Origin of the sequence: Synechococcus lacustris Maggiore-St4-Slac (assembly GCF_024345595.1) — a bacterium.
GTDB classification, from domain to species: domain Bacteria; phylum Cyanobacteriota; class Cyanobacteriia; order PCC-6307; family Cyanobiaceae; genus Synechococcus_D; species Synechococcus_D lacustris.
The window spans coordinates 1-55,049 of record NZ_JAGQBK010000009.1 but is presented as its reverse complement, the minus strand read 5'-3'; the positions used below and the strand labels follow the sequence as shown (position 1 = coordinate 55,049).

Annotated in this window: 64 protein-coding genes, 1 tRNA gene and 2 rRNA genes (1 of these 67 running past the window's edge); 35 read left to right on the top strand and 32 right to left on the bottom strand. The window is 50.7% G+C overall.

Annotated elements, in window-relative coordinates; genetic code table 11:
* Positions 1–730, bottom strand: the 5' portion of a protein-coding gene (locus KBY68_RS08165) for a trypsin-like peptidase domain-containing protein (RefSeq protein WP_390625593.1). The gene continues 383 nt to the left of window position 1, outside the view; only the first 730 of its 1,113 coding nucleotides appear in the window; its start codon is at positions 728–730; its stop codon lies beyond the left edge, outside the window.
* Between the two features lie 12 nt (positions 731–742).
* A complete protein-coding gene (locus tag KBY68_RS08160) occupies positions 743–1,486 on the bottom strand; it encodes a metallophosphoesterase family protein (protein ID WP_255096697.1) in 744 nt (247 codons plus the stop codon).
* Positions 1,487–1,543: 57 nt separating this feature from the next.
* Here KBY68_RS08160 and nblD point away from each other — a divergent pair, with 57 nt between their 5' ends.
* From nblD to infB, 5 genes are all read left to right on the top strand, one after another.
* Positions 1,544–1,783: an NblD family protein gene (nblD, locus tag KBY68_RS08155; RefSeq protein ID WP_255096696.1), complete on the top strand. Its 240-nt coding sequence runs from the start codon at positions 1,544–1,546 to the stop codon at positions 1,781–1,783.
* A gap of 115 nt (positions 1,784–1,898) precedes the next feature.
* The gene (locus KBY68_RS08150; protein WP_255096695.1) at positions 1,899–2,366 is read left to right on the top strand and encodes an LSm family protein; all 468 of its coding nucleotides are present in this window, start codon (positions 1,899–1,901) and stop codon (positions 2,364–2,366) included.
* Between the two features lie 53 nt (positions 2,367–2,419).
* Positions 2,420–3,760, top strand: a complete 1,341-nt coding sequence (gene nusA, locus KBY68_RS08145) for a transcription termination factor NusA (protein ID WP_255096694.1) — start codon at positions 2,420–2,422, stop codon at positions 3,758–3,760.
* A gap of 5 nt (positions 3,761–3,765) precedes the next feature.
* Positions 3,766–4,047, top strand: coding sequence for a YlxR family protein (locus tag KBY68_RS08140; protein WP_255096693.1), 282 nt, complete (start codon positions 3,766–3,768; stop codon positions 4,045–4,047).
* Between the two features lie 62 nt (positions 4,048–4,109).
* Positions 4,110–7,328 (top strand): translation initiation factor IF-2, encoded by a 3,219-nt coding sequence (gene infB, locus KBY68_RS08135; protein ID WP_255096727.1) that lies wholly within the window; start codon positions 4,110–4,112, stop codon positions 7,326–7,328.
* 335 nt (positions 7,329–7,663) lie between these two features.
* Here infB and KBY68_RS08130 read toward each other — a convergent pair whose 3' ends face one another.
* The gene (locus KBY68_RS08130; RefSeq protein ID WP_106499495.1) at positions 7,664–7,912 is read right to left on the bottom strand and encodes a DUF3493 domain-containing protein; all 249 of its coding nucleotides are present in this window, start codon (positions 7,910–7,912) and stop codon (positions 7,664–7,666) included.
* Between the two features lie 41 nt (positions 7,913–7,953).
* Between KBY68_RS08130 and KBY68_RS08125 the strand changes: the two genes are divergently transcribed.
* Positions 7,954–8,025 (top strand) — tRNA-Thr (locus KBY68_RS08125).
* A gap of 20 nt (positions 8,026–8,045) precedes the next feature.
* On the top strand, positions 8,046–9,095 hold the full coding sequence (locus KBY68_RS08120) for a Gfo/Idh/MocA family protein (RefSeq protein ID WP_255096692.1): 1,050 nt from the start codon (positions 8,046–8,048) through the stop codon (positions 9,093–9,095).
* Here the strand turns inward: KBY68_RS08120 and KBY68_RS08115 are convergent.
* The 11 genes from KBY68_RS08115 to KBY68_RS08065 all read right to left on the bottom strand — a co-directional run bounded on the left by KBY68_RS08115 (position 9,073) and on the right by KBY68_RS08065 (position 19,159).
* Positions 9,073–9,690, bottom strand: coding sequence for an AAA family ATPase (locus KBY68_RS08115; protein ID WP_255096691.1), 618 nt, complete (start codon positions 9,688–9,690; stop codon positions 9,073–9,075). The two genes, KBY68_RS08120 and KBY68_RS08115, sit on opposite strands and share 23 nt — an antisense overlap.
* A 6-nt stretch (positions 9,691–9,696) precedes the next feature.
* A complete protein-coding gene (locus tag KBY68_RS08110; RefSeq protein WP_255096690.1) occupies positions 9,697–10,380 on the bottom strand; it encodes a GDSL-type esterase/lipase family protein in 684 nt (227 codons plus the stop codon).
* A gap of 94 nt (positions 10,381–10,474) precedes the next feature.
* Positions 10,475–11,554: a photosystem II reaction center subunit D1 gene (psbA, locus tag KBY68_RS08105; protein ID WP_106498625.1), complete on the bottom strand. Its 1,080-nt coding sequence runs from the start codon at positions 11,552–11,554 to the stop codon at positions 10,475–10,477.
* Positions 11,555–11,635: 81 nt separating this feature from the next.
* Complete coding sequence (locus tag KBY68_RS08100) at positions 11,636–12,307, bottom strand: class II aldolase/adducin family protein (RefSeq protein WP_255096689.1); 672 nt, start codon at positions 12,305–12,307, stop codon at positions 11,636–11,638.
* Between the two features lie 26 nt (positions 12,308–12,333).
* Positions 12,334–13,425, bottom strand: a complete 1,092-nt coding sequence (gene mtnA / locus KBY68_RS08095; RefSeq protein ID WP_255096688.1) for an S-methyl-5-thioribose-1-phosphate isomerase — start codon at positions 13,423–13,425, stop codon at positions 12,334–12,336.
* A 52-nt stretch (positions 13,426–13,477) separates the two neighbouring features.
* Entirely contained in the window at positions 13,478–14,002 is a 525-nt protein-coding gene (locus KBY68_RS08090; protein ID WP_255096687.1) for a DUF1543 domain-containing protein, read from the bottom strand.
* Between the two features lie 4 nt (positions 14,003–14,006).
* Positions 14,007–15,269 carry a SufS family cysteine desulfurase gene (locus KBY68_RS08085; RefSeq protein ID WP_255096686.1) on the bottom strand — a complete coding sequence of 421 codons (1,263 nt, stop codon included), beginning with the start codon at positions 15,267–15,269 and terminating at the stop codon, positions 14,007–14,009.
* A gap of 2 nt (positions 15,270–15,271) precedes the next feature.
* The gene (locus KBY68_RS08080; RefSeq protein ID WP_255096685.1) at positions 15,272–16,450 is read right to left on the bottom strand and encodes a SufD family Fe-S cluster assembly protein; all 1,179 of its coding nucleotides are present in this window, start codon (positions 16,448–16,450) and stop codon (positions 15,272–15,274) included.
* The gene (gene sufC, locus KBY68_RS08075; protein WP_255096684.1) at positions 16,437–17,279 is read right to left on the bottom strand and encodes a Fe-S cluster assembly ATPase SufC; all 843 of its coding nucleotides are present in this window, start codon (positions 17,277–17,279) and stop codon (positions 16,437–16,439) included. Before sufC ends, KBY68_RS08080 begins: the two co-directional genes overlap by 14 nt.
* Positions 17,280–17,327: 48 nt before the next feature.
* Entirely contained in the window at positions 17,328–18,803 is a 1,476-nt protein-coding gene (gene sufB / locus KBY68_RS08070; RefSeq protein WP_255096683.1) for a Fe-S cluster assembly protein SufB, read from the bottom strand.
* Positions 18,803–19,159 carry a ferredoxin-thioredoxin reductase catalytic domain-containing protein gene (locus KBY68_RS08065; protein WP_106498813.1) on the bottom strand — a complete coding sequence of 119 codons (357 nt, stop codon included), beginning with the start codon at positions 19,157–19,159 and terminating at the stop codon, positions 18,803–18,805. The genes sufB and KBY68_RS08065 overlap by 1 nt, the downstream gene beginning before the upstream one ends.
* Positions 19,160–19,301: 142 nt before the next feature.
* Between KBY68_RS08065 and KBY68_RS08060 the strand changes: the two genes are divergently transcribed.
* The 8 genes from KBY68_RS08060 (at position 19,302) to KBY68_RS08025 (ending at position 25,798) form a co-directional block, all read left to right on the top strand.
* The gene (locus tag KBY68_RS08060; RefSeq protein ID WP_106498757.1) at positions 19,302–20,390 is read left to right on the top strand and encodes a class I fructose-bisphosphate aldolase; all 1,089 of its coding nucleotides are present in this window, start codon (positions 19,302–19,304) and stop codon (positions 20,388–20,390) included.
* 15 nt (positions 20,391–20,405) lie between these two features.
* Entirely contained in the window at positions 20,406–21,044 is a 639-nt protein-coding gene (gene sufR / locus KBY68_RS08055) for an iron-sulfur cluster biosynthesis transcriptional regulator SufR (protein WP_106498758.1), read from the top strand.
* A gap of 10 nt (positions 21,045–21,054) precedes the next feature.
* Entirely contained in the window at positions 21,055–21,645 is a 591-nt protein-coding gene (locus KBY68_RS08050) for a phycobiliprotein lyase (protein ID WP_255096682.1), read from the top strand.
* Positions 21,646–21,755: 110 nt separating this feature from the next.
* Positions 21,756–22,514 (top strand): phycobilisome rod-core linker polypeptide, encoded by a 759-nt coding sequence (locus tag KBY68_RS08045; RefSeq protein ID WP_106498760.1) that lies wholly within the window; start codon positions 21,756–21,758, stop codon positions 22,512–22,514.
* A 126-nt stretch (positions 22,515–22,640) separates the two neighbouring features.
* Complete coding sequence (locus KBY68_RS08040) at positions 22,641–23,729, top strand: DUF4912 domain-containing protein (protein WP_106498761.1); 1,089 nt, start codon at positions 22,641–22,643, stop codon at positions 23,727–23,729.
* Positions 23,730–23,733: 4 nt separating this feature from the next.
* Positions 23,734–23,916: a DUF8677 family protein gene (locus KBY68_RS08035; protein ID WP_106498762.1), complete on the top strand. Its 183-nt coding sequence runs from the start codon at positions 23,734–23,736 to the stop codon at positions 23,914–23,916.
* A gap of 50 nt (positions 23,917–23,966) precedes the next feature.
* Positions 23,967–25,379 carry a phospholipase D-like domain-containing protein gene (locus tag KBY68_RS08030; RefSeq protein ID WP_255096679.1) on the top strand — a complete coding sequence of 471 codons (1,413 nt, stop codon included), beginning with the start codon at positions 23,967–23,969 and terminating at the stop codon, positions 25,377–25,379.
* A 47-nt stretch (positions 25,380–25,426) separates the two neighbouring features.
* Positions 25,427–25,798, top strand: a complete 372-nt coding sequence (locus KBY68_RS08025; protein WP_255096678.1) for a hypothetical protein — start codon at positions 25,427–25,429, stop codon at positions 25,796–25,798.
* Here KBY68_RS08025 and KBY68_RS08020 read toward each other — a convergent pair.
* Entirely contained in the window at positions 25,795–26,139 is a 345-nt protein-coding gene (locus KBY68_RS08020) for a hypothetical protein (protein ID WP_255096677.1), read from the bottom strand. The two genes, KBY68_RS08025 and KBY68_RS08020, sit on opposite strands and share 4 nt — an antisense overlap.
* 56 nt (positions 26,140–26,195) lie before the next feature.
* Between KBY68_RS08020 and KBY68_RS08015 the strand changes: the two genes are divergently transcribed.
* A complete protein-coding gene (locus KBY68_RS08015; protein WP_255096676.1) occupies positions 26,196–27,848 on the top strand; it encodes an alpha-D-glucose phosphate-specific phosphoglucomutase in 1,653 nt (550 codons plus the stop codon).
* 289 nt (positions 27,849–28,137) lie between these two features.
* On the opposite strand, the gene KBY68_RS08010 is transcribed toward KBY68_RS08015, so the two are convergent.
* The 3 genes from KBY68_RS08010 to KBY68_RS08000 all read right to left on the bottom strand — a co-directional run bounded on the left by KBY68_RS08010 (position 28,138) and on the right by KBY68_RS08000 (position 33,808).
* Positions 28,138–31,416, bottom strand: coding sequence for an efflux RND transporter permease subunit (locus KBY68_RS08010; RefSeq protein WP_255096673.1), 3,279 nt, complete (start codon positions 31,414–31,416; stop codon positions 28,138–28,140).
* Positions 31,413–32,426 (bottom strand): efflux RND transporter periplasmic adaptor subunit, encoded by a 1,014-nt coding sequence (locus KBY68_RS08005; RefSeq protein WP_255096672.1) that lies wholly within the window; start codon positions 32,424–32,426, stop codon positions 31,413–31,415. The genes KBY68_RS08010 and KBY68_RS08005 overlap by 4 nt, the downstream gene beginning before the upstream one ends.
* Before the next feature lie 197 nt (positions 32,427–32,623).
* Positions 32,624–33,808, bottom strand: a complete 1,185-nt coding sequence (locus KBY68_RS08000) for an efflux RND transporter periplasmic adaptor subunit (protein WP_255096671.1) — start codon at positions 33,806–33,808, stop codon at positions 32,624–32,626.
* 60 nt (positions 33,809–33,868) lie between these two features.
* On the opposite strand from KBY68_RS08000, the gene KBY68_RS07995 reads away from it, so the two are divergent.
* Complete coding sequence (locus KBY68_RS07995) at positions 33,869–35,956, top strand: AAA family ATPase (RefSeq protein ID WP_414716791.1); 2,088 nt, start codon at positions 33,869–33,871, stop codon at positions 35,954–35,956.
* A 34-nt stretch (positions 35,957–35,990) separates the two neighbouring features.
* Here the strand turns inward: KBY68_RS07995 and KBY68_RS07990 are convergent, their stop codons facing one another.
* From KBY68_RS07990 to KBY68_RS07980, 3 genes are all read right to left on the bottom strand, one after another.
* Complete coding sequence (locus KBY68_RS07990; RefSeq protein ID WP_255096726.1) at positions 35,991–36,638, bottom strand: alpha/beta hydrolase; 648 nt, start codon at positions 36,636–36,638, stop codon at positions 35,991–35,993.
* Between the two features lie 81 nt (positions 36,639–36,719).
* On the bottom strand, positions 36,720–37,220 hold the full coding sequence (locus KBY68_RS07985) for a hypothetical protein (RefSeq protein WP_255096669.1): 501 nt from the start codon (positions 37,218–37,220) through the stop codon (positions 36,720–36,722).
* A gap of 24 nt (positions 37,221–37,244) precedes the next feature.
* On the bottom strand, positions 37,245–37,925 hold the full coding sequence (locus KBY68_RS07980) for a 4'-phosphopantetheinyl transferase family protein (RefSeq protein ID WP_255096668.1): 681 nt from the start codon (positions 37,923–37,925) through the stop codon (positions 37,245–37,247).
* Here KBY68_RS07980 and bcp point away from each other — a divergent pair.
* Positions 37,924–38,394: a thioredoxin-dependent thiol peroxidase gene (gene bcp / locus KBY68_RS07975; RefSeq protein WP_255096667.1), complete on the top strand. Its 471-nt coding sequence runs from the start codon at positions 37,924–37,926 to the stop codon at positions 38,392–38,394. The genes KBY68_RS07980 and bcp overlap by 2 nt on opposite strands.
* On the opposite strand, the gene KBY68_RS07970 is transcribed toward bcp, so the two are convergent.
* Both KBY68_RS07970 and KBY68_RS07965 read right to left on the bottom strand, forming a co-directional pair.
* Complete coding sequence (locus KBY68_RS07970; RefSeq protein ID WP_255096666.1) at positions 38,369–39,043, bottom strand: type III pantothenate kinase; 675 nt, start codon at positions 39,041–39,043, stop codon at positions 38,369–38,371. The two genes, bcp and KBY68_RS07970, sit on opposite strands and share 26 nt — an antisense overlap.
* Before the next feature lie 5 nt (positions 39,044–39,048).
* Positions 39,049–39,780, bottom strand: coding sequence for a phosphoadenylyl-sulfate reductase (locus KBY68_RS07965; protein WP_255096665.1), 732 nt, complete (start codon positions 39,778–39,780; stop codon positions 39,049–39,051).
* A 65-nt stretch (positions 39,781–39,845) separates the two neighbouring features.
* Between KBY68_RS07965 and KBY68_RS07960 the strand changes: the two genes are divergently transcribed.
* Complete coding sequence (locus KBY68_RS07960) at positions 39,846–41,006, top strand: NAD(P)/FAD-dependent oxidoreductase (protein WP_255096664.1); 1,161 nt, start codon at positions 39,846–39,848, stop codon at positions 41,004–41,006.
* Here the strand turns inward: KBY68_RS07960 and KBY68_RS07955 are convergent.
* A complete protein-coding gene (locus KBY68_RS07955; protein ID WP_255096663.1) occupies positions 40,999–42,036 on the bottom strand; it encodes a glycosyltransferase family 4 protein in 1,038 nt (345 codons plus the stop codon). The genes KBY68_RS07960 and KBY68_RS07955 overlap by 8 nt on opposite strands.
* A gap of 75 nt (positions 42,037–42,111) precedes the next feature.
* Between KBY68_RS07955 and KBY68_RS07950 the strand changes: the two genes are divergently transcribed.
* A complete protein-coding gene (locus KBY68_RS07950) occupies positions 42,112–42,747 on the top strand; it encodes a peroxiredoxin (protein WP_106498776.1) in 636 nt (211 codons plus the stop codon).
* A gap of 1 nt (position 42,748) precedes the next feature.
* Positions 42,749–43,885 (top strand): anhydro-N-acetylmuramic acid kinase, encoded by a 1,137-nt coding sequence (locus KBY68_RS07945; protein ID WP_255096661.1) that lies wholly within the window; start codon positions 42,749–42,751, stop codon positions 43,883–43,885.
* On the opposite strand, the gene KBY68_RS07940 is transcribed toward KBY68_RS07945, so the two are convergent.
* Positions 43,845–44,150: a ribbon-helix-helix domain-containing protein gene (locus KBY68_RS07940; RefSeq protein WP_255096660.1), complete on the bottom strand. Its 306-nt coding sequence runs from the start codon at positions 44,148–44,150 to the stop codon at positions 43,845–43,847. The two genes, KBY68_RS07945 and KBY68_RS07940, sit on opposite strands and share 41 nt — an antisense overlap.
* A 107-nt stretch (positions 44,151–44,257) precedes the next feature.
* On the opposite strand from KBY68_RS07940, the gene KBY68_RS07935 reads away from it, so the two are divergent.
* Both KBY68_RS07935 and KBY68_RS07930 read left to right on the top strand, forming a co-directional pair.
* Positions 44,258–44,485, top strand: a complete 228-nt coding sequence (locus KBY68_RS07935) for a DUF8682 family protein (protein WP_106498779.1) — start codon at positions 44,258–44,260, stop codon at positions 44,483–44,485.
* 384 nt (positions 44,486–44,869) lie between these two features.
* Entirely contained in the window at positions 44,870–45,076 is a 207-nt protein-coding gene (locus KBY68_RS07930; protein ID WP_390634986.1) for a DUF2811 domain-containing protein, read from the top strand.
* On the opposite strand, the gene KBY68_RS07925 is transcribed toward KBY68_RS07930, so the two are convergent.
* A complete protein-coding gene (locus tag KBY68_RS07925; protein ID WP_106498819.1) occupies positions 45,073–45,252 on the bottom strand; it encodes a hypothetical protein in 180 nt (59 codons plus the stop codon). The genes KBY68_RS07930 and KBY68_RS07925 overlap by 4 nt on opposite strands.
* Before the next feature lie 88 nt (positions 45,253–45,340).
* On the opposite strand from KBY68_RS07925, the gene KBY68_RS07920 reads away from it, so the two are divergent.
* The 4 genes from KBY68_RS07920 (at position 45,341) to KBY68_RS07905 (ending at position 47,998) form a co-directional block, all read left to right on the top strand.
* Positions 45,341–47,068 (top strand): ABC transporter ATP-binding protein, encoded by a 1,728-nt coding sequence (locus tag KBY68_RS07920; protein WP_255096658.1) that lies wholly within the window; start codon positions 45,341–45,343, stop codon positions 47,066–47,068.
* Positions 47,069–47,259: 191 nt separating this feature from the next.
* Positions 47,260–47,502, top strand: coding sequence for a hypothetical protein (locus KBY68_RS07915; protein WP_255096657.1), 243 nt, complete (start codon positions 47,260–47,262; stop codon positions 47,500–47,502).
* A gap of 75 nt (positions 47,503–47,577) precedes the next feature.
* On the top strand, positions 47,578–47,745 hold the full coding sequence (locus tag KBY68_RS07910) for a DUF8642 family protein (protein ID WP_162532469.1): 168 nt from the start codon (positions 47,578–47,580) through the stop codon (positions 47,743–47,745).
* Between the two features lie 61 nt (positions 47,746–47,806).
* Positions 47,807–47,998, top strand: a complete 192-nt coding sequence (locus tag KBY68_RS07905; protein WP_106498782.1) for a hypothetical protein — start codon at positions 47,807–47,809, stop codon at positions 47,996–47,998.
* A gap of 37 nt (positions 47,999–48,035) precedes the next feature.
* Here KBY68_RS07905 and KBY68_RS07900 read toward each other — a convergent pair whose 3' ends face one another.
* Both KBY68_RS07900 and KBY68_RS07895 read right to left on the bottom strand, forming a co-directional pair.
* Entirely contained in the window at positions 48,036–48,218 is a 183-nt protein-coding gene (locus KBY68_RS07900; RefSeq protein ID WP_255096656.1) for a hypothetical protein, read from the bottom strand.
* A 44-nt stretch (positions 48,219–48,262) separates the two neighbouring features.
* On the bottom strand, positions 48,263–49,321 hold the full coding sequence (locus KBY68_RS07895; RefSeq protein WP_255096654.1) for a trypsin-like peptidase domain-containing protein: 1,059 nt from the start codon (positions 49,319–49,321) through the stop codon (positions 48,263–48,265).
* On the opposite strand from KBY68_RS07895, the gene KBY68_RS07890 reads away from it, so the two are divergent.
* Positions 49,320–49,598 (top strand): DUF2973 domain-containing protein, encoded by a 279-nt coding sequence (locus KBY68_RS07890; protein WP_255096652.1) that lies wholly within the window; start codon positions 49,320–49,322, stop codon positions 49,596–49,598. The genes KBY68_RS07895 and KBY68_RS07890 overlap by 2 nt on opposite strands.
* A 44-nt stretch (positions 49,599–49,642) precedes the next feature.
* Positions 49,643–50,026 (top strand): DUF8663 family protein, encoded by a 384-nt coding sequence (locus tag KBY68_RS07885; RefSeq protein ID WP_106498820.1) that lies wholly within the window; start codon positions 49,643–49,645, stop codon positions 50,024–50,026.
* A 166-nt stretch (positions 50,027–50,192) separates the two neighbouring features.
* On the opposite strand, the gene KBY68_RS07880 is transcribed toward KBY68_RS07885, so the two are convergent.
* Positions 50,193–50,489 (bottom strand): SWEET family sugar transporter, encoded by a 297-nt coding sequence (locus KBY68_RS07880; protein WP_255096651.1) that lies wholly within the window; start codon positions 50,487–50,489, stop codon positions 50,193–50,195.
* 144 nt (positions 50,490–50,633) lie between these two features.
* Here KBY68_RS07880 and KBY68_RS07875 point away from each other — a divergent pair, with 144 nt between their 5' ends.
* The 6 genes from KBY68_RS07875 (at position 50,634) to KBY68_RS07850 (ending at position 53,526) form a co-directional block, all read left to right on the top strand.
* Positions 50,634–50,777 carry a CAB/ELIP/HLIP family chlorophyll-binding protein gene (locus KBY68_RS07875; RefSeq protein WP_106498787.1) on the top strand — a complete coding sequence of 48 codons (144 nt, stop codon included), beginning with the start codon at positions 50,634–50,636 and terminating at the stop codon, positions 50,775–50,777.
* 113 nt (positions 50,778–50,890) lie between these two features.
* On the top strand, positions 50,891–51,064 hold the full coding sequence (locus tag KBY68_RS07870) for a hypothetical protein (RefSeq protein ID WP_162842878.1): 174 nt from the start codon (positions 50,891–50,893) through the stop codon (positions 51,062–51,064).
* The gene (gene xseA, locus KBY68_RS07865; RefSeq protein WP_315855657.1) at positions 51,034–52,206 is read left to right on the top strand and encodes an exodeoxyribonuclease VII large subunit; all 1,173 of its coding nucleotides are present in this window, start codon (positions 51,034–51,036) and stop codon (positions 52,204–52,206) included. Before KBY68_RS07870 ends, xseA begins: the two co-directional genes overlap by 31 nt.
* Positions 52,203–52,448 (top strand): exodeoxyribonuclease VII small subunit, encoded by a 246-nt coding sequence (gene xseB, locus KBY68_RS07860; protein WP_255096649.1) that lies wholly within the window; start codon positions 52,203–52,205, stop codon positions 52,446–52,448. The genes xseA and xseB overlap by 4 nt, the downstream gene beginning before the upstream one ends.
* Positions 52,441–52,899, top strand: coding sequence for a DUF2834 domain-containing protein (locus KBY68_RS07855; RefSeq protein ID WP_255096648.1), 459 nt, complete (start codon positions 52,441–52,443; stop codon positions 52,897–52,899). Before xseB ends, KBY68_RS07855 begins: the two co-directional genes overlap by 8 nt.
* Before the next feature lie 6 nt (positions 52,900–52,905).
* Entirely contained in the window at positions 52,906–53,526 is a 621-nt protein-coding gene (locus KBY68_RS07850) for a hypothetical protein (protein ID WP_255096647.1), read from the top strand.
* Between the two features lie 5 nt (positions 53,527–53,531).
* Here the strand turns inward: KBY68_RS07850 and KBY68_RS07845 are convergent, their stop codons facing one another.
* From KBY68_RS07845 to KBY68_RS07835, 3 genes are all read right to left on the bottom strand, one after another.
* Complete coding sequence (locus KBY68_RS07845) at positions 53,532–54,461, bottom strand: YihY/virulence factor BrkB family protein (RefSeq protein WP_255096646.1); 930 nt, start codon at positions 54,459–54,461, stop codon at positions 53,532–53,534.
* A gap of 72 nt (positions 54,462–54,533) precedes the next feature.
* Positions 54,534–54,650 (bottom strand): 5S ribosomal RNA (gene rrf / locus KBY68_RS07840).
* A gap of 157 nt (positions 54,651–54,807) precedes the next feature.
* Positions 54,808–55,049: ribosomal RNA gene (locus tag KBY68_RS07835) — 23S ribosomal RNA — on the bottom strand; the annotation flags it as partial.

Below are 55,049 nucleotides of genomic sequence, written 5' to 3'. Positions count from 1 at the left end.
AATTAATCGGTATGGCAAAGCCCAATCCAGCACCAGGCCCAGCCCGCACAAGAGTATTGAGGCCAATCACTTCCCCTGCCTCATTTAATAGCGGCCCCCCTGAATTTCCTGGATTGATGGCGGCATCAGTTTGGATTAACTCCAATCTTTTATCGGTAAAGCCAAGGCTTGAAATATTGCGGTGCAAACTGCTAACAATGCCGAGTGTCACTGTGCTGTCTAGGCCATAGGGATTACCCAAAGCGATGGCCCAATCCCCGGGAGCCAAATCATTCGAATCACCCAATGCAGCTGGTTTAAGACCTTTAGTGCCATCTGGAAGCCGCACTACTGCCAAATCAGTTACGGGGTCTGTACCCACAACAGCGCCATCGAGTTGACGTCCATCAGCAAGCGTTACCTGTACGCGGTCAGCCCCATCAACCACATGGTTATTGGTTAATACCAAGCCATCAGCTGAAATCAACACTCCAGAACCCTGACCATTTTCCCGGTGGCTACTGGGTAGATCTCCGAATAATTCCCGCAGCAAGGGATCTTCCAAACCTGGCTCAAAGCCGCGATTGCGAACCTCACGCTCGGTATCGATGCGAACCACCGCAGGGGCGGTTCGGGCAACAGCTTGGGCCACAAAACCATGCTCAGCAAAAGCTGGAGCTGGCTTCACCAAGGCAATCCCAAGGCAATAAATAATCGCTAAACAAACCCGCAGCAATTGTTTTAAAGCCAATACTGCATGAGCCTAGTTAGGCCAGCGCAGCAGTGTTTCACGCCAACTGCCATCCCCTTCCAATTCTAAAAAACGGCCCCCACATTGATGGGGCAAACCCAAAGGGCACATTTGGGTGGGATTGAACTGGATCAAGCTTGATGGGCAACCAAGCAAAACGGTTTCAGCCCAAAGGTTGCGGCGATGCTGATGGATATGTCCCATCAAGACGATTTTCAGTGGTGCAAGATCGGCCAATGCAGTGAGCAAAGCGTCACCCTCCCGCTGATCTTCAGGGGGATGATGCACAGCCACAATCAAGGGATTTTTTTGTTTGCACAAGGCTGGTTTCTTTTTGCTCAAGGCAGTTGTTGCCCATTGCAGCTGGCTTTGCGAAACCCAACCATCAACCGCCCCAGGCCAGTGGCTATCCAAGATCAACAGGTTCCACTCGCCCAAAGAAATCAAAGCCGGAGCAACCTGGGCCGTTCGTGCTAAGCAACACCTCAATAACTGGGGATGGTCGTGGTTGCCGGCAAGGAGAGCCGTTGGCAAGGCAAATGCTTCTAAAACATCCCGCAGCATTCCATAGCCAGCCCAGCTTTCGTCTTGACACAAATCACCAGTTAGCAGCAATAAATCAGGTGGGCGTGGGATCTGGCTAAGGGCCATTTGTAAACCACGCTTAAAGTTCACCAGGGGTTGCACACCTCGATACCAGCCGCTGGGATTGGCCAGCAGGTGGGGATCGCTGAGCTGAAGCAAAGAAACGGTCATAAAAAAACCGTTATGGCCTGATAGGGGACTTAACCTTTAGGGATCAGCTTTTAAATCTTGGCTAACCCTGCCCAAGTCTGCCCTTTGTGTAATGCAACGATCGACCCAGCCTTGGGGTCGGCCAATGAAGTGCGCTTTAGCGCCGGTGCCAACGGCAGCCGGGCAAAACTATGGGCACGGGTATGCCAATACGCCCAGGAAAGGGGGGGATGCATTAATTCAAACCCCGCCTTACGCAGTGAGCCAAACCCCACAGACTTCTACGGTGAAGCCCCTCCCATTGAGCTCAACCCTTAAGATCTTGATGTGCCCGGCAGGCATTCCAAAACCTTGAGCCCCTTGGCTGAAGATTTTGGGCAATCGTTAATAACTTGCGATTGCGGGGCCGGGAGGCCCCTCGAGTTCCCTGCCCTTGGCCCATCCCCTAATTACCCCCCTTGAAAAGCTCGCGTCTAGCGTTGCTTCTCCAATGGGGTTTTGCATCGAAACCGTTGCTCTACATAGCCATCGCAACCCCCAAGCTTTAGTTATTGCATTGGCTAGAAGCAATGGCACTGGCATCAGCCTCGATGATTGCGCCACTTTTAGTGGTGCTTTCAGCGAAGCATTGGAATTGGAATCCCTAATCCCTGGGGCCTATGTTCTTGAAATAACCAGCCCTGGGGTGGGGGAAGTGCTTCAAGATGATCGGGACTTCCGCAGTTTTCGCGGTTTTCCTGTGAGTGTTCTGCATCGGGACAGCTCCGGCACTGAACTTCGCCGCGAGGGCTCCCTACTCGGCCGTGATGCCGAAGCAGTGGAGATCAATCTTCGGGGCCGAATTGTGCGAATTCCAATACCAGAGGTACTCGAAGTTCGCCTGAGTAGCCCCGAGACCTAAGCCCCTTTACATACCAATTTTTCTTTTCTTCCCACACTCCGAGAATTTTAGTTATGGCGCTCGTAATGCTGCCGGGTTTATCAACCCTAATCGACGACATCAGCGAAGAGAAAAAGCTACCTCCAAACGTTGTGGAAGCAGCATTGCGCGAAGCGCTATTGAAAGGCTATGAACGTTATCGACGCACGCTTTATTTGGGCATTAGTGAAGATCCATTTGATGAGGAATATTTTAGCAACTTCGACGTTGGTCTAGATCTAGATGAAGAGGGTTTTCGCGTTCTTGCTTCTAAAATAATTGTGGAAGAAGTTGAAAGCGAAGATCATCAAATAGCACTTGAAGAAGTTCAACAGGTTGCAGATGATGCACAACTTGGCGACACGGTTGTATTAGATGTAACCCCGGAAAAAGATGAATTCGGCCGCATGGCAGCCGCTGCCACCAAGCAGGTATTAGCCCAAAAGCTAAGGGATCAACAAAGACGAATGATCCAGGAAGAATTTGCAGACCTAGAGGATCCAGTACTCACTGCACGGGTTATACGTTTTGAACGACAGAGCGTAATTATGGCTGTTAGCAGCGGCCTTGGCAGGCCTGAAGTGGAGGCAGAACTCCCCCGCAGAGATCAACTGCCAAATGACAACTATCGGGCTAATGCCACTTTTAAGGTATTTCTTAAAGAGGTTTCAGAAATTGCAAGGCGTGGCCCTCAAATGTTTGTAAGCCGCTCCAATGCAGGCCTTGTGGTTTATTTATTTGAGAATGAAGTACCTGAAATCCAAGAGGGTTCAGTGCGAATAGTTGCCGTTGCCAGAGAAGCGAATCCACCATCAAGAGCTGTGGGCCCTCGCACAAAGGTTGCTGTTGACAGCGTTGAGCGCGAGGTAGACCCGGTTGGTGCTTGCATTGGTGCCCGCGGCTCTCGAATTCAACAGGTTGTAAACGAATTGCGGGGTGAAAAAATTGATGTTATTCGTTGGTCTGCTGATCCAGCTCAATATCTTGCCAATTCGCTCAGCCCTGCACGGGTGGAAATGGTGCGATTAGTAGATCCAGAAGGGCAACATGCCCATGTGCTTGTGCCGCCCGATCAACTCAGTTTGGCGATCGGCAGGGAGGGGCAAAATGTGCGGCTTGCCGCTCGCTTAACCGGTTGGAAAATAGATATTAAAAATTCAGCTGAATACGACCAACCCTCCGAGGACGAAAAAGTTGCTGAACTTATCGAATTGCGTCAAGAGGATGAACGTCAACAAGCTGAAGCTGAAGCGCGTTTAGAGGCGGAGCAAGCAACCCGCGCCGAAGAGGATGCACGTTTGCGTGAGCTCTATCCCATAGAAGAAGATTATCTCGAAGATGCCAATGGCGAAGAACAATCAACTGAGGTTCGGTGAACCTAATGGCCACTCTCCGACGCTGCATTTCCTGTCGTAGCCTGGTTGATCGCCAGCACCTATGGCGAGTGGTGCGACTAGCGGGGGGCGCAGGTGTGCAGCTTGACCAGGGCATGGGCCGTTCGGCCTATCTCTGCCAAACGCAGCCATGCCTGGAAGATGCACGCAAACGGCGAAAATTACAACGGGCCCTACGGGTGAACGTTGAAGACGCCGTTTACAGCACCCTCGCCGCAAGGCTGGGGCAGAGGGATTCGGCCTTTTCGGCAACCCTTCAGGCAATATGAATACCGTCCCGTCATTGTGACGGGCACGGAGGCACATGGTGCCCCGTCCATTGGAGACCTGCATGACGAGCGGCGGCAAAGTCCGGATCTATGAGCTATCGCGAGACCTTGGTCTCGACAACCGAGATGTGCTCGAGGCTGCGGAGAAGCTGTCGATTGCGGCGAAAAGCCACAGCAGCTCCATCAGCGATGGCGAAGCAGCCAAAATTCGCACCCTTTTAAAGGGCCAAGCGGCTCCAGCCGCCAGCAAAATCCTCACGGTTAAAAAAGCAACTGTCGATGGCCCCTCAGCACCAGTGGCTGTTGTGAGTGCCCCAGCCAAGCCAGTGGTGGTCGCCAAGCCTGTGGTGGTCGCCAAGCCTGTGGTGCCCGCCAAGCCAGTGGTGGTCGCCAAGCCTGTGGTGGTCGCCAAGCCTGTGGTGCCCGCCAAGCCAGTGGTGGTCGCCAAGCCAGTGGTGCCCGCCAAGCCTGTGGTGGTGGCCAAGCCTGTGGTGCCTGCCAAGCCAGCGGCGCCCGCCAAGCCTGTGGTGGTCGCCAAGCCTGTGGTGGTTTCCAAGCCAGTGGTGGTCGCCAAGCCTGTGGTGGTCGCCAAGCCAGTGGTTCCTGCTAGGCCAGTGGTGGTTCCCAAGCCAGTGGCCACGATCAAGCCTCCAGCGCCAAAGCCTGTGGTGATTTCAAAACCAGCAAGGCCCACAGCTGCACCGGGCAAATCACAACCCAGTCGCCCCGGTCAAACAACCACCAGGGGTGGTGATCAAAACCGTCCAGCGGTACCCATGCGTGCCGGAGCGCCGCAACGCCCCCCTGCCCCACAAAGACCAGGCGCACCAGTTATCAGAGCGGGAGCACCAGCCCAACCCCGTCGCGGTGAACCCGACGGTCGCCCTCCAGCTTCATCGCTGGAATTGGTTGGTAAACCAATGCGACGGGATCCGGCCGCCCCTCCCACGAGGCCAGGGCCCAGCGCCATGCGTAAGCCTGTGGCACCTGGCGAATTGATGCAACTCCAGAAACCTGGAGCCCCACGGGGACCCGCCCCCGAGGGGCCTAGGCGCGTTGTACCCAGCAGGCCAGGCAGTGAAGCGCCAACACGCCCAGGGGCACCTACTGCGCCAAATGCGCCCCCCAAGCGGCCAGGATTTCGGCCAGCTGCTGCCCCAGGTACTGCCGCAGGCAAACCACGGCGCCCTGATTGGGACGACAGCGCCAAATTGGAAGCATTGCGGAGCCGCACGCCCCAAAAGCAACGCCAAAAAGTTCACATCATTGGTGAAAATGACGACTCCTTAACGGCTGAAACCAGTGGTTTTGCCGGAGAGCAGGAAGCAGTTGTGCTTCAAGCCAGTCTTGCAAGACCCAGCAAACCAAGGGTTTCGCCCAGCAGTGGGGGAGCAAAACCAGTTGCTTTACGCCGCCGCAAAAAAGAAACCACCCGTCAAAGGCAACGGCGCCGGGCAATGGAATTGCGTGCCGCCCGTGATGCCAAACAGGTAAGGCCTGAAATGCTTGTTATTCCTGAGGGAAATCTCACCGTTCAGGAATTAGCAGACATGCTTAGTGTTGAGAGTTCCGAAATTATTAAATCCCTATTTTTCAAGGGAATTATTGCCACTGTTACCCAAACCCTCGACCTCTCAACAATCGAGACAGTATCCGAGGAATTTGGTGTTCCTGTTCTTCAAGACGATGTTGAAGAAGCGGCAAAGAAAACCGTAGAAATGATCGAGGCAAGCGACCTTGAGCACCTAATTCGCAGGCCGCCGGTGGTAACGGTGATGGGCCACGTAGACCACGGTAAAACCAGCCTTCTTGATGCGATTAGAAAAACCCGTGTGGCCGCAGGTGAAGCTGGTGGCATCACCCAACACATCGGTGCCTATCAGGTGGATGTACCCCACGGGGATGAACAGCGCACAGTTACTTTCCTAGATACCCCTGGCCACGAAGCCTTCACGGCAATGCGGGCTCGAGGCACAAAGGTAACCGACGTTGCCGTGTTGGTGGTTGCAGCAGACGACGGCGTACGACCCCAAACCCTTGAAGCAATTAGCCATGCTCGAGCGGCTGAAGTTCCTATTGTGGTGGCCATCAACAAGGTTGATAAAGAAGGCGCCCAACTTGATCGAGTAAAACAAGAACTTTCGGATCAAAATCTCCTGCCAGAAGATTGGGGTGGTGACACTGTGATGGTGCCCGTAAGTGCACTTAAAGGAACCGGAATTGATTCCCTTTTGGAAATGATTCTTTTAGTTACCGAGGTAGAAGATCTAAAGGCAAATCCAGATCGAATGGCCAAGGGAACTGTTATCGAAGCCCACCTCGATAAAGCCAAGGGTCCTGTGGCCACACTCCTAATTCAAAACGGCACCTTGCGTCCTTCGGATGTTTTGGCGGCAGGCCCGGTATTGGGCAAGGTGAAAGCGATGGTAGACGACACTGGCAAACGGGTAAAACAGGCTGGTCCCTCATCGGCAGTTGAGGTGCTGGGCTTCAGTGAGGTGCCGGCAGCAGGGGATGAATTTGAGGTTTATACCGATGAGAAAGCAGCCAGGGCAGTGGTTGGTGATCGAGCCAGCGAAGCCAGAGCCACCCGTTTGGCCCAGCAGATGGCATCAAGGCGGGTATCACTTACTTCGATGTCTGGCCAAGCAAGCGAAGGTGAACTCAAGGAGCTCAACTTAATACTTAAGGCTGATGTTCAAGGTAGTGTTGAGGCAATTCTTGGCATGCTTGAACAACTGCCCCAAGGGGAGGTTCAAGTGCGAGTTCTACTCTCCGCCCCCGGTGAGATCACCGAAACAGATGTGGATTTAGCCTTTGCATCTGGTGCCGTAATTATTGGCTTCAACACCTCTTTAGCATCTGGAGCCAAACGGGCTGCGGAAGCAGCTGGGGTTGATGTTCGCGATTACGATGTTATCTACAAACTTCTAGAGGATATTCAGCTTGCCATGGAAGGCCTGCTGGAACCTGAATTGGTGGAACAACCCCTTGGCGAAGCTGAAGTGCGGGCAGTATTCAGCATCGGTAAGAGCGCAGTTGCTGGTTGCTATGTAACCAGTGGTAGCTTGCAAAGAAACTGTAAATTCCGCCTATTCCGCGGTAAACAACAGGTTTATGCCGGCGATCTTGATTCACTAAAACGTGTTAAAAATGATGTTAAAGAAGTAAATACAGGCTTTGAATGTGGCATCGGCTGCGATCGGTTTGCCGATTGGCAAGATGGTGATCGCATAGTGGCTTACAAAATGGTCACCCAACGCCGCACCCTTAGTAGCTAATGGCTGCTTGGCTGCCGCTGCTCAGCCTTGGCTTGCTCCCGTTGGAATTGTTGCTGCTGCAACTAATACTTGCCGCAAGCGATCCGGGGCCGGCGCCAAAGTTAGAAATACTTTTGCTGTGGGCAGTTGCTATTTTGCTGCCTCAAATTCTAAGCGGATTAAATAAACTGTTGTTATTTAGTACTGCCCTAATTCAATTGCCAATTTTGATCTGGTTTGATCAACGGGCTGGGTCATTTAATCAGCTCACCCCTTGGCAAGGGCAAAGCCGCACCGAAAGCTTGCTTTGGGCTTTTGGTTTACTACTGCTAATTCAATGGCAATTCCGCCCGCTTTTACGTTTCGCGATTGCGATCAAACCAGATCAAAACAGCACTGAGCAACAAAGCAGCCACTTGGATGCCGAGATCCGTGAGGGGGACCAAACCACCGCTGGCACCGCGCATAGCCATGGTGGCGGCTCCAACTGCGGCGGAGGCGAAAAGGGCAAACCAGAGGGCCCTGCGCAGGCTTCTCCAGGGGGTGCGAGCCTCTTGGAGTAGCCGTTTGCGTAACTCTGGATCCAAGCGAGAAGGATCTGTCATTGGGAAAGTGATTGCTTTTGCGATGCTAATTTGGCTGTTATGCCGGTGTAGCTCAGGGGTAGAGCAACTGATTCGTAATCAGTAGGTCGCAGGTTCAAATCCAGTCACCGGCTTATAGAAAACATGCCTTCAAATGAAACCAAGCTATCAATTGAGAATTGGTTTAGCCGGTTTGGGTCGATTTGGCATCATGCATGCCAAGGTATTGAGCTCAATGGCAAATGTTGAATTATTAGCTATTGCTGAAACACGCCACGAACAACTAGAGGAAATTGGTGAGCTTTATGGTGTTAAACGTCGATACAAAGAAGCAGAAGAACTAATCAAGGATCCTGATCTTGATGCAATCGTAATAGTAACTCCCAACGATCAACATGAGCAACATTGCTTGCAAGCACTTGCCACAGGCAAACCTGTATTCATAGAAAAACCACTTGCCTCAAATTACAAAAATGCTCAAAACTTAAAACAGGCTGCCGAAAATAGTGGCTCAATACTACAGGTTGGCCTCATATTAAGATATGAACTTAATCACAGAATTATCCATCAGCAAATCCATCAAAAAGATCTTGGTGAGCTGATTTCCATCCGCACTAAACGGAATTTAAGCCGTTCTTGGTTTACAGCAACGGCAGAGAAAGTACACACCATTTACGAATCATCAATTCATGATCTAGATTTATTACTATGGCTCACAGGAAGCAAACCAATTAGTGTTTTTGCCCATGAGCGCCGATTGGGCAATTACTTATCACCAGAGGCCTGCATTGCCCTGATAAAGTTTGAAAATGGCTGCATTGGCATTACAGAAACCAGCTGGTTTGTTCCCCCAGGGGCGCCGGCAAATGTTACCACTAGCAACTGGAACGGCTGCATTGATGCCGAATTAGTGGTTGTGGGCAGCAACAAAACAGTGCAGCTGAGATCACTAGATAGCCCCTTAAAAATATGGGATTCATCGGGAACCAGCTCACCAGATAGCATTCTGTGGCCGGAATATAACGGTAGGATTTATGGAGCATTGCGAGAAGAATTAGATGATTTCGTGAAATGCGCAAGCCAGGGGGTTGAATCAGAAACAGCTAATCTTGAACATGCCATAAATGGCCTGCAACTGGCAGATGCGATTATTGAATCGGCTCGCATTGGCACTCCGATTATCATGAACCAGCAAAGCGGCTAGCACTAATACTCTCAATTGCCAGCTGGATTTGTTTCAATCGCAATTCTGAATCACCCACTAATTCGATCAACTTGAGCTTTTCAAAGGCTGGCAACAGATCAAACAAGCCATCTCTATATATCTGCTTAAAGATCATATCCACGCTATTGCGATATTCCAGGTCGGGAGGCCTGATTCCGTCATCCTCCATGGGCACGGGCCACTGCTCAGAAATAGGTATAAAAGCAAGAATGTCAAGATGATCCAAAGATTCTCGAACAGCATCTACCATCGTTAGCACAAACTCCTTATCTATATCCGTTGTGGCTTGGAATGCGGTGTATTGAGAATAGGCAAGATAGTCAATTGGACAGCGATCAAATATCACATTGCATTCACTGGAATCATATCTATGCAACCTGCTAATACTATAGAATAGTTGCAAGCCATTATGCAACCTGGTTGACTTGTCTTGAAAGGCAATTTCATAGGGACCATTAAAAGATAGAACCCTATAGGGCTCATCCTCCCATAAATAATCAGGATTGGAATGAAGCCAGTCCCTAACCACTGTTGATTTACCGAGCGAATGGGAACCAGAAATTGCAATGCGCATAATTTTCTAATTAAGCCTGCAGAAACCCTCGGGCGGCAGCCCGGCCCATAACAATAGCTCCGGCCAGCAGCTCACCTGCTCAAATATCCATTCATGGCCAGCACTATTGCAATGGATCCCATCACTGCAAAGACGTTTAGACCATTCCAATGGCACATTTTCAGTGGCGCTTATCTCTCCATCCCAAAGCCTTAGAAATGGCACATTTGCTCCTAAACAAGCTTCCTCAATTAGACGATTATAAAGATCCAGATCACGATTTAAATACCATAAACAATTAGCAAAAGGCATCACCGCTTCATTAACTGGCGTTAGCCCCACCACGAAAACCGGCGCCAAACATTTTGCATTTATCAACAGCTGCTCAAAGCCAAATAGGAAAGCAGCAGGATCTAATTGCTGCCTGCCGTCACATCTACCTATGCGGGCAGCATCATTAATCCCAACAGCAATCAACATGCCTTGGGGCTTTTGACGACGCAACTCTCCGCGGACCATGAACTCATTGTTGAGCCGATTACTGAGGCGTTCAAGACCATCGCCTCTCACTCCAAGGTTATATAAAACTGGCGCCTGCAACCTGGGCATCCAATGGCGGCGTAAGCGCTCCACCCAACCGCCACCTTCGCTATCGCCCCAGCCGAAGACGCCACTATCACCAAATGCAATAAATTTCGCCGCAGTTTCCATCCTGCCCTGCAGAAGTAGGGGTAACCATTAAAAAGCCCCCGGGTTAGCGGGGGCGATTTCTATTCCTCTAATTAAGCGTTTGCTTAGTTAGTGATCAACCGATTGCAGGGGCGGTTAGGGCTACAGGAGCGCTTTCAGCTGCTGCAAGGTCGAGGGGGAAGTTGTGAGCATTGCGCTCGTGCATTACTTCCATACCCAAACCAGCGCGGTTCAAGATGTCAGCCCAGGTGTTTAGCACACGGCCCTGGGAATCCAGGATCGACTGGTTGAAGTTGAAACCGTTCAGGTTGAAGGCCATCGTGCTCACGCCAAGGGCGGTGAACCAAATACCCACTACAGGCCAGGCTGCAAGGAAGAAGTGCAGGCTGCGGCTGTTGTTGAAGGATGCGTATTGGAAGATCAAGCGACCGAAATAACCGTGGGCAGCCACGATGTTGTAGGTCTCTTCTTCTTGACCAAACTTATAGCCGTAGTTCTGGCTCTCAGATTCGGTGGTTTCACGCACCAAGCTGGAGGTAACCAGTGAACCGTGCATTGCAGAGAACAAGCTGCCACCAAACACACCGGCTACGCCGAGCATGTGGAAGGGGTGCATAAGGATGTTGTGCTCAGCTTGGAACACCAACATGTAGTTGAAGGTGCCTGAAATACCCAGGGGCATTGCATCAGAGAAGGAACCCTGACCGAAGGGATAAACAAGGAACACTGCAGATGCAGCAGCCACAGGGGCGCTGTAGGCAATGCAGATCCAGGGGCGCATGCCCAAGCGGTAGGAAAGTTCCCACTCACGTCCCATATAGGCATAGATGCCGATCAGGAAGTGGAAAATCACCAGTTGGAAAGGACCACCGTTGTAGAGCCACTCGTCGAGGCTGGCGGCTTCCCAGATTGGGTAGAAGTGAAGGCCGATGGCGTTGCTAGAAGGCACAACAGCGCCGGAAATGATGTTGTTGCCGTAGATCAAAGAACCAGCAACGGGCTCGCGGATGCCGTCGATGTCAACGGGGGGAGCTGCGATGAAGGCAACGATGAAACAGGTGGTAGCAGCAAGCAGGGTGGGGATCATCAGAACGCCGAACCAACCCACATAGAGGCGGTTGTCGGTGCTGGTAACCCACTCACAGAACTGCTGCCACGCAGAAGCGCTGGAGCGCTGCTGAATTGTGGTTTGCATGAGTTCGGGGAGAAACTAGGGAAGATGAACGGTTATCCGCCCACTGAATCGTAACGGAAGATTGCGCAATGTGTGGATTCTCTAAGTATTGGCTGCTTGCCAGTTGAGTCCGCCGTAGTTCAGCCCTGCCATCTGCTGGCGCACCCGCTCCATTTCCCGCTCCTCAAGCAATGCTGGTTCACCGAGCTGCAAAGCCTGCAAATACATATGGGCAAGGGTTTCCACCTCAACCGCCAGGCTTAGGGCCTGATCAAGGGTTGCGCCCAAGCTCACCTGGCCGTGGTGGGCCAGCAGGCAGGCCTTACGTTCCCGCAACGCTTCAAATACTGATTCACTCAATTCCTCCGTGCCAAAAGTGGCGTATGGGGCACAGCGAATCGAATTACCACCAGCCATTACAACCATGTAGTGAAAACTGGGTATGCCTCTGCAATGGCAAGAAAGGGCAGTGGCATGGATTGAATGGCAATGCAGCACAGCTTGCTGCTCAGGCCTGTTAGCCAAGATATGGGCATGGAGCCGCCATTCAGAAGATGGTCGCCGTTCGGTTTGAGCTTCAACTAACGGCTTGCCACTGAAATCAATTGCCACCAGATCAGCTGGCAACATCTGCTCGTAGGGCAGGGAGCTGGGGGTGATCAACAACCCGCCCGGGATGCGAGCTGAAAGGTTGCCAGAAGTGCCCTGGTTAAGCCCCGTGCCATTCAGCCGCCTTGCTACTTCTACCAGCTCCTGGCGCAAGTCACTAAACAAGGAGGTAAAAGCAGATTTATAAAACGTTAATTGGCAACTGCATACAACCCCCTCAACCCAGCCTCAGTGGCAGCTGCCACGCCTCGCTCCGTGATCAATGCTGTAACCAAACGCGCTGGTGTTACGTCGAAGGCAGGATTGAAAGCTTTGCTCCCGGTGGGCGTTAACTGAACAGTGCAGATTTCAGCGTTTCCAGCAACCCCTTGAATATGGGTTACCTCCAACTCAGACCTGGCCTCGATTGGGATCTCGGCTACGCCATCGCCAATACTCCAATCAATTGTGGAAGCTGGTAAAGCCACATAAAAAGGCACACCGTTGTCGTTTGCAGCCAGAGCTTTCAAATAGGTGCCGATCTTGTTGCAAACATCACCATTGCGGGTGGTGCGGTCGGTGCCAACGATCACAGCATCCACCTGGCCGTGCTGCATCAAATGGCCGCCGGCATTGTCAACGATCACCGTATGGGGCACACCCTCCTTTGCCAATTCGTAGGCGGTGAGGGATGCCCCCTGGTTGCGGGGGCGGGTTTCATCCACCCAAACATGGATATTCAAGCCGGCGCGGTGGGCCTTATAAATCGGTGCTAACGCCGTACCCCAATCAACAGTGGCAAGCCAACCGGCATTGCAATGGGTGAGCACGTTGAGCTGTTGGCCTGGGCGGGCTGCTGCCAGCTGCCTAAAAAGCTCAAGGCCGTGCTCGCCGATGGCTTCGCACATGGCCACATCCTCTTCAGCAATTGCCGCCGCTTCTGCCTTGGCCGCCGCAGCTCGCTGATCGAGGGGCAAGGGCTGCACCTTGGCTCGCACCCGCTCAAGGGCCCAACGCAAATTGATGGCGGTGGGGCGAGTGGCATTGAGCTGCTCAAATGCAGCTTCTAAGGCTGCATCACTGGAATCAACCTGCAGGGCGAGCATCAACCCGTAGGCACCAGTAACGCCAATCAAAGGGGCACCCCTAACCACCATGGTGCTGATGGCAGCCGCTGCTTCGGCGCAACATCCAAGTGATTTTGTTTTGAATTGATGGGGCAGCTGGGTTTGATCGATCACACCAACCGACCTGCCGCCCTCCTCTAGCCAAATTGTGCGCCAGGGTGAACCATCGATATTCATAGAAACAGAACTATTTGCTATGGATTAATCCTAACTGCCAATTAAATTCAGCTCATATCAAGCGGTAGCCAAACCAATCGGGCACCTGGGCCTGATTGCGGCCCTGGGGATCGGGATTTAGCTGCACATGCCAAGGGCCATCTGATCCAATTTCAAGCTGCTGGATGGCTAAGCAGTTATCAATGGAGCAGAGATCATCTTTGTGTTGCAGGTGTGCTCCTGGCAACCAATGGCGCTTAGCTGAAGCCTTAGCCGCCTGGGCTGAGGGAGCCACAAGTACTCCAAAATGGTGGAGCTCAGCTAACGATTCAAAGTTGTATGCACCCATATTAACAAACCAAAGTTGCTGATCAAGATTTTTTGGCGCTTCACTGCTAAGGCTTACCGCATAACCATCAACAAATTCCACAGCCATGTAGGCATCGATATGTAAACCAGAGCGAGCACCAAACCACTGGCGTTTTAATTCTGGATAAGTAGCTTCAATCGTATCGCCAGCAACAAAGCGAACGTCGTGGAGTTCAATGTTACTTTTTGCAGTTCGCCCCCCTAGTACAACTAAAAAGAGACGTGCCATATTTTCAACTGTGCTCTTTTAAAAAAGCAATACTGCTTGTTAATTCTGCCAAAAACTGATCAATTTCAGCGCTGGTGGTGGTGAAGGCAAGGCTGGCCCTAGCAGAAGCGTTTATACCCAAAAGTCGATGCAGTGGTTGGGTGCAATGGTGACCACTGCGAATGCAAATACCACTGGCATCGAGCAAAGCACAAAGGTCGTGGGGGTGAGCACCCATTACCACAAAACTGGCAAGGGCCCCACGATTTGGTTGTTGTTCAGGGGTGGGGCCAAGCAACTGCAAATCCTCAATGCGTGCTAAGCCATCCCATAGCTGAGCAGTTAATTGCTGCTCCCAAGCATGGATTTGAACTAAACCAATATCCGCTAAGTAATCAAGGGCGGCACCCATGCCAATTGCTTCGCCAATGGCGGGCGTTCCCGCCTCAAACTTATGGGGCAGCCCTGCCCAGGTGCTGTGGCTAAGGAAAACCTCATCAATCATTTCGCCACCACCCAAGAACGGTGGCGCTTCTTCAAGTAATTCACGCCGCCCCCAAAGAAATCCCATGCCGGTGGGGCCGCATAATTTGTGGCTAGAAGCCACCAACCAATCACACGCTAAAGCTTGCACATCCACAGGTATATGGGCAACACTCTGGCAAGCATCAACCAGCACCTTGGCACCAACAGCATGGGCCAACTCAACCAAGTTGGCAATTGGATTTAAGCAACCCAGGCTATTACTTAGCTGAACAAGCGGTACAATTCGAGTGCGCTGATTAAGCTGGGCGCGAAAATCATCAATATCCAATTCTCCATTTGCAGTAATGCCAACATGGCGCAAAACAGCTCCAGTACGGTTGGCCACCAGTTGCCACGGCACTAAATTACTGTGATGCTCCATCACTGATGTGAGAATTTCATCACCGGGTTGCAAATTTGCATTAGCCCAAGTGCAGGCAACTAAATTGATCGCCTCAGTAGCATTGCGAGTAAAAACAATCTCAGCGGAATCGTTAGCGCCAATAAATTTAGCCACTTTAGTTCGCGCCGCTTCAAATGCATCGGTAGCCCTTGCACTGAGGCTATGGGCACCGCGGTGAACATTAGCATTGTCATGGCTGTAATAATTATTTAAAGCATCTAATACACGCTTGGGCTTTTGACTGGTTGCCGCATGGTCGAGATAAATAAGTGGTTTACCATTTATGGTTTGATTCAATACAGGAAAATCGCCTCTACAGCGCTGGGCCAAATCATTAACAATGGCAGATTGTGTGTTCATGGCTATGAAGATTGCTTTAGCAGATCCCAGCTGCGGGCAAGGGCAGGCATGGAATTAATAATCTGCATGCAAAAACCTTTTTTCAATAGGGCAACCGCCTGTTCACGTTTAATCCCACGGCTTTGCATATAAAACAATTCTTCGTCTGCCAAACTACTAATTGTTGCGCCATGGCTGCAACGAACATCATCTGCAATGATTGCTAGCTCTGGCTTTGCGTCTACTCGGGCGCGATTACTAAGTAACATATGACGACTTAATTGAGAAGCATCAGTGCCCTGTGCCAACCTTGGCACCTGCACCGAGCCATTAAAAATACTGTGGGCAGAATCATCAACCAAGGCTTTTTGCAGCTGCTCAAGGCAACCGTTTGGGCCATCAAAACGCACAGAGCTATGTAGATCAATGATTTGATCTAGATCCGCAATCGCCAAATCTTTTAAACAGGTGTGGGCAGCACCATCGGTTTGCTGAACCCGAGGCTCCTGACGGGCCAAGGCCCAGCCATGCACAAAGGCGCTGCGTTCATAGCGGCTAGAGGGAGCTTGCTTAACTTCGGCTCCACTTAATAAAACTGCCCCCTCAGCTCCGCTGAGGCTTTGGGCTTCAAGCAATTGAGCAGCATTACCTAGATCAATAATAGAAGTAAAAAGAATTAAACTATTTTCACTGCTTTGTAGCTGCACAAATAACTCTAAAGAAGCACCATCAGCCAAGTGAATTTGAAGATGTGGTGTTAATAATGCGTTGGCCTCTCCGGGATTTAGCAGCAATTCAAGCCGTAGGGATTCACCAGGCTCCAATTGCAAATTCAAGGCTGGACCAGCCAACACATCCTGCAACTGAAACACCCAAGCACTATCGGCGCAGGCCCCTCCCCTGGGTGCGCTTTCAATCTCTAATCCGGTGGGGGGCTGAGCGGAGCCGGGCGCAAGCACAAAGTTGCAACCATTTTGAGCAAGCATTAAACGCACCACCCCTGACTCAACAGCTGGATGGGCAACAGCTTGGGCCGCTCCCCTCGGCTTGAGCAGAGCAGGAGTGAGGCCGGTGAGGGGAGCAATATCTGTAAATCTCCAGGGCTCTAGGCGCCGATGGGGCAAGCCCTGCTGCTGCAATTGATCAATTGCTTGCTCTGATCCACTGCCATGGGCTTGGAGGAAGTGGTTAAGCCAGCTCATGCTCCGCCTCCCCAATCGCATCAGCCCTAGAACTGATGCCAGCTTCAACATCAATCCAGTCGTACCCTTTGCTTTCCAGTTCAAAGGCAAGTTCAGGGCCGGCGGTGCGCAAGATTCGACCATGGGCCATCACATGCACAAAGTGAGGCGTTACTGCTTCGAGCAACCTTTGATAGTGGGTAATCAACAGAGTTGCATTATTGGGACCAGCTAAATGATTCACTCCCTCTGCAACAATGCGCAGTGCATCTATATCTAAGCCAGAGTCAGTTTCATCAAGAATTGCAAGGGATGGCTCGAGCAAAGCCATTTGCAGAATTTCGTTGCGCTTTTTTTCTCCACCGGAAAAGCCTTCATTCAAGCTTCGATCCAAAAAGGATGGATCCATCTGCACTAATTGCAAACGTTGCTGCAAATGATCTTCGAAACTAAATGTATCCAACTCCTCCAGGCCAAGGGCAATGCGCCTGGCGTTAGTGGAAACCCGCAGGAACTCCAAATTGCTAACTCCAGGTATCTCAACCGGATATTGGAAACCTAAAAATATGCCTGCCCGTGAACGCTCCTCTGGGGCCAATTCAGCCAGATCCCTACCCTTGAAACGAATAGAACCAGCTGTAATTACATAGGAAGGATGGCCAGCAATCACCTTAGAAAGAGTACTTTTTCCACTGCCATTACGACCCATCAATGCATGAATTTCACCAACCCTCACCGTTAGATTAACGCCGCAGAGAATTTCCTGATCAAGTTCATGATCAACAACGCTTGCCCTGAGGTTGCTAACTTCCAGCAGGGGGGGATTTGGGGTGGTGGTGGTAGCCGTCACAGGTGAAATATCAAAATGAATGGGGAAATCAGAGTTGCGTTAGGTCCGTTAACCAACGGACCCCTCCAATTTGAGGGCAAGCAATTTATCTGCCTCGGCCGCAAACTCCAAGGGGAGCTGATTAAAAACATCACGACAAAAGCCGCTAACCATCATTGAAACCGCCTCTTCAAAGGAAATCCCCCTGCTTTGCAGATAAAAAAGCTGATCCGCTGAAATTCGGCAGGTGCTTGCCTCATGTTCAATTGTGGAATCAGGTTGCTGGGAGCGTATGTAAGGGAAAGTATTTGCTGCAGCCTTGTCACCAATGAGCATTGAATCGCACTGGCTGTAATTACGGGCTCCGCAGGCCTTGGGGCCAATTTGCACCAAACCCCTATAGCTATTGGAAGACTTGCCGGCACTTATTCCCTTGCTAACAATTGTGGAGCGAGTGCGGGCACCCACGTGCAACATTTTTGTGCCCGTATCAGCTTGTTGATGGTTGTTGGTGAGGGCAACAGAATAAAATTCACCAACTGAATCATCACCTACAAGCAGGCAACTGGGATATTTCCAGGTAATTGCAGAACCTGTTTCCACTTGGGTCCAACTGATGTGGCTACGGGGTCCCTCACAAATCCCACGTTTGGTAACAAAATTGTAAATACCACCCTTACCTGATTCATCACCAGCATACCAATTTTGAACGGTTGAATACTTTATTGAAGCATCGGTATGGGCAACTAGTTCAACTACGGCTGCATGTAATTGATTGGTATCAAACATCGGTGCAGTACAACCTTCCAGATAGCTCACCGAAGCCCCCTCTTCCGCCACTATCAAAGTGCGTTCAAATTGACCTGTATCACCACTATTGATGCGAAAATAAGTGGAAAGATCCATGGGGCAGGCAACCCCTTTGGGAATAAAAACAAAGGATCCATCACTAAATACAGCTGAATTTAATGCAGCGAAATAGTTGTCTCCAATGGGAACAACCGAACCCAAATAGCGTTCGATTAAATCCCTATGCTCATCAACAGCTTCTGTGAATGAACAAAAAATTACCCCATCTTCGGCGAGTTTTTCCTTATAGGTAGTGGCAATTGAAACGCTGTCAAACACCGCATCAACAGCTACGTTTGAAAGACGTTTTTGCTCACTTAGGGGTATTCCTAATTTCTCGAAGGTTTCCAATAGCTTTGGATCAACTTCATCGAGGCTTGACTTTTTTTGCTGCTGTTTGGGAGCAGCGTAATAAATTATATTTTGGTAGTCAATCTTGGGATAACCCAAAGCGGCCCAATCCGGCTCCTCCATGCGCTGCCAAACGCGAAAAGCCTTGAGCCGAAAATTCAATAGGAACTCTGGCTCATGCTTTTTTGCTGATATTAGTCGCACCACATCTTCATCTAAACCCTTGGCGATTTTATCGGTTTCAATATCAGTTACAAAGCCGTAGCGATAGGGCTGTTGAACCAGATCGCTGAGCTCTGAGCCAAGGCTGGAAGGCGGCGTAATTGGGGAGGAGGTTGCGGTCATTAGCCGGTGGTGTGGGCTTGGATTTCTTCAATAGAGATTGTTTGCTGTTCACCCCTAAATGGATTGTCTTCAGTGAGAAAAAGCATGCAGTGACATTCCTTGCGCTCGCGCATTGGCACACAGGGGCAATTCCAGAAGGCCTGCTCTACTTCCGCCTGCTTGTCTTCATAGTGACGGCAGGGGCAAAGGGCACCACCCAGGTCGTCTTTATGGCGAGCCAATCCCTCAAGCACAACGGCCGTAACGCCAGGATCGCTGCAAAAATAGGTGCCGGTGCGTTGGGCATAGGTTTCGGCAAAACGCCGAATCACCTCAAGACTCTCTGAAACGGCTGGAGTGTTTGTGTCGTGAGCCATGGGGCTATGGGCGAGGGAATTTACGAAACACCCTGGTTTCCTATACCAAGGGTAAAGCAAGGGTATGACCCGCCGCGACCTTTCCCTTAACTGAAAGCTGCTTTTGGCGCCATAGCTTGCAGTTAAGAGCTGATCCAAATCCATGGTTACCCAATCCGGGCTGCCCCAAGTTTCCATTGAAGAGCTGCTGGGTGATGAGGCGGAACTTCTGCTCCATAGCCAAGCCAAGGTGCCTCAAAAGCTTCTGCACCTCCCCAGCGCCGATGGAGTGAGCCGTCTTTTTGCTTGTTCAGATCGCTCCCCCCAGGTTTTGCGCAGCATTCAACAGCTCTATGGCGCTGGCAGGTTGGCCCATACGGGCTATCTATCAATTCTTCCGGTAGACCAAGGAATTGAACATTCTGCAGCCCACTCGTTTAGCCCAAATCCCAGTTACTTCGACAGTGAAGCGATCATTGAACTGGCCGTGGAGGCAGGCTGCAGCGCAGTTGCTTCAACCCTTGGGGTGCTGGGTTCCGTGGCGCGCCGCTGGGCCCATCGCATCCCTTTTTTGGTGAAGCTCAACCACAACCAACTCTTAACAGCGCCCAATAACCACGAGCAAATCCTGTTTGCATCGGTAGATCAAGCCTGGAACATGGGGGCCGTTGCCGTGGGAGCCACCATTTATTTCGGCAGCGATGATTGCAACCGCGAACTACAACAGGTTTCCGCTTTATTTGAGCAGGCCCACCAGCGGGGCCTGGCAACCGTTCTCTGGTGTTACTTGCGAAATCCCCTTTTCAAGCAAGCCGATGCCGATTACCACCTAGCCGCTGATCTCACAGGGCAAGCTAATCACCTTGGTGTAACCATTGGAGCAGACATAATTAAACAGAAGCTTCCTGAAAACAATGGGGGCTATCGGGCCGTGGAGAAGGCCTTAGGCGAGGCCTATGGCATGACAGATGAACGGGTTTACAGCGAACTAAGCAGCGATAACCCCATAGATTTGTGCAGGTATCAAGTGCTCAATTGTTTTGCAGGGCGGATCGGCCTGATCAACAGCGGCGGGGCGGCGGGGCGCAATGACCTCCATGATGCCCTTCGCACCGCAGTAATTAATAAGCGGGCTGGTGGTTGCGGCTTGATAATGGGCCGCAAAGCTTTCCAACGCCCACTAGCTGAGGGTGTTGATTTGATTCAGAGAGTACAAAACATTTACTTGGATTCCGCAATTGCAGTTGCTTGATGCCAGGCTGGATCCATGACCAGCAGTTCCCCAGCCACCACCCATGAAGCGGCGCTTACTTTGCTTCTGCGTCAAGGCGAAGCAAGCGCTGGGGAATTGGCGGAGCAGCTAGAGCTTTCAGTGCAGGTGATGCGCAGGCATTTGCGCAGCTTGGAGGATAAGGGCCTAGTTGAAGCCAGCCCCCAAGCCATCGGCAGGGGAAGGCCCAGCAACCGCTGGCGACTTACCAGCGCCGGCAGGGGGCACTTTCCAGATGGCAGTGAACACTTTGCCTTGGGTTTATTGCAATCGATGAGTGAAAGCCTCAGCCCAAGCCAGGTTCAAAGTTTGCTTTACAACCAGGCCGAACTGCTGGCCAAGAGCTATCGCAGTCAAATTGGCAATGGTGCCCTTGGCCAGAGGCTGGAAAAATTGGTGGAGCTAAGGCGAAGGGAGGGGTATGTGGCTGATTGTGAGGCAGAACCTGGTGGCCCTAACTGGATGCTGCAGGAATATCACTGCTCGGTATCTAGGGTTGCGGAGGCATTCCCGGTAATTTGTGATCAAGAACTGCAATTAATGCGTAAAACTTTTCCCGATTGCGCCGTTGAGAGGGTGCATTGGAAGCTTGAAGGGGGCCACGCCTGCGGTTTTCGGCTCCAACCTCTCACCTGAAGCCATTTCCATGGATCAAATCGATAACGCCCTCACTTTTTTTCGTTTAAGCGCTGGTAGCTGGCGCTCCCAACGCACCAGCCACCATCTGCTGCATCGAAGGGCTGAAGCAGGGGGCTCCTTAATCGAAGTGGCGATGCTCAGCCCCGATGATCCGCGCCTAGTGGCAATGGCCAATCTGCACAACCAAAACCCCGGCGAGGTGGTTGGCGGCTGCCACGTGCGCTGGGGGGGATCGATGGCATGGGATAAACATGGTGAAGCCCATGAGGGTGAAAGCATGTTTGCCCTGATCCCCACCGACACAGAAGGCAGGCAAGGGCTATTGCTGCGGGATCGGGGCTATGCCGAAACCGCTCCCGTGGCCGGAAATTTTCGCCTCGACCAAGAGGGGAGCCTTTGGCTAACAACCAGCTACGAAACCATGGCAAGCGAAGAACGCTTTTGGTTTGTGAGCCCCAATATCCGCCTGCGCAGCAGCACCGTGGAGGGCTTATCCAACACAGCATCCCTATGTATCGAAACCAGGCTTAACGGCGGTCAGCAAAGCAGCACATCCAGCTCCAGCAATGGCATTGCTGCTTCTTTGCTGGGCTGGTGAAGCAATTGCAATCAGCTCTGGAAGGTTACGGACTGTGAGTGCCGTGAACTACAAAAGCTCCCAGGGACTGCCCTACTTCTACGATCATCAACAACGGATGCTGATCACGCGTGGCCCTGCCCCTTCTCTCATACGCTCCCACCACTAAAAATGCCCGAGTAGAGCCCTTCCGGGTGGGATCGGATGAAGATCCCAAGGCTGTTGCACTTGATAGAACCCTCGGTCGTCAAGAGCTGGGTTTCGTGATTGAAGCCGCCTATCGCCAAATCTTTTTCCATGCATTCAAGGTTGATCGGGATCGCTTCCTAGAAAGCCAGCTGCGCAACGGACAGATCACCGTTCGTGATTTCATCCGCTCCCTTTGCCTTTCAGACACCTTTAACCGCAGTTTTTACAACCTAAACAGCAACTACAAGGTGGTTCGCCACCTGGTGGAAAAACTTTTGGGCCGCACCACCCACGGCAAAAGCGAAGAGATCGCCTGGGCTGCAGTGATCATGACCCGAGGGGTAAAGGGCATGGTGGACGACATCATCAACAGCGATGAATATCTCAACGCCTTTGGCTTTGACACGGTTCCTTTCCAGCGCAACCGCGTGGTGGGTTCCCGCGACCTTGGTGAAACTCCCTTCAACATCACCAGCCCCCGCTACGACGCCTACTACCGAAAAATCCTTGGTTTTCCCCAAGTCGTTTACACCGGTACCCCCCGTGCCCTGCCCCCAAGGGCTCGCCAAAGGCGCGGTGGTTACCCAGAGGACTACATGCCATGGGTACGCTCCCTGCCCGCCATGCGCACCGCTGCGCCCGCCGGTGAAATCGCTGAAAACTTCCTTGCGAAGGTGCCTTACCGAAGCATCGGCCGCTGAAAACAGCCGCTCAAATCAGCGATTTTCGAGGGTTAAGAATCAGCGATTGCTGACCAGGCAGCCCAAGCCGCTTGTGGGATTTGGTTACTAAAGCCAAAGTGATCCCAAACCAATCCTTTAATCGTGGTGAACCAAACGCTTTCGTCACTAGCCCGTCTAACCCTGCGGCAGTTGCGCCGTGTGGCCAGTGACCTAGGTGTTGGGCTCTACAGCCGTAAATCCAAGGAAGAGCTCCTGGATGCCATCAGCAAGCAGCAGGAGTTCAGCACAGGTCGCACACGGCTTGAAACAGCAATCTCCTTGGCTGAGATGGAAACCAGCCTTGGTGATGTTCCCCTTCCATTAGCTGAAACCAGGGTGGTGTTTCTACCCAGGGATCCTCAATGGGCCTATGTGTTTTGGGAGATCTCCAGCGATAGCAGAAATGCAGCAACTTCAGCTGGTGCCCGCCAACTGTGCCTGAGGGTTTCTGATGTAACCGGCCTGCAGAGCGGAGCAAGCCACCCCCACACCCTGCAAGAAGTGGTGGTTGATAGCAATGCAACCGAGTGGTATCTACCTGTACCCCTGAGCGACCGCGATTACCGCGTTGAGCTGGGCTTTCGCAAAACTGATGGCGGTTGGTTCTCCTTAGCCTTCTCAGCTGTTGCAAGGGTTCCAGCCTTGCATCCCAGTGAACAAATTCTTGATCAATTTGTTCCCTTCTCCCTGGATGCAGCTCCCACCACCCTGCCAGCCCCCATGGAATCTGGCGACAGCAGTCTCCATGAGCGCCTCTATCAAACTGCCACTGTTCGTTGGCGCAAGCTGGGCCGCGGTTCAGAGGCATTCCATGAAATGGATGAAAACAATTCCTCCCTGCACGGCTTGAATGATTCAGGGATTGGCCGGTGGGCTAGTGGCCGCAATGAGAGTGGCATTGGTGGTGTAGCCCCTCGCCAACGCTCTTTCTGGCTGGTGGCTGATGCAGAGTTGATTGTTTACGGAGCCACTGAACCATCAGCAACCCTTTCCATTGGAGAAGAGGTTGTACCACTCTCAGCGGATGGCACATTTAGGATTCAAGTTCCCTTCCGTGATGGCAAGCAGCTCTATCCAATCAAGGCCGTTGCCGCTGATGGTGAACAAAGCAGAAACATCACCCTTGAGTTTGAGCGCACCACCCCAGAAGACAACAGCAACACCCCAGGACAAGCAAAAGCAGAGTGGTTCTAACTAGGTGCCCCTAAAAAAACTGCTTGTATTAGGTATACCCCTTGCGGGTTCATTAACGCTGCCTTTGGCAGTGCCCCTACTCATGAAGCAGGCGGGCATAGGAGCTGGAGTGGGCTTGATATTAGTGGTGAGTTGCCTTTGGTTTGCCTTAATGCTTCGTTTTGCAGAAATGCCTGAACACAGCTAAGCAATAAAACCCCAATAAGGGGAATACTGTAAGTATTCGCACTCAGGAGATTGCTTGTTAAAAAAATAAACCTCAAGCTTTTAATCTGCGTTACAACTGCGCTAATTGGAGCTCTTAATACAGGCTGCTCGGCCACGGCGAGCTACCTAGCAAACAAGCAACAAAATATAGATCAACCAGAGGGGATAGAGGTTAGGTTTAATCAACTTAGCCAAGCTGAATACAAAAGCCCAATCAACGGGAGGAATCGCCCCGGTGACGACCTTGAACAATTCATTCTAGAAGCTATTAACGGCGCCAAAGGTGAGGTTTTAGTTGCTGTTCAAGAATTATCACTGCCAAGAATTGCAAAGGCATTAGCTGCAAAACATCGAGCCGGCATCAGGGTAAGAGTGGTAGTTGAAAATCAATATCGCAAACCGTGGAGCAAATTGCATGCGGCAGGGCTTCCAGCCCATCAGCAACAGCGCTTGGGGCAATTGGCAGCCCTAGCCGATGCAAACAATGATGGCAGGCTAAATGCAGAAGAAACCCTTAATGGAGATGCAATGGCCCTGCTTGAAACAGCTGGCGTGCCATTGAAAGACGACACAGCAGACAACAGCAAAGGCAGTGGCCTAATGCACCACAAATTTTTGGTAATAGATCAAAAGCATGTAATCTTTGGATCAGCCAATTTTAGCAATTCAGACATCCATGGAGATGCAGGGGCTGGGCACACAAAAGGGACCACAAATCACTTAATCAAAGTAAATGATCAGGCCTTAGCTCAAATATTTAGGGGGGAGTTTGAAAAACTTTGGAATAATCAATTTGGCATCAACAAAGATTCAGGATCCACTCAAGAAGCGATGGTGGGAACGGCTAAATTACAAGTTCTGTTTGCGCCCCACAAGCGAAGTAATCCAAGCAATGGATTAGCAATAATTGCAAATACTTTAAAACAAGCAAGAGAAAAAATTGATTTGGCACTATTCGTATTTTCAGCCCAAGAGCTAACAGGGGTTTTAGAAGAAAGGGTAAGGGCTGGTATAAAATTAAGAGTATTGGTTGATCCTGGATTTGCCAGTCGGAGCTATTCGGAACTTCTTGATATCATGGGAGTGAGCCTTCCTGATAAACGCTGCAAATTAGAAGCAAAAAATAAGCCTTGGCAAAAACCATTAATGGCAGTTGGCATACCCAAATTAGCTAACGGAGATAAATTACATCATAAATTAGCTGTAATTGATGGCAAAACTGTTATCAGTGGTTCATTTAATTGGAGCCCCAGCGCCGCCCATGGCAATGATGAAACCCTAGTAATTATCCATTCGGCTCAACTAGCTAGGCATTTCACAAGGGAGATCGATCGTCTTTGGGGAGGGGCAAACCTTGGGATATCACCTGGATTGGAAAAGAAATTGGATAAAGCTGAGCGATTCTGTGGCAAAGTTATGACCAATAGGGAAGTTTCTCCGTAGCCATGGCAAGATTTTTTTTGGTTTGCCTCAGCTTATTCGCACTTCAAGTGGCCCCTGCCTCCGCCCAACAGGCCAAGAGCGCAAAACAGCTTGAGGCGGAGCTGGAACCTTTAACCAAAACAGACCTCAAACCAACCTTTGATGCCGTGGTGGAATGCGCCCAAAGGAACCAAGATGCCGGCTGCCAAGCTGCAAGAATTTTGGCCGATAAATTACTAGACAAACCTTTCCTAACAGCATTATGCAAAGACACTGCATTTACTATCACCATAAAGGCAAAAGTAGCCGCAATCAACAACTTTGATCGCAAGGAACTATTGCTGAACAAGGCAACAGATTTACTACAACTCTGCGTTAAAAAAGAACAGGAAAAACCAGCTGCCCCAGCTGAAACAGGGCCCGGCATCAAAAAGCGCTAGGGACTTGATGTGAGTTTTAAGAACTGCTGGGCTGCATCATCCAATCCCGCCAAGGGAGGCACCGAAGACATCACAAATTTGTCTGCAAAATTACAAATTGAATCCTTGCGACCGGAGGCATCACAACTGTTGGATAGCTCCACCATTGCATTCATTAATTTTCCTTGTAGGCACCCCTCAGTGCCAGTGCGGCCAAGCACCGCCTCGGTTGCTTCCTTAACTTTTAAAAGCGCTTGAGGGTATGCCGGTTCAACAGCGGCATGGGCTGGCGCAAACAGCAAACTGAAAATAAGTGCCAGTGGAAATAAGCAGGCTGGCTGCAACCAAAAAGGATTCCGCATATCCACTTGCCCTGTTTGAACGAACTTTAGGATAACTAAGCGAGCTAGAGAATCCATTGACAGCACCCCAAAGCCCTGCAATCGAAAGAATCCAGCTCAGCCAAGCTTTTCAAGACCAAAAACCGGGTACTTCGGGCCTACGCAAAAGCGTTAAGCATTTTAGCCAGCCCCACTACCTAGAAAGCTTTATTGAATCAATCCTGCGGGTGCTGCCAGGGGTGCAAGGGGGAACCCTTGTGGTGGGTGGCGACGGACGCTTTGGGAATAACAAGGCAATTCAAGTGATCGCCCGCATGGCAGCTGCCCATGGCATTGCTGAGTTGATACTCACCACCGATGGAATCCTCAGCACTCCAGCTGCTTCCCATTTAATTAGAAGTAGAAATGCAATTGGCGGAATCATTCTGAGCGCTAGCCACAACCCAGGTGGCCCCGATGGTGATTTCGGAGTAAAGCTCAATGGCGCAAACGGCGGTCCAGCCCCTGAATCCCTAACAAACGAAATATACGAATGCAGCAAATCCTTGGAAGATTACAGCATCTCTGATCTTCCCAATCTATCATTAAATCAAGCCCAAAAATATACATATCCAGGCTTTGAGGTGGAGGTAATAGATGGAATAAACGATTACTTAAAACTTATGGAAAATTTATTCGACTTTGATCTTCTCAGCGGTTTACTTCAGTCGAATTGGCCGCTGGCATTCGACGCAATGCATGCGGTAACCGGCCCCTATGCAACTCAACTGTTTGAACAGCGCCTTGGTGCCCCCAGTGGCACAGTGCGAAACGGAAAGCCCCTTGAAGATTTTGGAGGTGGTCATCCAGATCCAAATCTCACCTATGCCCATGAGCTTGCAAACCTACTATTAAATAGCGATCAATACCGATTTGGGGCCGCCTGCGACGGCGATGGCGATCGCAATATGGTTCTAGGGCAACGTTGTTTTGTAAACCCTAGCGACAGCCTTGCAGTTATTACAGCAAATTCGTCTCTGGCGAAAGGTTATGCGGAAGGCCTTGCAGGTGTAGCCCGCTCGATGCCAACCAGTGCCGCTGTAGACCTAGTGGCCAAACAACTTGGTATCCAATGCTATGAAACGCCAACGGGCTGGAAATTTTTTGGGAATTTACTAGATGCCGGAAAAATAACTATTTGCGGGGAGGAGAGTTTTGGTACGGGGAGCAACCATATCAGGGAAAAAGATGGCCTCTGGGCTGTGTTGTTTTGGTTATCCATACTTGCAAAACGCCAATGCAGTGTTGCAGATGTTATGAGCGACCATTGGAATCAATATGGCCGCCATTATTATTCTCGCCATGATTATGAAGGCGTTGATAGTAATCGCGCTCACAGCATCTACCAGGGCCTACACGATCGCCTTGGCAGCCTAAAAGGTGAAAAGTTTGCTGATAACACCATAGCCCTGGCAGATGACTTCTCCTATGCTGATCCAGTGGATGGGTCAATAACTACTGGGCAGGGATTAAGAATATTGCTTGAAGATGGAAGCAGGATAATATTACGTCTTTCTGGCACTGGCACCCAAGGCGCCACATTAAGGCTATATCTTGAACGTTATGTATCAATGAATGGGAATTTACATCAAGATCCCCAAATGGCCCTTGGGGAAATGATTAAAGCAGCAGATAATCTTGCCGGCATAAGCAAAGGCACGGGAATGAATAAACCAACTGTTATCACCTAAATCCCATACAAATTAACCTAGTTAGAAGCATCACGGGATCGGGCCATTAAAGCAAGCTGGCGAATTATTTCAGCCCATAATCCACAAAAAGCCGCACCAACTACCACTAAAATAAAATTATTTATTGGAATGGGTTGCAAAAGAGTGCCAGGCACTCTTGCAGCCCTGTGGCCAAAACCCAACAGCAAAGCAGCCATCATTGAGAATAAAAAAACAGATAATAAGAGCCTGCGCTTATCAAGTTTAGTTTGATGGGGAGGCTTATATCCAGGGGGATGGGGAAGGGGCATTAGTTATTTAAAGAAACACTGGCTGGGAACCAATTAGCCTCAAGTTTTTTGATAAAAACATAAAAAGCAGGCACCACAAATAAACTCATAACAGTGGCAACCAGCAAGCCACCAAAGATCACTGAACCCACCGACCGCTGGCTCAGCGCCCCTGCGCCACTGGCAATAACCAAAGGGAAAAAACCCGAGAGGGCAGCCGAAGCAGTCATGAGGATAGGCCTGAATCTTGATTCAGCTGCACCCTGAACCGCTTCGGCAGCCGTTAAGCCCGTATCCATACGTTGATTGGCAAGATCTACAATCAAAATTCCATTTTTGGCCGCTAGGCCAATCAGCGTAACCAAGCCAACTTGGGCATAAACATTATTTACCTGCCCCATCAATACAAGGAAAATCAAGGCGCCAAGCATGGCCAGGGGAACGGTCATTAAGATAACCAGAGGATCAAAGTAACTGCCATACTGGGCAGAAAGTACAAGAAAAACAACGATGATGCCCAAGGCAAAAACAAACGCTGCAAGGGATCCAGCCGCAACCTCAGATCTACTTAAAGAAGACCAAGCTGATCCGATATTACTAAAATTCAACTGACGGAAGTTATCTGCAAGGCTATCTATTGCCTGACCACTGCTCTTACCGATAGCTTCAACACCTTGGATTAACACAGATCGATATAAATTATAATGGCTTACAATTGGTGGTGAGCTATCAAGTTTTACTTTGATAAAATTACTCAGGGGGATTTGCTGACCCGAAGCATTTGGAACATACAAATTATCAAGATCTTGAACAACCGATCGCTTACTGCCCTCCGCCTGCACATAAACCTGCCTATATTGTCCATCTTCATAGGTTTGATTAACAAACACACCCCCATTAAGCGCCCCCAATACCTGCATAGCAGTGCCGAAATCTACATTCATAGATGCCATTCGATCCCGATCTGGCTCCAGGCGCCAGGCGGGGGCATCACTAACAAATTGCGTATAGAGGTTAAAGAAATTACCTGTTGCAAGGGATCGCCTAATTAATTGACTGGCTAGTTTACTCAGATCAGTGAAAGAATATCCACCATTACTTAAATCATTAAACTGGAAGGAAACACCCCCCTGGGCACTAAAACCTGGCACGGCAGCTGGCGGTTGCGCCAAAACCAAGGCTCCAGGAATCTTTCGAAACTCCAAGTTCATTCTCCTTATGATTGCGTTCGCAGATTGACTTGGATTGGTACGCTCCTCAATTGGTTTTAAGCCGAAGAAGAAAAGACCCTGGTTTAAAGATCCACCATTAAATCCAGCGCCGCCAACAACTTCACCACTAACAACATCAGGTTCTTTAGAAACAACCGCGCGCACCTTTGAGGCCACTTCCATCGTGGCTTCGATAGAAGCCTGTGGTGGCAATTGAATGATGCCTAGACCATAGCCTTGATCTTCGGTGGGAACAAAACCGGTGGGAATAGCCACAAAGGCAAAGCCTGTTAAAACAACACCACCAAGTAGTGCAGCAATAATTAGCCTGCGTAGACGAATTGCATTGGCAAGCAAGGCGCTATAGGCCCGCTGCAGACCTGCAAAGAAGTGATTGAATCCACGGAAGATTGGCTGCAGGAAGGCGCCAACTAATGCACCCAATAGGCCAAAGCCAATGCTCCATGGCCAACCCCCAAATAGATATCCATATCCGGTGCCAAACAAACCCGCTATTACAACCCATTGCCAACCGCTGGGATTGGTTTTTCCACCGCCCAGGAGGAGGGCAGACTGCAAGGGCTTACCAGTTATGGCATTAAATGTACTAACTAATATCGCAAAAACTATAGTTAGGGCAAATTGTCTATAGATAACACCGGTTGCACCCGGGAAAAAAGTAACGGGGATAAAAACAGCCAACAGCACAAGTGCGGTTGCCATTATCGCCCCAGTTAACTCTTTCATTGCATTGGATGCTGCCGCAAAGGGCTTATCCCCAGCTTCGATTTTCGCAGAAACAGCTTCAACTACAACTATGGCATCATCAACAACTAATCCTGTAGCCAAAATAATGCCTAGAAGTGTTAATTCATTAATTGAAAATCCAAATGCCTTCACAAAAACCAATGCTCCTAAGAGGGCGATTGGCAATGCCAGAGCAGGTACCATCGTTGCTTTCCAATCCTGCAAGAATAAAAATATTATCAATAGAACTAACACCACCGCATCCCTAAGGGCATCGAGAGCTCCATAGATGGAAGCATTGATGAAATCCGTTTGATCAAAAACCTTCTCAAGTACTACGCCCGGAGGCAAAGTAGCTCTGAAGTCTGAAAGTACTTGATCAACAGCTTTAGCAGTTTTAATAGCATTTGTTCCCGGCAACTGGATAACCCCAAAACCGATGCAAGGATTTCCTGTTAATACATTCTCAGCAGACTGATAAAAGTTTTGAAATGCATATTCCGCCCTACCCACATCCCTCAACCTAATCAAGCTGCCATCTGGGCCCTTAGCGGTATCGGAACCACCAGGCCCAGTGCTGAGGATGAGATTTTCAAAAGCTTCAACTGTTTTAAGGTTTCCTTCCACCAATATCGGGAATGTGGATCGATTGCTGGCAACGGAAGGTGGGCCACCAATGAAACCACCAATAACTATTTGGTTTTGGGATTTAAGGGCATTAGTAACATCTAATACGGTTAAATTGAAGCGGGCTAATTTGAGCGGATCAACCCATAGGCGGTAGGCAGGATTACTGCTACCAAAAACATTCACCTGCCCAACACCCTGGGCCCTACCAAGGGGGTATGCCAAATTCAATTGATATAGTCCGTTCAAATAATTTCGATCAAATTGCCCCTCGCTAGAAGTGAGGTTATAAACCAAAAGATAGCTACTAGCCGTTTGCTGAACAGTTATACCTTGGGCATTAACTTGATCGGGTAGCTGAGCACTTGCAGTTTGAACACGATTCAATACATTAACTTGATCAATATCTGAATTTGTATCAGGGGTAAAATATACGTTTATCTGACTTGTTCCCTCACTGGTACTGTTGGATGTTATGTAATCCATTCCCGGGGCGCCATTTATCTGTTCTTCCAATGGTCCTGTAACAGCACTTTCAACCGTAAGCGCATCAGCTCCAGGTAAATTCGCTGTTACTTGAATTGTGGGGGGTGCAATATTAGGTAGATTTTCAATTGGCAACAGGGGTAAACATATCAAACCTGCCATCAAAATTAAAATACTGCAAACAGTGCTTAGTACCGGCCTGCGAATAAAAGTGTCGGATAAACTCATTTCGATGCCACCACTGCGCCGCTAGTAATTTGGGCAAGATTACCCAAAACCAATCGATCAGAAGCGCCTAAACCATTTCGCACCGGATAAAAGCCATTCTCCAAAGTACCCAACTCAACTGGCATCTGAAGCGCCACAAGGGAACCAGGTAGGGCCTGCTTATCGATGGGCCTACCAAGCGTTCTTCTAGCCTCAGCTGGGGATACCGCCGTGAATACAAAGGTTTTTCCCGCTTGCAAAAATACTGCTGCCTCCGGTATTGCCAGACTAGTGGAAGCAGCGAATAACAATCTCGCACTAACCCTTTGGTTGTTGCGCAAAACACCACTTGGGTTATCAAATGTAGCCTTAATTAGCAGCGTTTGGGTTTGCTTATCTAAAGCTGGAGCGATAAAGGATACATTCCCATTTACGCGAATTTCTGGCTTATTTGAAACATCTAATTGCACAGGCATTCCTAATTTCAATCGATAGCTGAGCTCACCTGGCACATTCAACCTTAGCCACAAACGGCTATTATCAACAATATTTACTATTGATTCGCCACTTCTTACAACCGATCCCAGTTTATGATTTATGTTACCTACCGTTCCATTGATCGGAGCAACAACATTCTTATATCCAAGGGTTGCCTTATCCGATCTGGCTTGATCGGCACTTTGAATTGCAGCGGTAACGTAATAATCACGATCTTTAGTGGAAACAGCGCCTTGATTATTTAAAAATATATATCGCTCGGCATTAACCAAATCCTTGCGGGCCTCCGCTGCAGAAGAATCAGCGGTTGCTTTTTGCTGAATCTGATCAAGGGTAAATAAAGGAGCTCCTTTTTTTACTTTTTGACCTTCATACATGGGCATTGCAATTATTCTTCCGTCAATCTCCGCCGCCAGAGGAACATTATTTATGGATTCCAGTGTACTTTGATAGGTTGCTTGATCATCAAAGCGCTTGCTGCTGGGGTAGATCAAATTAAATTTAGGTTTTTGGGGTGGCAGTGGTTTTGGCATGCCACATCCAGTGAAGACAAGTAATGGAATAAGGCCAAGGAAGGCTAATACTTTATTACAAGACAGTTTGTTTGCTAATGTTTTTCTTGTCAATGGTTTTGTTGTCAATAGTTTTGTTATCAATGGTTTGCTGGCAGTATGTATCCCCACGGTTCTTTACGCGTTTAGTTCCAATTTAAGTGATGATGCAGCGAAGGTCAACCAATTGGGGTACATAGGGATTTCCGCTCGCGAACAGGTCGTGCTTTAACAGCGCTGCCATTGCGAAGGTTCAATAAATTACTGTTAATTAATCTGCTACCAGCCCCCAGCCCCCACAACACTGGGTAGCAGTTATTTTGCAAGGCGCCCAAGCGCACCGGCAGCTTAATTGCCACAGCGGCCGAGGGTGCAAGTTCAAGCTTTTGCCTCAATTCAGCTGGCAACTGATTGGCATTACCCAGCACATAAACAAAACTTTGACCAGCGCTTTGCACAACCGCTGAAAAGGGCACAGCCAATTGCTTCTGCCTAGCAAATTCCACCTGGGTACGCACCCGCTCACCAGTGCGCAATTTACCCTCAGGGTTTAGAAATTCAGCCTTTACTAATATACCTTGACTTCCACTATTAACGGAGGGGCTAACAAAACTAACGATACCTTTTGCTAAAACTTTTGCATCGCTTGTATCCCTTAGCCAAACGGGTAAGCCAAGTTTGATCCGCCCGCTTAAATTTGATGGTATTTCAATGCGAGTTAACAGCAAATCATTTCGTGTAATTGTTGTAAATGGATCACCTTCTTTCACCACATCACCAACTTTTACCAATAGATCACCCACTTGGCCAGCGATGGGCGCTGCCACAACTTTGTCTGATAGGCGCGAACGGGCCGCCTCAAGTTCTGCTTTAGCAGCTGCTACACCATCTAAGGATGCTTTGAAACTTGCCTGCTGGGCTAAAAACTGGGCCCGATAGCCGTCTAATTCCTGGGCACTGCTCGCCCCTTGGCCCTTTAGGTAGTTGTAACGCTGGTAATTTGATTTGTCTTTTTCAAGTTTTGCCCTTACCTCAGCCACCTGGGCATTACTGCGGGCTAAATCGGCTTGGGCTTGCTGCACATCAGCGGTGCGTTCCCTCACCCGCAAACGCAATAATTCTTGCCCCTCCTGCACATTTTGCCCCGGCTGTACAAGCCGGGCCTGCACCCTGCCACTACTAACGGCTGCCATCTTCACTTCAGCAACAGCTTCCAAAGTGCTGGTGTAATCCCCGAGGTCTTGAAAAGTGGCTGGTTTCACCTGCAAGGTTGAAACAGGTAGCGGTTTTTTGCTTGGCTCCTTAGGGCTACATCCTGTAAGGGGGAGCCCCAACAGCATTAGCCCTGCAAGCAGTTGGCGCACAAGAATGATTCGGATGGCCTAAGCCTGCCATCTTTTGATGAAGAACGGCAAAGTATCCCTATGGATTTATTTAGCCACCAACGGGATCAGCAGTTGCAACGGCAAGCGCCCCTGGCGGAACGCCTGCGGCCCCAGTGCCTCAGCGACTTTATTGGACAAGAGGAAATCCTTGGTCCCGGCTGCCTATTGCGACGCGCTATCGAGGCAGATCGATTGGGCAGCATAATTTTGCATGGACCACCAGGCACCGGTAAAACAAGCCTGGCTCGAATTATTGCCAACAGCAGCCGCTGCTATTTCAGCAGCCTAAATGCGGTGTTAGCGGGCGTTCGTGAATTAAGGGAGGCGGTTGAACAGGCCCAGGAGAAACTTGGCCGCCATGGATTACGCACCTTGTTATTTATTGATGAGGTGCACCGATTTAATAAGTCCCAACAGGATGCACTCTTACCCTGGGTTGAGAATGGAACAGTAACTTTAATTGGTGCCACAACGGAAAATCCATTTTTCGAAGTTAACAAAGCACTATTAAGTAGATCAAGATTATTTCGGCTAGAACCATTGAGCCGAGTTCACCTAGAGTTGATGCTACAGCGGGCCATCGATGACAAAGAGAATGGATATGGATCTAAAAGTATTCAAATTAGCGCCGATGCTCGCCAGCATTTAGTTGCCGTGGCCGGTGGTGATGCCCGCAGCTTACTTAATGCTTTGGAGTTAGCCGTTGAAAGCAGCCAGGCAAATAATGAAGGCATTATAGAAATTAATTTAAGCGTTGCTGAACAATCAATTCAACAACAAGCGGTTTTATACGACAAACAAGGTGATGCTCATTTTGACACCATTAGCGCATTCATTAAATCAATTCGTGGCAGTGATCCAGATGCAGCTCTATTTTGGTTGGCGCGTATGGTGAAGGCTGGTGAAGATTCTCGATTTATTTTTCGTCGCTTATTAATAGCAGCCGCGGAAGACATTGGCCTTGCAGATCCTCAAGCTATGGTTGTAGTTGAAGCCTGTGCTTCAGCATTTGATCGCATCGGCTTACCTGAGGGTATCTATCCGTTAGTGCAAGCTACTCTTTACCTTGCAAATACAAACAAAAGCAACAGCACTAAAGCATATTTTGATGCTTTCAATAGTTTGGTGCTGGAGCGGGCCCAAGAAATACCGGCGCATCTACGGGATCCCAGCAGGGATGGAGCAGCCTTTGGTGATGGAGAGAATTATTTATATCCTCATAACTACTCAAATAATTGGGTGGCTCAGCAATATCTTCCAAGCGCCCTACAAGGTGAAATGTTTTATAAGCCAGGAATCATTGGCTGGGAGGGTGAGCGGCTTAAGCAACAGCAGCAACACCGCTATGCCCAACTATTACAAAATCGTTTTTGGCAGCGAATTAGCCTGCAGCCCCGGCATAGGGTTTTGATCTGCAATTGCCCCTCAATTCATTGGGCATTGCCTGTAATTATGGCAACAACTGAAGGCTTGGTTTGTTTACAGGTAGAAGATCAGCTGTTAGCAAAAAGGCTTGAAACACAATTACAGCTATTTGATAATCTGCAAAAACCATCCATCCACCAAGCAAATCCCCTGCAGCTTGAAAAATTACAAACCCAAAGAGGTGGGAAGTTTAATCACATCATCACTCATAATCCGTTAGTTAATGCAAATCAAAGTGATCGCCACAAATGGCTTAAACAACTTGATTTATTGGTAACTCAAACAGGTCGCATCGATCTACTCTTTAGTTACGGGAAATGTGGTCCTTTTGGTTTATTGCCAGAGGAGGATTTAAAATCAGCAAATAGGGAAGCTAACTGCGCAACCACCAACCCAACTAAATCAGAAGAAGAGTGGTTATTACTGCAAGATTGGGGACAAGTTGCTAAAACTGAGCTTGAGAATTCTGCTTGGCAGGTTTCAGATGAGTATTGGCAGGAAACAATTTTAGTTTCGATCACATCCAGCTGGCTAGAGCGTTGGTTCAGCAAGAAGAGTAGCTATCGCCAATGGTGGCTTGCAAACTTTTCAATTGATTTATTTACTGAGCTAGAGAATTATTACCGGCAACGGTTAGGAAACCAGTTTGTGCAACCTTTGCAACATCATCATCTAATTGGCCATAAAAAAAACCCCGCCTAATGGCGGGGTTAATTGAGTAAATCTAATTAACTGATCACCAGAGGCCGCGAACGGCACCGGCTGCAGCAGGCCTGCCGGCGGTAACTTTATCGAGAACCTGATTGGCCTGGATGCAGGCGGGCAGGAACACATACCAGGAAAGCAGTGAGCTGCACTGAGCTTCACCCTTGCACTTGCCTTTAGCACAGATGTTCTGCTTACCGTCGAAGGTGGTGCAGGTGTCGGCCAAACGGAAGTCAACGGGCAAGTTCTTCATGATCGCAGCGGAAGACAGCTTGCCGTCTACAGAAGCGAGGATGATTGCGGAACGCAGGGCTTGAACTGCAGTTGCTTTCTGGGCCCAGTAAGGGAAGTAGCTGCGGGTTTGATCCTGCAGGAACTTAACGCCGTCTTTGGAGTAGAGGTAGCGGGTAACACCAACTACATCAACGTTGTAGGTCTTGGAAAGACCAGCTTGAACCTCTTTGGCGGTCCAGCCAGAAGCGGCTAAACCTGAAGAGAGGCCGCGCTCGCCGGAGTAGGCGTCTTTCGACTTCAGGAAGTCGTTGAAATCAGAGAATTTGGTGGTCCAAACGGCTGCACCTGAGTTCCAACGCACAGGGGAAGGCTGAGCGGAAACAGGCAGAGCGGAGGCGGAGATGGCAGCGCCGGCAAGAAGGCCAGCAGCAATGCGCTTCAGCATGGGGAGCAGAGCGAAACACGTCGTTCTTAATTTAGCTTCAAAAAGAAAATTAGCCAACCCCATCCGTAAACCCCAACAAAGTTATTTGCGATAGCCATCAACGGAGGGATCGATCATTGCTACCCAACCAAGCGGGCAGATCAGCCTTTCCCCCTCAAGCCGAAATGACTTGGGGGCTCCCTCCCCTCGGCAGGCAACACCTCGGGTGCCGTTGCTGGTAATTCGAACCTCAGCCTGATAGTGCTCTAGGGCCCGCCGCGGCCGCAAACTAAAAACGGCTTTATCTGTAGACACTTCTAGCTTTGCCTCAAGCCCCGGCGGAATTTCGATGCCGAGCACATCAAGAAATGGAGTGAACCCACCCCAGTAATGCCTGGTGATCTCACCACCCACAAATCTACTCATTAAGGCCGCAGCCTCTTGACGAACCTCCTGAAGCGATTCTTGGGCCTCTAAACCAGACAACGTGGTGTCTGCGCTGCTGCGGGCCACTGGCGGAGGTAGTAAAGGCAGGCGCAGCAACCCAGCCATTCCCACCAAGCTCAACAACAAAATCAGTACAACCTTGCTGGTGCGTGGCATAGCTGGGGCAGAAGTGCTCTGAAACTAGCTGCAATCCAGATATTCCAGGCTAGGTGAATTATCACCACTCCAGCCAAGAAACCACTGTTCTGCTCCAAAGGAAAGGCAGTGCACCTGCACTGGCCACCACACACCAGTGGGCAAATGCATGGCCCTTGGCTGCTTGCTTTCCATCCACCAATGCCCCAGCTCTAGGGAAATGCTGCTGCGTCTTTGTTTGATCAAAGCCTCCTTAGCCACCCAACTGCGCAACACCGCCCCCTGCAGTTCAGAAGCGCTTAAGCAACTCAACTGTTGCTGCTCTTGCAAGGGGAAAAATCTCTGCAACAAAGCTTGTGCCGCAAGCGGGCGATTGGCTCGCTCCAAATCAACACCCACTGCTTGTGGCGACCAACCAAGCAAAAGCCTTTGTCCGCTATGGCTCCAACTAACCGTGCCCCATTCCTCCCCTAGGTGGGGAGCTTGCCCCGGGGGGGCGGTTAAAGGCACTGCCATTGGTTTGCAACCAAGCCAATGGGCCAGCCATTGGCGCACCAGGAACCTGCTGCGCAAAAAATTCTCTTGCCTTGCTGCAGGGAGGGATCTGGCCCATTCCAACTCTTGGGAAGTGGTGCCATCCATTAGTTCCCCAGGGGCAAGTTTTCCCAGGTCACCCCAGCCCCAGCGCGACTGCCTAAGCTCCCGTGGGACCAAACCTGCAGCCATGGCACTTCAAATAGGCGATCTTGCACCCAGCTTCACCCTTCCAGATGAGAGCGGCCAAATGGTGAGCCTTGAGGCCCAACGCGGCAGCAGGGTTGTTTTGTATTTTTATCCAAAAGACGACACCCCTGGTTGCACCAAAGAGGCCTGCAATTTCCGCGACCAGTGGAGTGTGTTTAAAAGCAATGGCATCAAAGTATTTGGAATCAGTAAGGATGGCGCCAAAAGCCATGGCAAATTTATTGAAAAATACGACTTGCCCTTTACTTTATTGAGTGATGAAGAGCCATGCCCCGTTGCCACTGCCTACGAAAGTTATGGTCTTAAAAAGTTCATGGGTCGTGAATATATGGGCATGATGCGCCACACCTTTGTTATCGATGCTGATGGCAAACTTGAAAAGATTTACACAAAAGTGAAAGCCGAAACAATGGCATCCACAATCCTCAGCGACTTGGAAATTCAGCCTTGATTTCAGCAAGGGCCTCCAGGGCGAGATTTGGCGCCCATTGAGTTTTCAGCCCAGCTGCTGCAAGCAACGGCAGCAGCTGCTCCCCATCTCCACCGGTTAGCCAAATGGCGGCCCCTTCCCAGCCTTTGGGTAGATCCTTAGCGGCACAAACAAGCGCAGCTGCCATTCCATTCAGCACCCCTGCTTGCATGGCCTCTTTTGTGGTGTGGGGCCAAGCTTCTGTTATTTCAAGCTTGGTAACGGCTGGCAGGCCAGCAGTGGCCTGGTGGAGGGAGCTCAGTTGCAAAGCAGCACCAGCCATTATTCGCCCACCACAAAAGTTGCCGTTGCGATCAACCAACGTGAAACTCACCGCGGTGCCAGCATCAACCACCAACACTGCAGTTGAGCTGCGCTGCCAGGCCCCCCAGCCCACCAGGGCTCGATCAACACCCAACCCAGCTTGCTGCTGCTTGAGGGGCACATCAGCAGCCGAAATTTGGCAGCCGCGCCAAGCTTCAAGCGGCTTCGGCACCAGGCCCACAGCGGCCCAATGCTGAGCTGGTTGCTGCTGAAATTGCCGTAAACCCTCCCCCGGGCTGGTGTGCCAAGAGCTGCCGCCATGCGACCAATGCCAACGGCTGTTGCCAATCAATAACAACCGCTCCATCGTTTTTAGATGCCAGCACCTTCAAGCATTGATTCCTGTAGGTGAAGCCCACATTCCTGCTGCTTGCCCGCGAATCGACTGCCCCTACCTTGGCCACCATCTGGCCCACTGGAATGCCAATCGCCAACGCTGCTATAGCCCTTCTCAAATAGGGGATGGGCAGGTAAAGAATGCTGTTGCATGTAGTAGTACACGTCGCGGCTTGTCCATAGCAAAAGGGGGCGCAAACTCCAGCAACCGCGCACCAACTCAAGGGGTGCCATGGTTGCCCTGTGATCCGTTTGTCGCGCCCTAACCCCACTGGCCCAGCAGCTCACTTGCTTAGCCAGCAAAGCTTGGTCAAGGGGCTCCACCTTGCGCAAGCGGTGGTAGGTGGCCAGCGCACCGGGCTCTTCGCTCTCCCATAGTTTGCCCATTAGGGCCTCCATGCGCGCAGCGCTCATGGCAGGTTGCACCACCTCAAGATTCAGCTGCAGTAAATCCTTAAGGGTTTCGGCGTAGTCATAGGTTTCAGGCGGTAGGTAGCCGGTATCCACCCAGAAAACGGGAATATCGGGCTGCAATTGATGGGCAAGATGCAGCAAAACCGCCGATTGAATGCCAAAACTGGTGGTGAGGGCAAACCCAGAGGAAAATTTCTGCAAACCCCATTGCAATTGGGCAGGGGCATCAAGCCCAGCAAGTTGGGCTTGGCATGCATCCAGCTCAACTTCAATTTCGAGCGTTGAACGCCCCATTCAGCAAATATCAACCAAACGCATCTTCGCGCTTAACCCCGTAGCCTGGCCATAAATCGGAGGTTGTGGTGCTGGCGCCGATTGTGATAGTTGGTGGGGGCTTTGGTGGCCTTTACACCGCTTTGGAATTGGCAAAGCGTCCAAACCATCCGCCACTTCTCTTAATAGAACCCAACGGCCGCTTCGTATTTTTGCCGTTTCTCTACGAACTACTGAGTGGCGAACTAGCCCAATGGCAGCTAGCTCCTCGCTACGACAATCTGCTGGCCGGCCATGGCATCGGCTGGTTAAAAGATCGTGTGAGCCAAATAAACCCAGAAACTTCAAAGCTCTACACAGCTGGCGGCAAGGAAATCAGCTACAGCCGTGTGGTGATAGCAACTGGAGCAACCCCTTTCGGATTTGGTGTGCCTGGGGTGCAGGCCCACACCCAGGGTTTTCACAGCCTTAGCGATGTGGAACGCTTGCAGGCGCTAATAAAGCAACTAAAAAATCAACCCCAACCGCTCCAAAAAATAGCTGTGGTGGGGGCTGGCCCCTGTGGGGTGGAATTGGCCTGCAAACTTGCAGACCTATTGCAGGGGGCTGCAGTGGTGGAACTGCTTGAAAAGGGGCCCCAATGCTTGCCCAATGCCAAGGCCTTCAACCGCAACCAGGCGCTACAGGCCCTACAACGCCGCGATGTGCGCCTGCGCTGCCATTGCCAGGTGCTGATGGTGGCTGCCAATGAACTGCAGCTACAGCAAGAGGGGGCAGACCTACCCGAAAAACTCACCACTGCAGCTGTGATTTGGACTGCTGGTCAAATAAGCAAACCACCTGATGGCGCGTTTGCAAAACAAACCAATGGCAAGCTGATTTGCTTGGCAAACCTGCAGGTGCAGGGCCACCCAGAGATTTTCAGCCTTGGGGACGGTGCCTCTGTGCCCCACGATCCCCCCTTGCCGGCCACGGCCCAGGTGGCCTTTCAGCAGGCGCCAGTTGTTGCCCGCAATGTGATGCATTCCCTCGCTGCTGAACCCCTGGAGGATTTTGCTTGGAGCGACCTAGGTGAAATGCTCAGCCTTGGGGTGGGGGAAGCAAGCATCACGGGAATGGGCATAACCCTTGCGGGTCCCCTAGCCCAGCAAATGCGCCGATGGGCTTATCTAACCCGCCTTCCCGGTGAACAACTTCCCCTAAAAGTGGCCGCTGGCTGGCTAGGTGAATTAGCCGGATTTAGCTAGCCAAATTTTCCAGGCGTTCCTGCAGGGCAGCTGCCGTATCAGCCCAGTTAAATTGCGCCGCTCGCTCCAGGCCAGCCCTAGCCAATTGGCGAAATAGTTCAGCGTCGCTGAAAATTTGAGCCATGGCAGCTGCCATTTCAGCTAGATCGATCGGATTAAAAGGCAAGGCGGCTGGTCCCACCACCTCAGGAAGAGCCCCTGCCGTTGAAGCCAAAACGGGGGTACCGCAGGCCATGGCTTCTAGGGCTGGCAAACCAAAACCCTCCCACAAACTTGGAATAACCAATGCAGTGGCCCGATTGAGCAACTCAAGCCGTTCTGTGTCACTTACCCATGGGGTCCAACGGCAACGCTGGCTGATGTTCAAGTCAAGGGCCAGCTGTTGCAGCTTGGGGGTGTAGCGACGATCGTGGGGACCCACAAAGTGAAGCAACTGCTCGGGGTTAGTGAGGCGCGCAAAAGCGCGTAACAAACGGGCCAAATTTTTATGGGGATCATGGCGGCCAAGTACTAGTAGGAATGGTTGGCGTTGTAATGCCATCGGCCTCAGTAGGCCTTGAGAAAAGCCCAAGCGCAGCACTGATAACTGCCGCAGGGGAACTCTCAAGCGGCCGTGCACCTCCCTTGCTGTTGCCTCTGAATTGCACAACACATGGCGGGCCCGGTGCAACACCAAAGGCACGTATGCCAGGTGATAAGCCAAAAGTGGCGAGGGCTGGGGGTAGCGCAGGGGCAATAAATCATGGGCTAGAACCACCGTTGGCACCCCAACTGCCAACGGTGCCTCAGGCAAAGGGGATAGCAGTAGGGGTGCGCCACTAGCTCTCCAGAGCTGGGGCAATTGCAATTGGGTCCAGAGCAGTCGCCGCAGATGGCCCCTCGAGCCATGGCTGGGGGAAAGCCCTTTAGGCCAAACGGCTGGAAACTTTCCGGGCTCGAGGGCAGCGGCCAGATCCCTTGCCACAACTCCAATTCCCGTGGGCTTCTCACCCAAATAACTGCCGTTGAACAGCGCTAGGGGAGTGCTCATCGTTGCCAGCCTGTCATAGGTATGGTGCGAGGTGGGGGGCTTGTGCCAGCATCAAAGCGCGTACTTCCTATGCATATGGCGCTTCAACTCGGCGACACCGTTCCCAATTTCACCCAAGATTCCCAGCTGGGATCCATCAATCTCTACGACTTTGCAGAGGGCAGCTGGGTGGTGCTGTTTTCGCACCCTGCCGACTACACCCCTGTTTGCACCACCGAATTGGGTGAGGTGGCAAAACTGAGGCCTGAGTGGGAGAAGCGCAATGTAAAAACGATCGCCCTAAGTGTTGATTCCGCCGAAAGCCATAAGGGCTGGATTGGTGATATCAACGAAACCCAATGCACCTTGGTGGATTACCCCATCCTTGCCGACGCCGATAAAAGCGTTAGCGATCTATATGGAATGATCCATCCAAATGCGCTCAACAACCTCACAGTTAGGTCGGTTTTTATCATCGACCCAAACAAAAAACTACGTTTACAAATCACCTATCCCGCCAGTACTGGCCGCAATTTCCAAGAGATCCTGCGGGTGATTGATTCGCTCCAACTCACCGACAATCATCAGGTGGCCACACCTGTTAATTGGTGCGATGGCGACGACTGCGTAGTGGTGCCTTCAATCCCAACTGAGGAAGCAAGGGCCAAATTCCCTAAGGGCGTAACAGAGATCAAGCCCTACCTGCGCACTACCCCCCAACCCAACCGCTGAGATGGGCCTAACGGTGCTGGGCCTAATGAGTGGCACCAGCGCCGATGGGGTTGATGGTGTGCTGGTGCGCTTCTGGGGCCGCGTCAACAAACCGCAATGGCAGCTGCTAAGCAGTGGCCATCACCCCTACCCAATAGAGCTACAAGAGCAAATAATCGCTGCTGGGCAGGGGCAACCCCTCTCAGCAGCTTCTTTTTTGCAACTTGAACAGGAAATTACAAACGCCCAGGCGATTTGCGCCCGCTTAACCGACCCTTCAAGCCGGGCTCAACTGCTGGGCTGCCATGGGCAAACCCTTTGGCATCAACCTCCCCAGGGGGAATACCTGGGGGCCAGCTGGCAATGCCTCAACGCACCGAGGTTGGCGGAAATCCTTCAACGGCCGGTGGTGAGCAATTTCCGTGCTGCCGATTTAGCCCGTGGAGGCCATGGCGCCCCATTGGTGCCAACTACAGACAGGGCATTAATTCCAAGCATTGGCGGTTGGCGCGGCGTATTGAATCTTGGCGGGATTGCAAATATCACCCTGCTGCCGCCGGCCCAGGGGCCCGATCAAGCCATGGCGCTACAGGGTTGGGATTGCGGCCCGGCAAACAGCCTGATCGACCTGGCTGTTCAATTTTTTAGCTGCGGCGCCAAAAACTACGACAGCGATGGCAGTTGGGCCCTAGCAGGTGAAGTGTGTGAACCCCTAGTGCAGGAATGGTTAACGGAGCCCTACTTCACACAGCCACCACCAAAGTCCACAGGCAGAGAACTTTTTGGCCGCCAAAATTTAGAGCAACGGCTTAAACAACTTGAACAAGTGGGGGTGAGCGCCGCTGAAGACGTAATCGCCACCCTCACAGCCTTTAGCGCTGCAGCTGTGGCCGCTGATCTGGGAAGGGGGGTGAAGCCATTGGAGCTGTTGGTTTCCGGTGGAGGTTGCCGCAATCAAGCCTTGATGTTGCAACTGCAAAAGCGCTGCCCTGGAGTGTGGGTAAGACCGCTAGCAGAGCTGGGCATCCCCCATCAGCAGAGGGAGGCGCTTGCCTTTGCTCTATTGGCTTGGTGGCAGCAGCGGGGTGTAGCAGCGGGCTTGCCATCGGTTACGGGTGCTAGCCGCCAGGGGCCATTGGGGGTAGTTGTGCACCCCTAAGGCGAATTCGCCTGGGTCTTCCCCGCAGCCGTGGTGCTGGTGCCTGCTGCTGGCGTTCCAGCTGGCTGCGCAGAAGCTCACTGTTGCTTTGGCGGGGTTGGCGCCGCTCTAACCCCTGCTGGATCAAAACCTTGGCCATGTTGCTAACCGTGCGGCTATCGGCCTCCGCCGCGGCAGCAAGGCTCTCCCATAGGCCCTCAGGCAAAACCACCTGAATGCGGGGGGACTTGGATTTTCCACTGCTGGAGGCTTGGCGGGTGGCCACAGGAAGGAACCCAATGTCTGCGACACTCACCAGTGTAGTAAGAGTGTCATGGGTAGTATCCCACACTATAGTTGGGTTTCGCTTTTCATCCAGAGGCATGTCCGCCCATGGCCCCATCCCCCCAAAAGAGCGATGTGCTGGTATCTGCCGTAATCAGCACCTACCTGCTCACCCACCTGCACCACGTGCTGCAAAAGGCCGAATACGGCGCCAACCAAGAGGGACGCAGCGCCATGGCCTGCAATTACGCCCAGCTGCGCAAAGTGCTTTGCCTTGATGCCCGCACCATGGAAGATGCCTCAGCGGTGGAAAGCCCCGAGGAAATGGCCGCATGAGATTCGTTCAAAAATGTCCCATTGATAAGCCCTACTAATCAACAATCGTTTTCCCCAGTTCCGATTGCTTTTCCCAAGGGCGCCATGGGCTTTTCCCCAGGGCAAAGGCAAAATGGCCAGTTCCTGGCAGTTAGCTGGGGAAATAACTGCCTCAAGCAGCTTGGCCCTTGACGGGGAGAGCCTGGGCGAGGCCGGCCCATAGCCCCCGAAGCAATCCCTAAAACAACTCAGCCATGGCAATCGATCTAAGCCCTTAGATCGGGTAGACAGCATGGCGACCCCCAACTTTGACGAATCGCTTTTCCCGTGGCGTACTGGTGCACCTCTTGAGCCCAACCGTTGGTCCAGCGTTCCGTCACAACCTTGAAAGCAGAGGAATATCAGGTGAGTTTTCAAACGCCTCTCCCAGGTCCTCTTTTTGAGGCCATGGGCAAATTCATTGATCTACATCCCCAATGGGATCAGTACCGCCTGTTGCAAGCTGCCCTGGCTGGTTTTCTGTTGCAACAGGGTGAACACAAGAGCGAACAGCAAAGGGAACTCACACGCCGCTATGTGGGCTGCATGTTTGGCAGCCTCAACCAGCTTTAGTTTGCCCTTGGCAAGGGTTTTGGATTTTCTTTTTGATTTGGTTTTGCTATCGGTTCTGAAATGCGCATTGGTTTTTGGCTATCCCCTTGGGCCCAACTAAAGAAAAGCCAATAGCTCACTATGGCTAAACCAGCTGCTACCACAAGGGCAGTTACCTGTTCCAAGCGCTTGAGCATCGATGCCACTGCTTTCAGCAGCCAAAGGAAGTTAAGGGAGTCTGCCTTGCCCCGCGCTTGGTAAGGTCTGCCCATTGGTGAACAGGCAATGCTGAGGCTGGAGAGGGTCTGCAAGATCTATCCCACCGGCGAGGTGCTGCGGGATGTGACCTGGGAGGTAAAAGCCGGCGACAGGATCGGCCTAGTTGGTGTGAATGGAGCTGGCAAATCAACCCAGCTGCGCATCATTGCCGGTTTAGAAGAACCAACCAGCGGCTCAGTTATCAAACAGGGTGATCCCCGTATCGTTTATTTACAGCAGGAATTTGATGTAAATCTGCACCGCACCGTGAGGCAAGAGCTTTTTCAAGCCTTTGGCGAGGCCGCAGAAGTACTGAACGAACAAAGTGCCGTGGAGCAAGCTATGGCCTCCGAGGCGGCGGCCGAATGCCCCGTGCATTTGGATGAGTTAATCGAAAAGTTGGGCGCTTTGCAAAACCGTTTTGAGGCCCTCCACGGCTATGAACTCGATGCGCGCATAGATAAGTTGTTACCTACGATTGGGTTTAGCGCCGCTGGAGCAGAAGCGCTTGTGGGCGACTACTCGGGCGGCTGGCAGATGCGTATTGCCCTTGGCAAAATCCTATTACAAGAGCCCGATCTGCTGCTGCTTGATGAACCCACAAACCACCTTGATGTTGAAACGATTCAATGGCTTGAAAACTATTTACGCGAGCAAACTGTTCCCCAGGTAGTTATTAGCCACGACCGTGCTTTTCTCGACCGTGTATGCAATCAAATTGTTGAAACAGAGCGGGGGGTTTCCCGCTGTTATTTGGGTAATTACAGCGAGCACCTCGAGCAAAAACGCCTAGGGCTAGAGGCAAGCCAATCCGCCTTTGAACGCCAACAAAAAGAACTGGCGAGTCAACAGGCATACATCGATCGATTTAGGGCCAGCGCCACCAGATCAACCCAGGCAAAAAGCCGCGAAAAGTTACTTGAAAAGGTAGATCGACTTGATGCACCAATTGAAGGCGTTAGTGGCCCCCGCTTCCAATTTCCCCCCGCCCCCCGCAGCGGCCGTCAAATTGCCGTTATCGAGGATCTCAGCCACAGCTATGGGAACAATATTTTGTTTCTTGGCGCAAACCTTGAGGTGGAGCGGGGGGATCGCATCGCCTTTGTGGGCCCCAATGGCGCAGGCAAGTCCACCCTGCTGCGCTTGGTTATGGGCAGCGAGAAACCGGATGAGGGTTCAGCTCGTTTAGGTGAGCACAACGTGATTGCCGGCTATTTCGAGCAAAACCAAGCAGAAGCCCTTGATCTCACCAAAACCGTTATCGACACGCTGTTTGAGGCAGTTCCAGATTGGACCCAAACCCAAGTGAGATCATTGCTTGGAAGCTTTTGCTTTAGCAATGAGGCGGTATTCAAAGAGGTGGGCAAGCTTTCCGGTGGAGAGAAAGCGCGCCTCGCCCTGGCCTTAATGCTGCTGAGTCCCTGCAATCTGCTCGTGCTAGATGAGCCCACCAACCACCTGGATATTCCCGCCAAACAAATGCTGGAATCAGCCTTGCAGGAATACGAAGGCGCAGCTCTGATCGTTAGCCACGACCGCTATTTCCTCGCCCAGGTTGCCAACAAGATTGTTGAGATAAAAGATGGGGAGTTACTGCTCTATCGAGGCGACTACGCCTACTACCAACAGAAAAAGCAAGAGGAGCTCGAACTACTGCAAACCAGCGAAGCGGAGGCTGAGAAAGAAGCCAAAAGAGCCGCAAACCGGCTCAAACAAAAAAGCAAGGCCGAAAGCCGGCGCAAAAGACCAGGTTGAAAAGCAGTCAATTCCAAGTGGGGAAATGCCCACAGCAATAGGAGCCAAGGCGCCACACCTGGGGTGAGCAGTTGTGGTTTCACCAGCTGTGGAGGCTGCACTCAACAGGTATGGGGAAGAGTAAAAAATATGTGTTGCCCATGGGCTCTAGAGGTGCTCAATTGCAGTTGAAACAAAGTCTTTTTGGGACCATGGCCTCCCCTTTCGCCAGGACTCAACAGAAGCTGCGCAAGCAATGGGCTAGCGATGCCCAAATAGTTGAATGCCGCCTGATCCAAAACCTGGGGGAGATCCGCGGTTTAGCCGTGAAGCGAGGGGCCCTCAGCCGCTACAAATTCAACCTCGCCAGCGACACCCTCACCCTCACCCCAGTTTTAAAGGCTTTTTCCTGGGAGCGAATTAGCACCTCAACACGCAACTTCACAGTTGCGTAGGCAACAAAACTCATTTTTGTAGACCAAGCTGATTGGTGTTCATACGCTGACTGAACCACCGCGAAGTACCCCCGCGTGACTCAGTTCAACCAAATCAACGCCAGCAATGGCCAAGCCTGGGATGCAGTGGAGGCTTATTTCCAATGCATCACCGAATGCTCCCTAGAAGATGGCGCCTGCGTTACCCGTTGCGTTGAGGATCTACGCGAAGGCGGAGAAAACTCAGAAACGCAAACTCCCTAGGCAGCCCAGCCGCGCAACCGACTGAAATAGTTCTTAAGATTTCCACAGTTTCGTTGAAACCATGGAGAACACCCTGGGGCTCAGCCTCGGCCAGAAATTCGAAATGGAACGTATCAGCCGTGCCATCGATTCTGAGGCAGATCCCACGGTGCTGCGCGGCATTGCCAAGCAGCTTTTAAACGCTTGGCAAACTCAAAAGGCTGCAACCTCTTGGGTAATAAAACAACAAATTTCCTCGGATTCCAACATCTAAACAAGCTAACAATTTATGGAGAGTAATTAAAAAAAATTTATTTGTTCAAAGGCAACCAAATCGTTTTTTGATTTGGTTGATTTACTCCCCGAAACTCTTGTTTAATTGCGATAGCGTCTTCATCGCGCCCTGCGTATAACAATTTATTTATTTGCGCCTGATTCCAGGCAATGGTTGCAGCCAGAGTAAGGGATTGAGATAGTTTCAAACGCTTTTCCAAGGCTGCTTTTGAGCTTCGGAAACACTAATCCGAAATTTGTATTTCTAAGGCTTAAGGCTTTGAGCCATTTCAACTGGCACAAGGGAAAAGGAAATGGTTTTACTATCACGCTGAGCCTGCACCAGAAGCGGTTGCCCTACTCCTGTTGCCTCTACTGCTTTTAGGAATTGGGAAGGGTCTTTAATTACAAGCCCCGCTGCCTTCGTAATCAAATCACCGGTTTGCAAACCCGCTCGAGCCGCTGGCCCACCCGGCAGTAGCGAGGCAACCCTGGCGCCCCGTGGATCGGCTTGAAGCACTAAACCAACCATGGCATGGCTAGCCCTGCCGTTTTTAATGATTTGATCTGCAATATTTCGGGCCCGATTTATCGGTATGGAAAAGCCCAATCCAGCCCCTGGGCCAGAGCGAACCAGTGCATTTATTCCCACCACTTCACCATCGGCGTTCAGCAGCGGCCCCCCTGAATTACCTGGGTTTATTGCTGCATCAGTTTGAATTAAATCAAGCCTTTTATCTGTAATTCCAAGTTTGCTGGCATTGCGATTTGTGCTGCTAATAATCCCCAACGTAACCGTGTTATCTAGTCCAAACGGATTACCAACGGCGATTGCCCAATCACCCACCTGCACCGCATCGGAATTACCAAGGGGGGCTACGGGCAACCGCGAACCTGAGCTAACCCTCACAACGGCAAGATCGGTGATCGGATCGCTACCAACAACGGCCCCCTCCAAGCTGCGGCCATCTACCAGCACCACCGTTACGCGGCTACTGCCATCAACCACATGGGCGTTGGTGAGGATCAAGCCTTCTGGTTGAAAAATAACCCCTGTCCCTTGGCCCCTTTCGGTGCGCTGGCTTGGCATACCAACGCCTGGCACTCCAAAAAATTGCCGAAACAATGGATCCATCAACAGCATTTGGGGCATTCGCCCTGGGTTGCTAGTTACGGTGCGCTCGGTGTCGATTCGAACCACCGCGGGGCCAGCCCGGCGCACGGCATCAGCCACAAACGAATTGCGGCTTTGGGCAAGGGCAGCGCCGGGGCCGGAAATTAATGCCGATAACGCCAGTATTAATAGGGGCTTAGCCAAGGTCATGCCGCAGTTGCAAACCAACTCCCATAATGGTTGTAATCAGATTGGTAGCAAGGTGAATCAGCTTTTCCCATTGCTATACCTCAGCTGCATGGTTGTTCTTCTCTGGCAGGCCTTTCGCGTTATGGGCAAGGGCTTCATCAGCTCCCGGAAACAACCACAAATAACTATTCATCCTGAGATGCTTGATAAAAATGGCAATCTCACCACAGAAGAGCTGCTTACCGTGCGCTTCAGCGGAGATAACGAACCGCTTCGGGCCGACGATCGCGCAAGCTAGTAGAAACAGATAACCAAGAACCGATGCAAGCCGGAGCAACTCAGGTGGATCAGCGCACAAAAGTAGTGGCAGCCGTTCTTAAGGCGATAAAGCTACCGCCCAGATTTCGACTGCACATGGTGAAAGACGACCCCGTGCGTTTAGAGCTAACCATTACCCCCGCCTACGGCAAAGATCCAATCTTGGTGGGCTTAGTGGAATCCCAAGATCTGGTAGCCAGAAGAGACAGGGAAGGTCGCATCCCCCGCGACCTGCAGGGCACATGGGATTGGACCGTCCGCCACGGCAAGGTGTCTACGGGTGGCTGGAATCCTTACTTAAAGGAAGCCCTGCAAACAATGTTTGAAACAGGCCTTCCGGCGATTGTGTTTGAAGAAACCACCGGCGAGCCATATCACCCGGTGGATGGCGCCCGTCACGTTCGCTAAGCATTACGAGCAATTGAAACAGCCTGCAACGAACTAGGGACGCCGCAGCAAATTGGGGCTAAAACGGAATGACCATGAACTTCGGTTTTTCTTCATGTTCTCCTCCATGTCCCTGGCGGGGCCATTTATTCGCTTACTTGCGGCCATGGGTTTTATCAGTTCAGCCCTACTGGCCCTGCTCATAACCCTTTCGGCTTAGGAGCAGCTGGGCCCTGATCTTGCGATCAAGGATTGCCGCAGTTGCAGGAAAGGTAATCAAATTGGCCACAAAAACAGGCCAATCGCGGTTCAGCCAGCCATAAATGCCCCAGCCCAGCACACCAAGACTGAAAAGCAAATACATGCGCAGGGAAATCCCCCTGGTTTCATTGGTGCGCAACACCTTTATTGCTTGGGGGAAGAAGCTGGCTGTGGTTAGGAGCGCGGAGCCATAACCCAAAAACTGCACGGCTCGATCTGTCATTTCGGGAACCGCAAGCAATTGTTAAGCGATAGTTCAGAACGGCGCCAATGTCAATTCCTGATATGCGCAAAAAGTGTTTCCGTGGATACTGTCAACTTTGCGCCAAGAAACGTTACAATTCACGCAGTTCACCCCTTCGCACCAATGTCCGACTCCCAGTCACGCTTCGGTTTTGTGAGCTTCGCTGAAACCTGGAATGGCCGTCTTGCCATGATGGGCTTCGTTATTGGCCTTGCTACAGAACTTCTAACCGGCCAAGGCATCCTGGCCCAAATCGGTTTAGGTTGATTCCCCGTAACCCAATTACGAATCAACATTTAAAAAGCTATTCCCCTAAGGGCCGCAAGGCCCTTTTTTAATGCGGGCAGCTAGATATGGTGATTGGGTTAATACAAGGTGCCATGGGGCTGTTCGTTCAAAACCGCCGTGATGGCTCAAGGATTCTCAGCAGTGCCATTGCAATTACCTTTGTGGGTCTTGTGCGCTGCAACACCACCTGGGGGCAGGTGGTGTTGGTATTAGGCAGCGCCGCCAGTGTTTGGTGTTGGCATTGTTACAAGCAACTGAAGCATTAATGGATCTACCCAGCTACTCCGTTCGTGAACTCAATGAAGCAATTGGGGTACTGCTCGAACGTGCTTTTGCCCCCCGCTTTTTAATCGAAGCTGCAGTGCTGAAGCCTGTGCTCAAAAAGGGGCATCTTTGGTTCAGCCTTACGGATGGAGATGCCACGATCCAAGCGGTGGCATGGGCTTCCACTCTGCAACGCCTTAACTATTGCCCTGAAGATGGCGATGGGGTAGTAGTTGTTGGCAAGTTGAATTTTTGGGTAGCAAGGGCCAACCTGAGTGTGCAGGTGCTCGATATCAGGCCCAGCCTCACTACGGTGCTGCGTCGATTTGAGGCTGTGAAAACGAAATTAACTGAGGAGGGCTTGCTTGCACCCGAGCGCAAACGGGCGCTACCAGAATTTCCTAGTTGCATTGCCCTGCTCACGGCTGTGCCAAGTTCAGCCCTTGCCGATCTGCTGCGCACCGCCCAACAACGCTGGCCTGCGTGTGCCATCAGGGTAGTTGCCATACCTGTGCAAGGGGATCGGGAAGATGCAATCTGCGCTGTGTTTGAAAAACTTGAACAGCACTGGCAGCGGCTCGGAATTGAGGCATTGGTTTTGGCAAGGGGTGGCGGCAGCAGGGAGGATCTTGCCCTTTTTGACAGCGAAGCGTTAGCTCGCTGCCTAAGCCGGTGTCCGATTCCAACCATCACTGGAATCGGCCATGAAGATGACATCACAGTTGCTGATTTAGTTGCTGATCAGCGGGCTGCAACACCCACTGCCGCCATCGTTGCCCTTTTGCCTGATCGAACCCATAAAGCCCAGCAGCTCCAACAGATGGGAATGCAATGGCGTTTGTATCCACAAAACCGCATGCTGAGATTATGGGAGGTACACCAGCAAAAAAAGCTAACCAAGCAATGCCAAAGCTTGATTGAGAGGCGTTTGGAGAAAAACCACTGGCAACTAAACAACCTGATCAACCTGCGGCAGGCGGTTTCCCCCCAGAGGCTTTTAAGCAGGGGCTATGCAATTCTCAAGGGAACAGATGGCAAGGTGATCCGCAGTGGTGAAGGGCTTAAAAGCGGCGACGCCTTAACAGCCCAATTAAGCGGTGGACAACTTGGGCTCACGGTAAAAAACTGGCTCAAACAACCATGAAAAAATCAAACCAGAAGCAACTCAGCTATGCCGAAGCGCAGGCTGCTTTAAATAAACTGATCGAAGCTTTGCAGAGCGAGCAAATCCCCCTGGAGGAGCTGCCGCAGCTCTATGCACAGGCCCTAGAGCTAGAGAAGCACTGCCGGGGTGTGCTCGAGCAAGTTGTCCAAGACATCAAACAACTCGATCCCGATGGCTTTACAATCAGCGAGCTAACAAATCAGAATTCCACCGATGGATAACAAATTAGCTCAAGATATAGATGCAAAAATAGATCTGGATACCGATGTAGTTATAAATACAACAAGTTCAAAAACCAGCCCACTAATTAATGGATCAAACCTAAGGCAAGTAATTTATTTTAGCCTCGCCCTAGCCGGGCTAGTGCTAACTCAGCAAGCGAATTGGCAATTCATCCAAACCTATGGAGGCTTTAAACTGGCTCAATTCGTAACGGATGCCGCGAGCAATGCGGCCGGCCAATCACTCAGCTGGGACCTAGCAATTGGTGCTACTGCAATTTTGATTTGGATGATTACAGAAAGCAAACGCATTGGGATGAAACACAGCCAATGGCCAATATTAATAAGTATTAGTGTTGCCTTTGCAGCTGGGGCACCCCTATTTCTTGCCCTGCGAGAAAGACACCTAAACAGAATAAAACAAGAAGAATCACTCGAAATCAATAGCTAAAAATCAATGAATAAATCAAACAATATTCTTGATTTTCCAATAATTTCAGCAGCGCTGAAACGCGCCCAAAACCAAGGAGTGGCATGGGCAAAACAACTAAAACAAAAATACCCAAATAAATCACAGGATGAATTGAGCGAAACAGTAATCCAATCTGCGATGTGGCGAACAGCTGGCAGTGGAGCTGCATCAAGTATCGGCGGTGTAATTAGCCTTGCGGCGGGAGGGGGAGACCTCCTATATTTTTTATATGCTGAAGTTGAATTAGCAGCAGCAATTTTATCAATTTTCGAATTCAATATTAGTGAAGAAAGTGAACAACCATTATTGCTTGCTGCTGTGTTGGGTTTAAGCGTTAATGAACTGCTGAGGCTTGTTGGTGGCAAGCTTGGTGAAAGAGCAATCAGCAGAGTATTAAGGCAAAAGGCACTAACAACTATCCTTAATAGAGGCGTGTGGAATATGGGCAGATTAATTCCACTCGGGGGGGCAATTTTAAGCGGGGGATTAAACGCTTTAATGATGCGCACAGCAGGTGTTGCACTAATTAAATTTGCGAAACGCCATCAACAACAACGGGGAAATTTTGAAACAATAGAAATCGCCGAAGTTATAGTATTGGACTAAGGAAGTTATGCTGTTGGATTGAAAGGCACATTTTTTGTAAACCTAGCCAGTGCAACGGTCCAGGCCATAGCAAAATAAAGAATCAAACCAAGTAACCACACCCAAAGGGTTAGCACAATTACCCCTCCCACCAAACCATAGGCAAAAAATCTGGAAGATAGCCAGATCAACAATCTCCCTAATAATGGGTTCAATAGGGTAAGTGGAGTTGCCACTAACACAGCACCAGACCAAAGCAACGCAAGGGGAGGTCGCCTGCGGGGCAAAAAACTAAGTAATACAATTATTCCAAAACATAAACCTAGCCAACTAAAAAATATTGAGGTGGCTGACCGTGCTGGAATTTGCCAAAATTCAGGCAACACTAAAGACCAACTGGCCAATGAAGACCAGATACTATGCCAAATCAACTTAAATGGTGTGGTGAGTTGATTGATTAACAACAAAAAAGAAAGCAATAATGCGCCAAATATTGCCTTTGACCGTTGCAGCAACAAATCCCTAAGGTGCCATTGCCAAGAATTACTAACTTGCGGCGAATCATGTAATCCCATCCAAAGGCGGTCATAACCGCGCTGCAAAGAAAGGGTGGCATTACTAGCTGTTATCAATAGAGCCACTGCACCAACAACTCCAGCGGCCCTACCTTGCCGAATTAAGGTTTCTAAAATATCAGCAATTAATGCACTACTACCATCAGGTAAAACTTGTTCTGTAAAATCTATAATTTGCTTTAAGGCACCATCAGCCTGGCCAAATAACCTAGCTGCAATACCTAAACAAAGCAATAAAAATGGAAATATAGACTGAAGACTATGGAAAGCAAAGGCGGCACTTAGATCAACACAACCATGGCGATTCCACAAACGAATAACCAGTTTGGATTGCCTAATGGCAAGGCGTGAAAACTGCTTAAACATAGGAAGCAAACCCATAAAAAAAGCCACCCGCTGTGGGGTGGCTAAGGAACAGATCTAAAGAGACCTATCTGATTTAAGGAAATTTTTACCTGGCATTGAGCTATTTTCGCGGGGGGCCACCCCCCAACTATCGTCGCCGCAGCAGCGTTTCACCTCCGAGTTCGAGATGGATCGGTGTGGTTCCACTGCGCCATGAACACCAGGATAGCTAGTAGCTATTTCTAACTAATAACTTTCCCTCAAGGCTGAGCCCTGAGAACTGCATAGGTTAACAAAATCTAGTTTAACTAAAAACTAGAGATAGCTCTGGAAACTTACATCTCAACCGAATTCAAACAATTCAGTATCTGTTGAGATTTTTATGGTCAAGCCCTCGGTCTATTAGTACTCCTCCGCTTCACGCATTACTGCGCTTCCACGTAGAGCCTATCAACGGGTGTTCTTCCCGTGACCTTACTGGCTTATGCCATGAGAACACTCATCTTGAGGTGGGCTTCCCACTTAGATGCTTTCAGCGGTTATCCACTCCGCACATGGCTACCCAGCGTTTACCGTTGGCACGATAACTGGTACACCAGAGGTGCGTTCCTCCCGGTCCTCTCG

Excerpts from the sequence above, each read along its gene's own strand:
- KBY68_RS08050 (WP_255096682.1), top strand. The coding sequence starts at position 21,055 with ATGGATCAAATCGATAACGCCCTCACTTTTTTTCGTTTAAGCGCTGGT.
- KBY68_RS07920 (WP_255096658.1), top strand. The coding sequence starts at position 45,341 with ATGCTGAGGCTGGAGAGGGTCTGCAAGATCTATCCCACCGGCGAGGTG.
- KBY68_RS07935 (WP_106498779.1), top strand. The coding sequence starts at position 44,258 with ATGGCCCCATCCCCCCAAAAGAGCGATGTGCTGGTATCTGCCGTAATC.
- KBY68_RS07915 (WP_255096657.1), top strand. The coding sequence starts at position 47,260 with ATGGCCTCCCCTTTCGCCAGGACTCAACAGAAGCTGCGCAAGCAATGG.
- KBY68_RS07970 (WP_255096666.1), bottom strand. The coding sequence starts at position 39,043 with ATGGAGCGGTTGTTATTGATTGGCAACAGCCGTTGGCATTGGTCGCAT.
- KBY68_RS07905 (WP_106498782.1), top strand. The coding sequence starts at position 47,807 with ATGGAGAACACCCTGGGGCTCAGCCTCGGCCAGAAATTCGAAATGGAA.
- KBY68_RS08010 (WP_255096673.1), bottom strand. The coding sequence starts at position 31,416 with ATGAGTTTATCCGACACTTTTATTCGCAGGCCGGTACTAAGCACTGTT.
- KBY68_RS08005 (WP_255096672.1), bottom strand. The coding sequence starts at position 32,426 with ATGCCAAAACCACTGCCACCCCAAAAACCTAAATTTAATTTGATCTAC.
- KBY68_RS08020 (WP_255096677.1), bottom strand. The coding sequence starts at position 26,139 with ATGCGGAATCCTTTTTGGTTGCAGCCAGCCTGCTTATTTCCACTGGCA.
- KBY68_RS08085 (WP_255096686.1), bottom strand. The coding sequence starts at position 15,269 with ATGAACACACAATCTGCCATTGTTAATGATTTGGCCCAGCGCTGTAGA.
- xseB (WP_255096649.1), top strand. The coding sequence starts at position 52,203 with ATGAAAAAATCAAACCAGAAGCAACTCAGCTATGCCGAAGCGCAGGCT.
- KBY68_RS08160 (WP_255096697.1), bottom strand. The coding sequence starts at position 1,486 with ATGACCGTTTCTTTGCTTCAGCTCAGCGATCCCCACCTGCTGGCCAAT.
- KBY68_RS07895 (WP_255096654.1), bottom strand. The coding sequence starts at position 49,321 with ATGACCTTGGCTAAGCCCCTATTAATACTGGCGTTATCGGCATTAATT.
- KBY68_RS08080 (WP_255096685.1), bottom strand. The coding sequence starts at position 16,450 with ATGAGCTGGCTTAACCACTTCCTCCAAGCCCATGGCAGTGGATCAGAG.
- KBY68_RS08060 (WP_106498757.1), top strand. The coding sequence starts at position 19,302 with ATGGTTACCCAATCCGGGCTGCCCCAAGTTTCCATTGAAGAGCTGCTG.
- psbA (WP_106498625.1), bottom strand. The coding sequence starts at position 11,554 with ATGCAAACCACAATTCAGCAGCGCTCCAGCGCTTCTGCGTGGCAGCAG.
- nusA (WP_255096694.1), top strand. The coding sequence starts at position 2,420 with ATGGCGCTCGTAATGCTGCCGGGTTTATCAACCCTAATCGACGACATC.
- infB (WP_255096727.1), top strand. The coding sequence starts at position 4,110 with ATGACGAGCGGCGGCAAAGTCCGGATCTATGAGCTATCGCGAGACCTT.
- KBY68_RS07995 (WP_414716791.1), top strand. The coding sequence starts at position 33,869 with ATGGATTTATTTAGCCACCAACGGGATCAGCAGTTGCAACGGCAAGCG.
- KBY68_RS07945 (WP_255096661.1), top strand. The coding sequence starts at position 42,749 with ATGGGCCTAACGGTGCTGGGCCTAATGAGTGGCACCAGCGCCGATGGG.
- KBY68_RS07890 (WP_255096652.1), top strand. The coding sequence starts at position 49,320 with ATGCCGCAGTTGCAAACCAACTCCCATAATGGTTGTAATCAGATTGGT.
- KBY68_RS07845 (WP_255096646.1), bottom strand. The coding sequence starts at position 54,461 with ATGGGTTTGCTTCCTATGTTTAAGCAGTTTTCACGCCTTGCCATTAGG.
- mtnA (WP_255096688.1), bottom strand. The coding sequence starts at position 13,425 with ATGAATATCGATGGTTCACCCTGGCGCACAATTTGGCTAGAGGAGGGC.
- KBY68_RS07965 (WP_255096665.1), bottom strand. The coding sequence starts at position 39,780 with ATGGGGCGTTCAACGCTCGAAATTGAAGTTGAGCTGGATGCATGCCAA.
- KBY68_RS08140 (WP_255096693.1), top strand. The coding sequence starts at position 3,766 with ATGGCCACTCTCCGACGCTGCATTTCCTGTCGTAGCCTGGTTGATCGC.
- KBY68_RS07870 (WP_162842878.1), top strand. The coding sequence starts at position 50,891 with ATGGGGCTGTTCGTTCAAAACCGCCGTGATGGCTCAAGGATTCTCAGC.
- KBY68_RS08115 (WP_255096691.1), bottom strand. The coding sequence starts at position 9,690 with ATGCGCATTGCAATTTCTGGTTCCCATTCGCTCGGTAAATCAACAGTG.
- KBY68_RS07990 (WP_255096726.1), bottom strand. The coding sequence starts at position 36,638 with ATGCTGAAGCGCATTGCTGCTGGCCTTCTTGCCGGCGCTGCCATCTCC.
- KBY68_RS07955 (WP_255096663.1), bottom strand. The coding sequence starts at position 42,036 with ATGAGCACTCCCCTAGCGCTGTTCAACGGCAGTTATTTGGGTGAGAAG.
- sufB (WP_255096683.1), bottom strand. The coding sequence starts at position 18,803 with ATGACCGCAACCTCCTCCCCAATTACGCCGCCTTCCAGCCTTGGCTCA.
- KBY68_RS07880 (WP_255096651.1), bottom strand. The coding sequence starts at position 50,489 with ATGACAGATCGAGCCGTGCAGTTTTTGGGTTATGGCTCCGCGCTCCTA.
- KBY68_RS07925 (WP_106498819.1), bottom strand. The coding sequence starts at position 45,252 with ATGCTCAAGCGCTTGGAACAGGTAACTGCCCTTGTGGTAGCAGCTGGT.
- sufR (WP_106498758.1), top strand. The coding sequence starts at position 20,406 with ATGACCAGCAGTTCCCCAGCCACCACCCATGAAGCGGCGCTTACTTTG.
- KBY68_RS07855 (WP_255096648.1), top strand. The coding sequence starts at position 52,441 with ATGGATAACAAATTAGCTCAAGATATAGATGCAAAAATAGATCTGGAT.
- KBY68_RS08110 (WP_255096690.1), bottom strand. The coding sequence starts at position 10,380 with ATGGAAACTGCGGCGAAATTTATTGCATTTGGTGATAGTGGCGTCTTC.
- KBY68_RS07980 (WP_255096668.1), bottom strand. The coding sequence starts at position 37,925 with ATGGCTGCAGGTTTGGTCCCACGGGAGCTTAGGCAGTCGCGCTGGGGC.
- KBY68_RS07850 (WP_255096647.1), top strand. The coding sequence starts at position 52,906 with ATGAATAAATCAAACAATATTCTTGATTTTCCAATAATTTCAGCAGCG.
- KBY68_RS08130 (WP_106499495.1), bottom strand. The coding sequence starts at position 7,912 with ATGACAGATCCTTCTCGCTTGGATCCAGAGTTACGCAAACGGCTACTC.
- KBY68_RS08065 (WP_106498813.1), bottom strand. The coding sequence starts at position 19,159 with ATGGCTCACGACACAAACACTCCAGCCGTTTCAGAGAGTCTTGAGGTG.
- KBY68_RS07950 (WP_106498776.1), top strand. The coding sequence starts at position 42,112 with ATGGCGCTTCAACTCGGCGACACCGTTCCCAATTTCACCCAAGATTCC.
- KBY68_RS08120 (WP_255096692.1), top strand. The coding sequence starts at position 8,046 with ATGAAACCAAGCTATCAATTGAGAATTGGTTTAGCCGGTTTGGGTCGA.
- KBY68_RS08090 (WP_255096687.1), bottom strand. The coding sequence starts at position 14,002 with ATGGCACGTCTCTTTTTAGTTGTACTAGGGGGGCGAACTGCAAAAAGT.
- KBY68_RS07985 (WP_255096669.1), bottom strand. The coding sequence starts at position 37,220 with ATGCCACGCACCAGCAAGGTTGTACTGATTTTGTTGTTGAGCTTGGTG.
- bcp (WP_255096667.1), top strand. The coding sequence starts at position 37,924 with ATGGCACTTCAAATAGGCGATCTTGCACCCAGCTTCACCCTTCCAGAT.
- KBY68_RS07875 (WP_106498787.1), top strand. The coding sequence starts at position 50,634 with ATGTCCGACTCCCAGTCACGCTTCGGTTTTGTGAGCTTCGCTGAAACC.